At 67.2% G+C, this 45,000-nt stretch carries 42 protein-coding genes (1 of these 42 running past the window's edge); 17 read left to right on the top strand and 25 right to left on the bottom strand.

The window, feature by feature from the left end:
- The coding region (locus AC27VE_RS01755; protein ID WP_488702891.1) for a peptidylprolyl isomerase at positions 1–485 on the top strand (485 nt) is incomplete at its 5' end.
- Positions 486–503: 18 nt separating this feature from the next.
- Entirely contained in the window at positions 504–1,295 is a 792-nt protein-coding gene (rsmA, locus tag AC27VE_RS01750; protein ID WP_088587674.1) for a 16S rRNA (adenine(1518)-N(6)/adenine(1519)-N(6))-dimethyltransferase RsmA, read from the top strand.
- Positions 1,296–1,398: 103 nt separating this feature from the next.
- On the opposite strand, the gene AC27VE_RS01745 is transcribed toward rsmA, so the two are convergent.
- Positions 1,399–2,541 (bottom strand): glycerate kinase, encoded by a 1,143-nt coding sequence (locus AC27VE_RS01745; protein WP_488702890.1) that lies wholly within the window; start codon positions 2,539–2,541, stop codon positions 1,399–1,401.
- A 105-nt stretch (positions 2,542–2,646) separates the two neighbouring features.
- Between AC27VE_RS01745 and pyk the strand changes: the two genes are divergently transcribed.
- Positions 2,647–4,089, top strand: coding sequence for a pyruvate kinase (gene pyk / locus AC27VE_RS01740; RefSeq protein WP_006226329.1), 1,443 nt, complete (start codon positions 2,647–2,649; stop codon positions 4,087–4,089).
- Between the two features lie 37 nt (positions 4,090–4,126).
- On the opposite strand, the gene AC27VE_RS01735 is transcribed toward pyk, so the two are convergent.
- Entirely contained in the window at positions 4,127–5,356 is a 1,230-nt protein-coding gene (locus AC27VE_RS01735; RefSeq protein WP_488702889.1) for a nucleoside recognition domain-containing protein, read from the bottom strand.
- Between the two features lie 147 nt (positions 5,357–5,503).
- Here AC27VE_RS01735 and AC27VE_RS01730 point away from each other — a divergent pair, with 147 nt between their 5' ends.
- Positions 5,504–7,810 (top strand): acyl-CoA dehydrogenase, encoded by a 2,307-nt coding sequence (locus AC27VE_RS01730; protein ID WP_427962443.1) that lies wholly within the window; start codon positions 5,504–5,506, stop codon positions 7,808–7,810.
- Here AC27VE_RS01730 and def read toward each other — a convergent pair.
- The 8 genes from def to glyQ are packed head-to-tail and all read right to left on the bottom strand — an operon-like array spanning position 7,807 to position 15,239.
- Entirely contained in the window at positions 7,807–8,340 is a 534-nt protein-coding gene (gene def / locus AC27VE_RS01725) for a peptide deformylase (protein WP_006226332.1), read from the bottom strand. The genes AC27VE_RS01730 and def overlap by 4 nt on opposite strands.
- 12 nt (positions 8,341–8,352) lie before the next feature.
- Positions 8,353–8,748, bottom strand: a complete 396-nt coding sequence (gene gloA, locus AC27VE_RS01720) for a lactoylglutathione lyase (protein WP_006226333.1) — start codon at positions 8,746–8,748, stop codon at positions 8,353–8,355.
- Between the two features lie 11 nt (positions 8,749–8,759).
- Entirely contained in the window at positions 8,760–9,902 is a 1,143-nt protein-coding gene (locus AC27VE_RS01715; RefSeq protein WP_454676178.1) for a 2-aminoethylphosphonate--pyruvate transaminase, read from the bottom strand.
- A gap of 20 nt (positions 9,903–9,922) precedes the next feature.
- Entirely contained in the window at positions 9,923–10,933 is a 1,011-nt protein-coding gene (locus AC27VE_RS01710; protein ID WP_488702888.1) for a M48 family metallopeptidase, read from the bottom strand.
- Positions 10,926–11,648 (bottom strand): lysophospholipid acyltransferase family protein, encoded by a 723-nt coding sequence (locus AC27VE_RS01705; RefSeq protein ID WP_427962447.1) that lies wholly within the window; start codon positions 11,646–11,648, stop codon positions 10,926–10,928. Before AC27VE_RS01705 ends, AC27VE_RS01710 begins: the two co-directional genes overlap by 8 nt.
- 4 nt (positions 11,649–11,652) lie before the next feature.
- Complete coding sequence (gene gmhB / locus AC27VE_RS01700) at positions 11,653–12,192, bottom strand: D-glycero-beta-D-manno-heptose 1,7-bisphosphate 7-phosphatase (protein WP_427962449.1); 540 nt, start codon at positions 12,190–12,192, stop codon at positions 11,653–11,655.
- Positions 12,189–14,327, bottom strand: a complete 2,139-nt coding sequence (glyS, locus tag AC27VE_RS01695; RefSeq protein WP_488702887.1) for a glycine--tRNA ligase subunit beta — start codon at positions 14,325–14,327, stop codon at positions 12,189–12,191. The genes gmhB and glyS overlap by 4 nt, the downstream gene beginning before the upstream one ends.
- On the bottom strand, positions 14,328–15,239 hold the full coding sequence (glyQ, locus tag AC27VE_RS01690; protein ID WP_006226339.1) for a glycine--tRNA ligase subunit alpha: 912 nt from the start codon (positions 15,237–15,239) through the stop codon (positions 14,328–14,330).
- Positions 15,240–15,575: 336 nt separating this feature from the next.
- Here glyQ and AC27VE_RS01685 point away from each other — a divergent pair, with 336 nt between their 5' ends.
- The gene (locus tag AC27VE_RS01685) at positions 15,576–16,343 is read left to right on the top strand and encodes a crotonase/enoyl-CoA hydratase family protein (protein WP_280028982.1); all 768 of its coding nucleotides are present in this window, start codon (positions 15,576–15,578) and stop codon (positions 16,341–16,343) included.
- Positions 16,344–16,498: 155 nt separating this feature from the next.
- On the top strand, positions 16,499–18,022 hold the full coding sequence (locus AC27VE_RS01680) for a fumarate hydratase (RefSeq protein WP_280028981.1): 1,524 nt from the start codon (positions 16,499–16,501) through the stop codon (positions 18,020–18,022).
- A 237-nt stretch (positions 18,023–18,259) separates the two neighbouring features.
- Here the strand turns inward: AC27VE_RS01680 and AC27VE_RS01675 are convergent, their stop codons facing one another.
- From AC27VE_RS01675 to AC27VE_RS01665, 3 genes are read right to left on the bottom strand one after another with little or no spacing between them, the layout of a single operon-like run.
- Positions 18,260–19,492 (bottom strand): CaiB/BaiF CoA transferase family protein, encoded by a 1,233-nt coding sequence (locus AC27VE_RS01675; RefSeq protein WP_424626328.1) that lies wholly within the window; start codon positions 19,490–19,492, stop codon positions 18,260–18,262.
- Positions 19,489–20,349 carry a MaoC/PaaZ C-terminal domain-containing protein gene (locus AC27VE_RS01670; RefSeq protein WP_488702886.1) on the bottom strand — a complete coding sequence of 287 codons (861 nt, stop codon included), beginning with the start codon at positions 20,347–20,349 and terminating at the stop codon, positions 19,489–19,491. Before AC27VE_RS01670 ends, AC27VE_RS01675 begins: the two co-directional genes overlap by 4 nt.
- A 7-nt stretch (positions 20,350–20,356) precedes the next feature.
- The gene (locus AC27VE_RS01665) at positions 20,357–21,271 is read right to left on the bottom strand and encodes an SDR family NAD(P)-dependent oxidoreductase (protein WP_280028976.1); all 915 of its coding nucleotides are present in this window, start codon (positions 21,269–21,271) and stop codon (positions 20,357–20,359) included.
- A gap of 177 nt (positions 21,272–21,448) precedes the next feature.
- Here AC27VE_RS01665 and AC27VE_RS01660 point away from each other — a divergent pair, with 177 nt between their 5' ends.
- Together AC27VE_RS01660 and AC27VE_RS01655 are read left to right on the top strand one after the other, a co-directional pair.
- Positions 21,449–22,348: a LysR family transcriptional regulator gene (locus tag AC27VE_RS01660; RefSeq protein ID WP_006226345.1), complete on the top strand. Its 900-nt coding sequence runs from the start codon at positions 21,449–21,451 to the stop codon at positions 22,346–22,348.
- Positions 22,349–22,586: 238 nt separating this feature from the next.
- Positions 22,587–23,582, top strand: a complete 996-nt coding sequence (locus AC27VE_RS01655) for a Bug family tripartite tricarboxylate transporter substrate binding protein (protein ID WP_488702885.1) — start codon at positions 22,587–22,589, stop codon at positions 23,580–23,582.
- Positions 23,583–23,645: 63 nt separating this feature from the next.
- Here AC27VE_RS01655 and AC27VE_RS01650 read toward each other — a convergent pair whose 3' ends face one another.
- The 5 genes from AC27VE_RS01650 to AC27VE_RS01630 are packed head-to-tail and all read right to left on the bottom strand — an operon-like array spanning position 23,646 to position 28,770.
- Positions 23,646–24,608, bottom strand: a complete 963-nt coding sequence (locus AC27VE_RS01650; RefSeq protein WP_488702884.1) for an NAD(P)H-dependent flavin oxidoreductase — start codon at positions 24,606–24,608, stop codon at positions 23,646–23,648.
- Between the two features lie 18 nt (positions 24,609–24,626).
- Entirely contained in the window at positions 24,627–25,601 is a 975-nt protein-coding gene (locus AC27VE_RS01645) for a Bug family tripartite tricarboxylate transporter substrate binding protein (RefSeq protein WP_488702883.1), read from the bottom strand.
- 57 nt (positions 25,602–25,658) lie between these two features.
- Complete coding sequence (locus AC27VE_RS01640; protein ID WP_488702882.1) at positions 25,659–27,179, bottom strand: class I adenylate-forming enzyme family protein; 1,521 nt, start codon at positions 27,177–27,179, stop codon at positions 25,659–25,661.
- A 17-nt stretch (positions 27,180–27,196) separates the two neighbouring features.
- Entirely contained in the window at positions 27,197–28,369 is a 1,173-nt protein-coding gene (locus AC27VE_RS01635) for a thiolase (RefSeq protein ID WP_006226351.1), read from the bottom strand.
- A complete protein-coding gene (locus tag AC27VE_RS01630; RefSeq protein ID WP_035213797.1) occupies positions 28,366–28,770 on the bottom strand; it encodes a Zn-ribbon domain-containing OB-fold protein in 405 nt (134 codons plus the stop codon). The genes AC27VE_RS01635 and AC27VE_RS01630 overlap by 4 nt, the downstream gene beginning before the upstream one ends.
- A 200-nt stretch (positions 28,771–28,970) precedes the next feature.
- On the opposite strand from AC27VE_RS01630, the gene AC27VE_RS01625 reads away from it, so the two are divergent.
- From AC27VE_RS01625 to paaG, 3 genes are read left to right on the top strand one after another with little or no spacing between them, the layout of a single operon-like run.
- Positions 28,971–30,161 (top strand): acyl-CoA dehydrogenase family protein, encoded by a 1,191-nt coding sequence (locus AC27VE_RS01625; RefSeq protein ID WP_488702881.1) that lies wholly within the window; start codon positions 28,971–28,973, stop codon positions 30,159–30,161.
- A 34-nt stretch (positions 30,162–30,195) separates the two neighbouring features.
- A complete protein-coding gene (locus AC27VE_RS01620) occupies positions 30,196–31,308 on the top strand; it encodes an acyl-CoA dehydrogenase family protein (RefSeq protein ID WP_488702880.1) in 1,113 nt (370 codons plus the stop codon).
- Positions 31,305–32,129: a 2-(1,2-epoxy-1,2-dihydrophenyl)acetyl-CoA isomerase PaaG gene (paaG, locus tag AC27VE_RS01615; RefSeq protein ID WP_488702879.1), complete on the top strand. Its 825-nt coding sequence runs from the start codon at positions 31,305–31,307 to the stop codon at positions 32,127–32,129. The genes AC27VE_RS01620 and paaG overlap by 4 nt, the downstream gene beginning before the upstream one ends.
- A gap of 27 nt (positions 32,130–32,156) precedes the next feature.
- Here the strand turns inward: paaG and AC27VE_RS01610 are convergent, their stop codons facing one another.
- Entirely contained in the window at positions 32,157–33,050 is an 894-nt protein-coding gene (locus AC27VE_RS01610; protein WP_006226357.1) for a LysR family transcriptional regulator, read from the bottom strand.
- 150 nt (positions 33,051–33,200) lie between these two features.
- On the opposite strand from AC27VE_RS01610, the gene AC27VE_RS01605 reads away from it, so the two are divergent.
- Genes AC27VE_RS01605 through AC27VE_RS01590 form a run of 4 tightly spaced genes read left to right on the top strand, consistent with a single transcriptional unit; the run spans position 33,201 to position 37,007 of the window.
- The gene (locus AC27VE_RS01605; protein WP_427956953.1) at positions 33,201–34,031 is read left to right on the top strand and encodes an HTD2 family dehydratase; all 831 of its coding nucleotides are present in this window, start codon (positions 33,201–33,203) and stop codon (positions 34,029–34,031) included.
- Entirely contained in the window at positions 34,028–35,221 is a 1,194-nt protein-coding gene (locus tag AC27VE_RS01600) for a CaiB/BaiF CoA transferase family protein (RefSeq protein WP_035213773.1), read from the top strand. Before AC27VE_RS01605 ends, AC27VE_RS01600 begins: the two co-directional genes overlap by 4 nt.
- Positions 35,218–36,051, top strand: coding sequence for an HpcH/HpaI aldolase/citrate lyase family protein (locus AC27VE_RS01595; RefSeq protein WP_006226361.1), 834 nt, complete (start codon positions 35,218–35,220; stop codon positions 36,049–36,051). Before AC27VE_RS01600 ends, AC27VE_RS01595 begins: the two co-directional genes overlap by 4 nt.
- A gap of 56 nt (positions 36,052–36,107) precedes the next feature.
- Positions 36,108–37,007, top strand: a complete 900-nt coding sequence (locus tag AC27VE_RS01590) for a sugar kinase (protein ID WP_088587697.1) — start codon at positions 36,108–36,110, stop codon at positions 37,005–37,007.
- A 216-nt stretch (positions 37,008–37,223) separates the two neighbouring features.
- Here the strand turns inward: AC27VE_RS01590 and AC27VE_RS01585 are convergent, their stop codons facing one another.
- From AC27VE_RS01585 to hda, 4 genes are read right to left on the bottom strand one after another with little or no spacing between them, the layout of a single operon-like run.
- Positions 37,224–37,712, bottom strand: coding sequence for a 2-amino-4-hydroxy-6-hydroxymethyldihydropteridine diphosphokinase (locus AC27VE_RS01585; protein WP_280028955.1), 489 nt, complete (start codon positions 37,710–37,712; stop codon positions 37,224–37,226).
- 4 nt (positions 37,713–37,716) lie between these two features.
- Positions 37,717–39,105 carry a polynucleotide adenylyltransferase PcnB gene (gene pcnB / locus AC27VE_RS01580; protein WP_427956960.1) on the bottom strand — a complete coding sequence of 463 codons (1,389 nt, stop codon included), beginning with the start codon at positions 39,103–39,105 and terminating at the stop codon, positions 37,717–37,719.
- Positions 39,106–39,804, bottom strand: a complete 699-nt coding sequence (locus tag AC27VE_RS01575; RefSeq protein ID WP_088587699.1) for an HAD family hydrolase — start codon at positions 39,802–39,804, stop codon at positions 39,106–39,108.
- Positions 39,801–40,502 (bottom strand): DnaA regulatory inactivator Hda, encoded by a 702-nt coding sequence (hda, locus tag AC27VE_RS01570; RefSeq protein WP_088587700.1) that lies wholly within the window; start codon positions 40,500–40,502, stop codon positions 39,801–39,803. Before hda ends, AC27VE_RS01575 begins: the two co-directional genes overlap by 4 nt.
- Positions 40,503–40,847: 345 nt before the next feature.
- Between hda and purM the strand changes: the two genes are divergently transcribed.
- Positions 40,848–41,897: a phosphoribosylformylglycinamidine cyclo-ligase gene (purM, locus tag AC27VE_RS01565; protein WP_088587701.1), complete on the top strand. Its 1,050-nt coding sequence runs from the start codon at positions 40,848–40,850 to the stop codon at positions 41,895–41,897.
- 64 nt (positions 41,898–41,961) lie between these two features.
- Here the strand turns inward: purM and AC27VE_RS01560 are convergent, their stop codons facing one another.
- Positions 41,962–43,497: an MFS transporter gene (locus AC27VE_RS01560; RefSeq protein ID WP_488702878.1), complete on the bottom strand. Its 1,536-nt coding sequence runs from the start codon at positions 43,495–43,497 to the stop codon at positions 41,962–41,964.
- Between the two features lie 90 nt (positions 43,498–43,587).
- Here AC27VE_RS01560 and AC27VE_RS01555 point away from each other — a divergent pair, with 90 nt between their 5' ends.
- On the top strand, positions 43,588–44,517 hold the full coding sequence (locus tag AC27VE_RS01555) for a LysR family transcriptional regulator (protein ID WP_488702877.1): 930 nt from the start codon (positions 43,588–43,590) through the stop codon (positions 44,515–44,517).
- Here AC27VE_RS01555 and miaA read toward each other — a convergent pair.
- A protein-coding gene (gene miaA / locus AC27VE_RS01550; RefSeq protein ID WP_488702876.1) for a tRNA (adenosine(37)-N6)-dimethylallyltransferase MiaA crosses the window boundary here: on the bottom strand, positions 44,514–45,000 show its 3' portion. It continues 479 nt past the right edge of the window; 487 of the gene's 966 nt are visible here — the last part of the coding sequence; its start codon lies off the right edge, out of view; the stop codon is at positions 44,514–44,516. The two genes, AC27VE_RS01555 and miaA, sit on opposite strands and share 4 nt — an antisense overlap.

The raw sequence follows: 45,000 nt of genomic DNA, 5'->3' as shown, positions 1-45,000 counted from the left end.
AAGGCCCGACGGAAGTCATGCAGACCCGCGCACGCCACATCCTGATCAAGACGTCCACCGTGATGAGCGACGAAACCGCGCGCCAACGCCTGGAGCAGGTGCGTCAGCGCCTGGTGGCCGGCGATGCGAAGTTCGAAGACATGGCGCGCCAGTATTCGCAGGACTCGAGCGCGCCGCAAGGCGGCGAACTGGGGTGGCTGAACCCGGGTGAAACCGTGCCGCCGTTCGAAGCCGCCATGAACGCCCTGAAGCCGGGAGAAATCAGCGTCCCGATCCAGTCGCCTTTCGGTTGGCACTTGATCCAGGTTGAAGAGCGCCGCCAACACGACGTTACCGACGAATTGGCCCGCATGAAGGCGCGCCAGATTTTGTTCGAGCGCCGTGCCCAGCCTGCTTTCGAAGATTGGCTCGACCAGTTGCGCGCGCAAGCGTACGTCGACAACCGTCTTGAAAAGCAGCAGAAGATCCAGCAGAACAACCGCTAAACGCATTACGGGCTTTTCATGTCTCAACACCAGGCGCGCAAGCGCTTTGGCCAGAACTTCCTGACCGACGAAAGCGTCGTCGAGTCCATCGTCCGGGCGGTTGCCCCCGCCCGTGACGATGCCGTGGTCGAGATCGGCCCGGGTTTGTCTGCGCTTACCCGACCGCTACTTGAGCGCTTGGATCACCTGACCGCGGTCGAGATCGACCGCGATCTGGCCGCCCGTCTGCGCAAGCAGTTCGAGGCAAGCCGCCTGACGGTGGTCGAAGCCGACGCGCTGACGGTGGATTTTTCACAGTTCGGCAACGCACTGCGTGTCGTGGGCAATCTGCCTTACAACATCTCCAGCCCGTTGCTGTTTCATCTGATGGAGTGGGCCGACCACATCCGCGACCAGCATTTCATGCTGCAGCGCGAAGTGATCGACCGTATGGTGGCGCAGCCCGGTTCGGGCGATTTCAGCCGCTTGTCCGTGATGCTGCAATCGCGCTACCGGATGCACAAGCTGTTCGATGTGCCGCCGGAAGCGTTCGACCCGCCGCCCAAAGTGGTGTCGGCCATCGTGCGCATGGTGCCGCTGCCTGCGGACCGGCTGCGTCCGGTCAGTACGCGGGCCTTTGAAACCGTGGTGGCGCGCGCCTTCTCGCAGCGCCGCAAGATGCTGCGTCGCGTGTTGGCTGACTGGGCGCCGCAGGTACCTTGGGAAGCCCTGGATATCGCTCCCACGGCGCGTGCGGAAGACATCTCGGTGGACCGCTACATCCGTCTGTCGGATGCGTTGGTGGAAGCGGGCATATTGCAGTCCGCTTGAGCCGCAACCCTCAACGAAAAAGCCCGCCGATGCGGGCTTTTTCGTTGGGGCGGAACGTGAGTCGAACCGGTGCGGCGTCCGATGGGTTGCGGGCTTTCGCCAATCACAGCATGCGCTTTTGCGCCGCCATCCACAGCAGCATCACATCGCGCGCGCGATCGGCAAGCAGCTTTTCCGCATCGGCCAGCGCCTGTTGCAGCGTGATGGGACCGGGGGCCAGGCTGAATGCGGCGCTGATGCCGCAGGCATGCAGCGCTTCGTAGCCGTCGCCCAGCGAGCCCGCCAGCGCGACGACAGGCACGCCGGCTTGCTGCGCGATCCGGGCTACGCCTGCCGGTGTCTTGCCGCGCAGCGTCTGCGCGTCCATCCGGCCTTCGCCGGTGAACACCAGCGTGGCGCCTTCGATGGCCTGCGCCAGCCCGCCCAGTTCCGCCACGATCTCGACGCCGGGCCGGAAGTGCGCTTGCAGGAAGGCCTTGGCGGCAAATCCAAGACCGCCGGCGGCGCCGGCGCCCGGTTCATTGCGATGGTCCGCGCCCAGGTGCTGCGCGCAGACGTCGGCGAAATTCGTCAGCATCTGATCCAGCGCCAGTACCTGTTCCGGCGTGGCGCCTTTTTGTGGCCCAAAGATGTGCGAGGCGCCTTGCGCGCCGCACAGCGGATTGTCCACGTCGGAGGCGATGTCGATGCGGATGCCGGCCAGGCGCGGGTCCAGGCCACGCGTGTCGATGCGGGCCAGCTTGCCCAACGAGCCGCCGCCCGGCGGCAGGCTGTGGCCTTCCGCGTCCATGAAGCGCACGCCCAACGCCGTCAGCATGCCGGCGCCGGCGTCGTTGGTGGCTGAGCCCCCCAGCCCCAGGATGATGCGCGTGGCGCCCGCGTTGACGGCGGCCAGCATCAGTTCGCCCACGCCATGGCTGCTGGCTCGCATCGGGTCGCGCTTGGACGGGGCGATCAGTTCCAGGCCGGCTGCCGCCGCCATCTCGATGACGGCGGTTCCATCTTCCAGCAAACCCCAGACCGCATCGACCTTATGGCCCAGCGCGTCATTGACCGTCAGCTGCCGCTCCTGGCCGCCGGTGGCGGCCAGCACGGCTTCGACCGTGCCTTCGCCGCCATCGGCCATTGGCACGCATATGGTGTGGGCGCCGGGGCTGGCGGCTTTGACGCCGCGCGCAATGGCTGCCGCCGCATCGGGCGCGGAAACGCTTTCTTTGAAAGAGTCGGGAGCGATAACGATTTTCACGGGTTTGATTGGCCTGGTTGTAGGGTGGTGTGATGACCATGATACCCGTGCGGACGCAGGCGGCGTACCATAACGCTTTCGTTGTTTTCGCGAGAGTGGACCGTCATGCCTGTATTGCGCCGCACCAAAATTGTCGCCACCCTGGGCCCTTCGACTTCGTCGCCCGAACGCATTGATGCATTGATCCGCGCCGGCCTGGATGTGGCCCGCCTGAACTTCTCGCACGGCAGCGCGGACGACCACCGCGAACGCGCCCGGCTGGTGCGCGAAATCGCTGCCAAGCAAGGACGCTTCGTCGCCATCATGGGCGACCTGCAAGGCCCCAAGATCCGCATCGCGCGCTTCACGGACAAGCTGGTGCAACTGCAGGTCGGCCAACCGTTCACGCTGTCGCGCGTGCATCCCAAGGAAGCCGGCAACGCCAGCATCGTGGGCATCGATTACCCGGAGCTCGTGACGGATTGCCGCGTCGGCGACGAACTGCTGCTGGATGACGGCCGCGTCGTGCTGGTGGTGGACCGCGTCGAAGGCGACGAGGTCCACACGACCGTGACCGTGGGCGGACCGCTGTCGAACAACAAGGGCATCAACCGCCGCGGCGGCGGCTTGTCCGCGCCCAGCCTGACCGACAAGGACCGCGTTGACATCAAGCTCGCGGCCGAAATGGAACTGGACTATGTGGCCGTGTCGTTCCCGCGTTATGGCAGCGACATCGACGAAGCGCGCACCTTGCTGGCCGAGGCCGGCAGCCAGGCTTGGATCATCGCGAAGATCGAGCGCGCCGAAGCGGTGGCCGATGACGAAGCACTGGACGCCCTGATCCGCGCCAGCGACGGCGTGATGGTGGCGCGCGGCGACTTGGGCGTGGAAGTGGGCGATGCCGAACTGGTGGGCATCCAGAAGCGCATCATCCAGCACGCGCGCACGCTGAACAAGGTCGTGATCACGGCCACGCAGATGATGGAGTCGATGATCTCCAGTCCCATGCCTACGCGCGCCGAAGTGTCGGACGTGGCCAATGCGGTGCTGGACTACACGGACGCCGTCATGCTGTCGGCTGAAAGCGCATCCGGCCAGTATCCGGTGGAAGCCGTGCAGGCGATGGCGCGCGTGTGCCTGGGCGCCGAAAAGCACCCGACCACGACGAAATCGCATCACCGGGTGGGCGAGACCTTCACGCGCTGCGACGAGACAATCGCGTTGGCGGCTATGTATGCGGCCAACCACTTTCCCGGCGTGAAGGCGGTCATCGCGTTGACGGAAAGCGGCCACACGCCGTTGATCATGTCGCGCATCCGTTCCGGCGTGCCGATCTACTGCTACAGCCCGCATAGCCTCACGCAGAACCGCGTGGCGATGTTCCGCGGCGTCTACACCGTGCCGTTCGCGCCGTCGGACTACGAACCGGCCGACCTCAGCAACGCCGCCATCGATGAATTGCGCAAGCGCAACCTGGTGAAGACGGGCGATTGGGTCATCCTGACCAAGGGCGACTTCTACCGGGACAGCGGCGGCACCAACGGCATGAAGATCCTGCTGGTGGACTAAGGCGGCGCATGCGGGGCGCCAAGCCCCGCTGCCGCGCTCAGCCGAAGAACCAGTAGCACACGCCGATCGCGGCCAGTACGCCGGCCAGGTCGGCGATCAGCGCGCAGCCCACCGCGTGGCGCGCGCGCAATATCCCCACCGATCCGAAATACACCGCCAGCACGTAGAAGGTGGTCTCGGTGCTGCCTTGCACCACCGCAGCCAGCAGCGCGGGGAAACTATCCACGCCGTGGTGCGTCATGGTTTCCAGCATCATGGCGCGTGCTGCGCTGCCCGAGAACGGCTTGACCAGCGCGGTGGGCAGGGCGTCGACGAAACGCGTGTCCCAGCCCGCGTATTGCGCCAGCCAGCGGATGCCGTCCAGCAGGAAGTCCAATGCGCCCGAGGCCCGCAGCACGCCTACGGCGCACAACATCGCCACCAGGTAGGGCAGCAGGCTCTTGGCGATATCGAAGCCTTCCTTGGCGCCTTCGATGAAGGCCTCGTAGACCGGCACCTTCTTCCACGCGCCCGCGATCAGGAATGCCAGCAGGATGCCGAAGAGCGTCAGGTTGCCCAGCAGCGACGACAGCGTGGCGATGGCAGCGGCCGACATGCTGGCCAGCAGCGCCATGAACCCGCCCATGATTAGCGCCGCGCCGCCCAGCCACAACATCACGACCGGGTCCGTCAGGCGCAGCCGCTGGCAGGCGGCGACCGCCAGGAAGCCCGCGAGCGTGGATGCGCTGGTGGCCAGCAGGATGGGCAGGAACACCAGCGTCGGGTCCGCGGCGCCCTGTTGCGCACGGAACATGAAAAGCGTGACCGGCAGCAGGGTCAGCGACGAGGCGTTCAGCACCAGGAAGAGGATCTGCGCGTTGCTGGCGGTTTCCGGCGTGGGGTTCAGCGATTGCAGTTCCCGCATGGCGCGCAGGCCGATCGGCGTGGCTGCGTTGTCCAACCCCAGGCCGTTAGCGGCGAAGTTCAGCGTGATCAGGCCAATGGCGGGGTGGTTGCGCGGCACCCCCGGCATCAGGCGTGCGAACAGCGGCCCCAGCAGCCGGGCCAGTTTTTCCACCATTCCGGCGCCTTCGGCGATGCGCAGGAATCCCAGCCACAGCGTCAGCGTGCCGAACAGCAGCACCATGACTTCCACGGAGACGCGCGCCATGTCGAACAGGCTGGCCACCATGAGCCGGAAGACATCGGGGTCGCCGAGGGCCAGCCAGCGATACAGGGCGGCGGCTGCGGCAGTCAGGAAAAAGCCCAGCCAGAGTTTGTTCAGCATGCGGAATGTGCCCGGATAGCGGTTGATTGCGCACCAGCGCGGCGACGCTCATTGTCGCAGAGTCGGCACGCTCCAGCTTGGCCGCCCGCCGCCAATTCTGGTACTTTGGCCTGATACGCCCTAGGGCCATAACAGTGAGGGACACTCATGGACTTCAATGCCTGGCGCCGGCGCCGCATCTCGGAACCTGCGTATCGCTGGGCGCGCAACGCCCTGCCGCCCATGTCTGCAACCGAGCGCGAGGCCATCGAGGCCGGAGACACCTGGTGGGATGCGGACCTGTTCACGGGCAACCCCGACTGGCGCAAGCTGCTGGACGTGCCTGCCGCCACACTGACCCGCGAAGAACAGGCCTTCATCGATGGTCCCGTAGCCCAGCTATGCGCCATGCTGGACGAATGGGATATCACCTGGCGCCGGCGCGACCTGCCGCCGGAAGTCTGGGCGTTCCTGAAGGCGCAGCGCTTCTTCGGCATGATCATTCCGCGGCGCTATGGCGGGCTGGGCTTTTCGCCCTATGCGCATTCCGAAGTCGTGCGGCGGATTTCGGCGTACTCCGTGACGGCGGGCGTGACGGTCATGGTGCCGAATTCATTGGGCCCGGGCGAACTGCTGATGCAATTCGGCACGCCGGCGCAGCGCGACTACTGGTTGCCGCGCCTGGCCGACGGCCGCGAAGTGCCGTGCTTCGGCCTGACAAGCCCCGAGGCGGGCTCGGATGCCGCATCCATGGTGGACACCGGCGTCGTCTGCCGCCAGGTGGTGGACGGCCGTGAACTAATCGGCATCCGGCTCAACTGGCACAAGCGCTACATCACCCTGGGGCCGGTCGCCACGGTGCTGGGCCTGGCTTTCAAGATGTCCGACCCCGACGGCATCCTGGGCGGACCCAAGGATATCGGCATTTCGGTGGCGCTGGTGCCCACCGAGGCGCCGGGTGTCGAGATCGGGCGGCGCCACCTGCCCGCGATGCAGGTGTTCCAGAACGGCCCCAACAAGGGGCGCGACGTGTTCGTGCCGCTGGACGCGCTGATCGGCGGCGAGGCCCGCGCGGGCCAGGGCTGGAAGATGTTGATGAGCGCCCTGGCGGCGGGGCGCGGCATTTCGCTGCCTTCGCTGTCGGCGGCCGCAGCTGTCATGTGCGCACACACGACGGGCATGTATGCCCGGGTGCGCGAGCAGTTCGGCATCCCCGTGGGCAAGTTCGAAGGCGTGCAGGAACAACTGGCCCAGCTGGCGGGCAATGCCTATATGGTGGAGGCCGCCCGGCGCCTGACCTGCGCCGCGCTGAACCAGGACGTGAAGCCGGCGGTGGTGTCGGGCATCATGAAATACCACGCGACCGAGCGCATGCGTGGCTCGGTCAACGCCGCGATGGACGTGCACGCCGGGCGAGCCGTCATCGACGGACCCAGCAATTACCTGGGCGGGCTGTACCGCGCGGTGCCGATCGCCATCACGGTCGAAGGCGCCAACATCCTGACGCGCAACCTGATCATCTTCGGCCAGGGTGCCATCCGCGCCCACCCCTATCTGATGCCGGAAATGCTGGCGCTGGCCAACCCGGACGAAGAACGCGGCATCGAGGTCTTCCACGACGTGTTCTGGCGTCACCTGCGCCATGCCGGCAAGAACACGCTGCGCGCCATCGGCCGCGCCTGGACGGGCGCGGTGCTGGCGCCGTCGCCGGTGTCGGGCCCGACGGCCGGCCATTACCGGCGGCTGGGGCGTTATTCGTCCGGCTTCGCGCTGCTGGCGGACGCCACCTTGGCGCAACTGGGCGGCGGGTTGAAGCGGCGCGAAATGATCTCGGCGCGCTTGGGCGACATCCTGTCCGAGCTGTATCTGCTGTCGGCGGTGCTCAAACGCTGGGAAGACGAAGGGCGCAAGCACGACGACCTGCCGCTGGTGCATTGGTGCATGGAGCAGGGCTACGCCAGCATCGAGAAAAGCCTGGACCAGGTGCTGCGCAACCTGCCGGGGCGGGTGCTGGCCTGGGGGCTGCGCGCGGCCATCCTGCCGCTGCGCCTGGCCAGGGGGCCGAGCGACGCCTTGACGCGCGAATGCGCCGAGCTGCTCTTGAAGCCGTCTCCCACGCATGTGCGGCTGGCGGCCGACCTGCAGCGGGAACCGGGCAATCACCCGGCGACGGGCGTGCTGTTGGGAGGCGGCCGCGCGGGCGGCGACCCGTTGGGCGATCTGACTCGCGCGTTTGCGCTGGTGGACGCCGTGCAGCCGATCCGCGACCGCCTGCGGCAATCGGGCGTGCGCGACTGGCGCGAAGCGCATCAGCGCGGCGCGATCACCGACACGCAGGCCGCGCAGCTGGAAGCGGCGGAGGCCCTGGTGTCGCAGGTCTTGCAGGTGGATGATTTCGCGCCGGAAGACTTGTCGCCGCAGGCGGCAACCGCAGCAGATGCGCCGGCTGCGGCGCATCCGAACCCGGGCGGTTAGTCGTCGGCGTTCGGGTCCATGCCCGGAAACAGGATTTCGGTGAAGCCGAACTTCGAGAAATCCTGGATGCGCGACGGATACAGGCGGCCGATCAGGTGGTCGCATTCATGCTGCACCACGCGGGCGTGAAAGCCTTCGGCTTCGCGCTCGATCAACTGGCCGTAGGGGTCGCGCCCGCTGTAGCGAATGTGGCGATAGCGCGGCACCTGCCCGCGCAGGCCCGGTACAGACAGGCAGCCTTCCCAGCCATCTTCCATCTCGTCCGACAAGGGCGTGATGACGGGATTGCACAGGATGGTCTGCGGCACCGGGGGCGCATCGGGGTAGCGTTCGTTGCGGTCGAAGCCGAAGATCACCAGCTGCAGGTCCACGCCGATCTGCGGCGCCGCCAGCCCCACGCCTTGCGCGGCCGCCATGGTTTCGAACATGTCGTCGATCAGGGCGTGCAGCTCGGGCGTGTCGAAACGCTCCACCGGAGGCGCCACGCGCAGCAGGCGCGGGTCGCCCATTTTCAGGATGGGATGAATCATGGGAGCCCCCAGTCAGTCTTGGCGTCCTTTCTTCTGGATGAACTCGATCTTGTAGCCGTCGGGATCTTCCACGAAAGCGATGACCGTCTTGCCGTGCTTCATCGGGCCGGCTTCGCGGGTGACCTTGCCGCCGCGTTCCTTGACCTTGTCACAGGCTTCGTAGGCGTTGTCGACTTCCAGGGCGATGTGGCCGTAGCCGTTGCCCAGGTCGTACTTTTCGGTGTCCCAGTTGTGGGTCAGCTCGATGACCGCGCCTTCGGTTTCGTCCTGATAGCCCACGAAGGCCAGCGTGAACTTGCCTTCCGGGTAGTCGTTGCGGCGCAGGACGCGCATGCCGAGCACGTTGGTGTAGAAATCGATGGATTTGTCGAGGTTGCCGACTCGCAGCATGGTGTGGAGCATACGCATGGATATCTTCCTTAAGCGATGAGGGGTTGCGGGAAGCGCGGCGGAGCGCCGGCGCTTTCCCGAGTGATGCCGATGTCGCGCAGTGCGCCGCCCATGGCGTCGACCGCAAGCCGCATCTGTTCGGCGCCGAAAGCGCCGATGCAGCCGACCCGGAACGAGGGGTGTTCGGTGTTGCTGAAATTGCTGAGCACGTAGCCGCGGGCCTTGAGCGCGTCGACGAACAGCTGCAGGTTCCAGGTTGGGGCGTCCGGCGCGCAGACGTTGACGACGATGGGGCCCTGCAGGTCGCGCGGCAGATTGGGCGCAAGGCCCAGCTCGATCACGCCATCATATAGCGTGCGCATGTTCGCCGTGTAGCGCGCCAGACGGGCGACACGGCCTTCCTGCCGGTACAGGTCCAGCGCCACGGCCAGCGCCGCCAGCGTGGGCGCGGGCGGCGTGAAACGGGGGCCGGCATTGGGGACTAGCGTGTGCTGGTAGATATCGGCCAGGTCCAGCGACCAGCTGCCGGCGTTGCCGCGCGCAGCTTCCAGGCGGTCGATGCGCGCCACCACGAAGGCGGCGCCGGGCAGCCCTTCCAGGCATTTGTTGGCGGTGAGGACCACGGCGTCGACCGCGGGCAGCGCAGCCAGGTTCAACGGCAGCGCGCCGAACGCGGATACGGCGTCGACGATGACGCGGCGGCCCATCGCGTGGGCGATGCGGGCCAGCTCGGGCACGTCATGGCAGATGCCGCTGCCGGTTTCGCTGTAGACCAGCGCCAGGTGCGTCAGCGTGGGGTCCCGTTCCAGCGCCGCGGCGACGGCGACCGGGTCCACCCGTTCGGTCGCACCGACGGGCAGGGGCACGGCGACCCGGCCGGCCTCGCCCGCCAGCTTCTGCAGGCGGGACGCGTAGGCGCCCGTGGAGGGCGCCAGCAGGCGGCCGCCCGGCGGTACAAAGGTGCGGATCGCGGCTTCCACCGCGAAGTGCCCGCAGCCGGGCAGCGCCAGCGCGGCGTGTTCGTCGGGCGAGGCCTCGGCCACGCCCAGCACGCCCGCGCACACCTGGCGGTAGGTTTCGCGGAAATCGTTGTCCCACGGCGCGTAATCCTGCGCCATGGCGGCCTTCACCCGCGCGTCGGTCGTGACCGGGCCCGGAATCAGCAGCAACATTTTTGTGTCTCCAAGTCGCCTCAGAATTGAGGCAGGGAAGCGGGGTCGTGGCGCCGCAGAATATTCTTGGCGTCTTCGAAGTCAGGCAGGATCTGTCCCACTTCACGCCAGAAGTCCTGACTGTGGTTCATTTCGCGCAGGTGGGCAAGCTCGTGCGCGATCACGTAATCGATGATGGCGGGCGCGAAATGAATCAGCCGCCAATTCAGCATGATGTTGCCGTCGCTAGTGCACGAGCCCCAGCGCGTGGCGGCGGAAGACAGCCGCCAGCGGCGGATCTTCAGGCCGCTCACCTGCAGGAAATGCGCCAGCCGCGCGCCGAACCAGGCGCCGGCCCGCTGCTGCAACCAGGCTTGCGCCGAATCGCGGATGCGGCTTTGCTCGGCCGTGGAGGGCAGGGCCAGCCAGAGGGTGTCGCCGTCCTGCGGTGCTTCCGCGTCGCCCGACAGGCGGGCCTGACGGCTGTCGCCGCCCACGCCGATCAGGATGCGCTTGCCCAGATAGGGCAGTTCGCCGCCCGGCTGCCAGCGCGTATGCGCCATGGCCAGTTGTTGCTTGCGGGCGTGCCATTCGCGTAGCTTGGCAAGGATCCAGCGCGCTTTCTCACGCACCGCGTCGTCGATCTGCGCCAGCGTGACCCAGCTGGGCGCGGTGACGCGCAGGCCGTCGTCGGTGATCACGAAGCCGATGCTGCGGCGGCGCGAGCGCAGCAGGACGAAACCGATGGGCTGATGTTCGGTCGGCACCTCGCGCCAGCGCGCGCCCGGGGGCAGCGGTTCGGGGCACGGGGTGGGGACGCGGGACGACGCGTTGGGAGACAGCGTCAAGAGCGGCTCGCCCGCGGGGGCGGTGTCGGCTGGCGCGTCGGGGAAAAGCGTCTTCGGGGTGACGGGCTGCGGGGGCGTGGCCCGGGGCGCAGCAGGCCTGGGCGCCACCGGCGGCTTCGGCGTGGCGATCAGTGGCGACGCGCCCTGGGGCGCGTCGTCTTCTTGCACGTCGAACAGGAGTTCGAGCTGATCAGTGCTAGACATACCTTTCAGGGTTGAGACGCCGCATTTCCCCTTCGATCCACGCCTGAACCTTTTGGTTCAGTTCCTCGGGGGAGAGTCCCTTGGATTCTATCGCGGGACCGATCGATAGGGTGACCATGCCGGGATATTTGACGAAAGCGTTGCGCCGCCAGCACTCGCCGGCGTTATGCGCCACGGGTATGACCACCGCGCCGGTGCGCGACGCAAGCAGCGCGCCGCCCATCTTGAAACGCGCCGTCTTGCCCGGCGGCACGCGCGTGCCTTCGGGGAACAGCAAGGGCCAGCGGCCTTCGTCCAGGCGGGTCTGGCCTTGCTTGACCACCTGATCAAAGGCGTCGCGGCCCTTGGCGCGGTCAATGGCGATCATGCGCAGCAGCGCCAGGCCCCAGCCGAAGAAAGGCACCATGTGCAGTTCTTTCTTGTAGACGAAGCAGACTTCGCGCGGCATGTGGGCCGGGAAGAACAGCGTTTCCCAGGCCGACTGGTGCTTGGACAGGATCACGGCGGGGCCGTCGGGCAGGTTTTCCCAGCCCTTGACCTGCCAGCGGATGCCGCAGAACACCTTGGCGCCCCAGATGGCCAGGCGCGGCCAGCCCACCGTCAGCTTGTAGCGCCAGTGCAGCGGCAGCGGCGCCCACAGGACGCAGGCGAAGGCGTAGGGGATGACCGTGATGGCCAGGAACAGGAAATACAGCAGCGAGCGTAGCCGGGCCATCGAATCAATTGTCCTGAAGCAGGGCGTCGGCTACGGCCGACAGGTCTTCGCATACGCGCGTGTTGTCGGGCAGGCCGCCCTTGGCCAGCGTCTTCTTGCCGTTGCCGGTCTGCACCAGCCAGGGCGAGCAGCCGACGGACGAGGATGCCTGCAAGTCACGCAGCGAATCGCCCACGGCCGGCACGCCGGCCAGGTCGATGTCGTAGCGATGGCCGATCTGTTCGAACATGCCGGGGCGCGGCTTGCGGCAGGTGCAGTTGTCATCCGGACCGTGCGGGCACAGGAACACGGCATCGATGCTGCCGCCGACTGCGGCCAGCTCGCGCCGCATCTTGGTATGGATGGCGGTCAGCGTGTCCATGTCGAACAGGCCGCGCGCCAGGCCGGACTGGTTGGTGGCGACCACCACCTTCCAATCCGCCTGCGTCAGCCGGGCGATCGCTTGCAGGCTGCCCGGCAGGGCGATCCATTCGTCGGGATTCTTGACGAACGCATCGCTGTCCTGATTGATGACGCCGTCGCGGTCGAGGATGATCAGTTTCACTGTGCCAGCCTGGAAATGTCTGCCACCTGATTCATCAGGCCATGCAGCTGGCTCAAGAGAGCCAGCCGGTTGGCGCGCACGGCCGGGTCTTCGGCCATGACCATGACGTCGGCAAAGAATGCGTCCACCGGTTCACGGGCCTGGGCCAGCGTGGACAGGCTGCCGGCGAAGTCGCCGGCGGCCAGTTGCGCCTCGGCCTGCGGACGCAGGGCGGCGACCGCGGCAGCCAGGGCCTTTTCGGCGGGTTCCACCAGTGCGGCGTCGTTGACCGCGCCGATGTCGCCTTCGGCCTTCTTCAGCAGGTTGCCGATGCGTTTATTGGCGGCGGCCAGGCTGGCGGCTGCGGGCAGTTGCGCGAAGGCGGCGGCGGCGCGCACGCGCTCGGCCACCTGGTGCAGCGGCGGCGTCAGCGCGATCACGGCCTCTACCGCATTGCGGTCGAAGTCGTTGATCAACTGGTTGCGGTAGCGCTCGTAGATGAAGGTGCGGACTTCAGCCAGCGTGTCGGCCGGGATCTTGCCGGCGGGGAACGTGCCCGCGGCCAAGTCCAGCAGGCCGTCGAGAGACAGCGGGCCGTCTTCGCTGATCTTCAGCCAGCCGCCGGCGGCCAGTTGTTCGAAGGCGCTGATCAGGCCCAGCGCGGCGCGGCGCAGGCCGAAGGGGTCGCGTTCGCCCGTGGGCGCCAGGCCGATGGCCCAGATGCCGACCAGCGTTTCCACGCGTTCGGCGATGAAGAGCGTGGCGGCGGTCAGCGTGTCTTGGGTGACCGGCGTGTCGTAGCGGTTGCGGTACTGCGTGCGCAGCGCCTCGACGACGCTGGCGGGCTCGCCATCGCCGGCGGCGTAGTACGCGCCCATGATGCCTTGCAGTTCAGGGAATTCGCCCACCATGTTCGAACCCAGGTCGGCCTTGGCCAGCATGGCGGCCCGGTCGGCGGCCGATACGTCGCCGCCCAGTTGGCCGGCCACGCCGCGGGCGATGGCGCGCACGCGTTCGACGCGTTCAAGCTGGGTGCCCAGCTTGTTGTGATAGACGATCGAGCCCAGTTGTTCGACGCGCGCGGCAAGCGGCGTCTTGCGGTCGGTTTCGAAGAAGAACTGCGCATCGGCCAGGCGCGGGCGCACCACGCGCTGGTTGCCTTCGACGATGTTCACCGGATTGTCCGTGTGCATGTTGCTCACGATCAGGAAGCGGTGCGTCAGGCGGCCGGTGGCCGGGTCGAACAGCGGGAAGTACTTCTGGTTCAGCCGCATGGTCAGGATCAGGCATTCCTGCGGCACTTGCAGGAACTGCTCTTCGAACTGGCCCACGTAGACGGTGGGGTGTTCGACCAGCGCCGTCACTTCGTCCAGCAGCGCAGCCACTTCCGGGTCATCGCCCAGGGTGGCCGACAGGCGGCCGGCATGGTCCAGCAACTGACGCTGGATCTCGTCGCGGCGGCCCTCGAAGGACGCCACGACGCGGCCCTTTTCTGCCAGGGTGGCGGCGTAGGAGTCTGCATCGGCGAACGACACCGGGCCCGTGCTCATGAAACGGTGGCCCAGGGTGTCACGGCCCGCGGTAAGGCCCAGCGCGGACACCGGCACCACGTCGGCGCCGAACAGGGCGACGAGACCGTGCGCGGGGCGCACGAACTTGACGGACGTGACGCCATCGGCCAGCTGGTAACGCATGACCTTGGGGATCGGCAAGTTGTTCAGCGCTGTGTCCAAGCCTTCCTGCAAACCCGCGGCCAGTTGCGCGCCGGGGGCGGTGCCGCGGGCAACCAGGTAGTCCTGCTTGCCATCGGATTCGCGGTCCAGCGTGGACAGGTCGATGTTTTCCAGGCCCTTGGCGGCCAGCTTCTTTTGCAGCGCCGGGGTGGCGCGGCCGTCTTCGGTCAGGCCGATCTTCACCGGCATCAGCTTTTCGGCGTAGGGCTGGTCGGGCGCCTGCGTCAGCACGGCGGACAGGTGCACGGCCAGGCGGCGCGGCGTGGAATACGCGGTCACGGCGCAGTCGTCAGCCAAGAGGCCGTGACGCGCGAGCGTGGCGCGCACGCCCTCGGCATAAGCCTGGCCCAGCTTTTGCAGGGCCTTGGGCGGCAGTTCTTCGGTCAGCAGTTCGACCAGTAGCGGGCGGATGTTCGTCGTCATTTATGCAGCCTCCCCGGCGGCCTTGGTGCGGGCCAGCATGGGAAAGCCCAGTCGTTCGCGGGAATCGTAGTAAGCCTGGGCGACGGCGCGCGACAGGTTGCGGATGCGGCCAATGTAGGCCGCGCGCTCGGTCACGCTGATCGCGCCCCGCGCGTCCAGCATGTTGAAGGTGTGCGCGGCTTTCAGCGCGGCCTCGTAGGCCGGCAGCGCCAGCGGCACGTCCATCAGGCGCTTGGCTTCGGTTTCGTAGTCATTGAAGTGCGCGAACAGCATGTCGGCCGACGAGTGTTCGAAGTTGTAGGTGGATTGCTCCACCTCGTTCTGGTGGAACACGTCGCGGTACAGCACGCGGTTGCCGTTGGCGCCTTCGGTCCAGACCAGGTCGTACACGCTTTGCACGTCCTGCAGGTACATGGCCAGGCGTTCCAGGCCGTAGGTGATTTCACCCGTGGTCGGCGTGCAGTCCAGGCCGCCCACTTGCTGGAAATAGGTGAACTGCGTGACTTCCATGCCGTTCAGCCAGACTTCCCAGCCCAGGCCCCAGGCGCCCAGCGTCGGGTTTTCCCAGTCGTCTTCGACGAAGCGGATGTCGTGCTGCGTCGGGTCGATGCCCAGCGCCTTCAGCGAACCGATGTAGAGGTCCAGGATTTCCGGGGGCGCCGGCTTCAGCACGACCTGATATTGGTAATAGTGCTGCAGGCGGTTGGGGTTCTCGCCGTAGCGGCCATCCTTGGGGCGGCGCGAAGGCTGCACATACGCCGCGCGCCACGGCTCCGGGCCGATCGCGCGCAGGAATGTGGCCGTATGCGAAGTACCGGCGCCGACTTCCATGTCGTAGGGTTGCAGCAGGGCGCAACCCTGCTTGTCCCAGTATTCCTGGAGCGTAAGGATGATTTGCTGAAAGGTGAGCATAGGATTCTTGGAATTCGACTCGCCGGGCAAGGCTTGCCTTGGGCGTGGGAAACCCGGCATTTTAACTGGCCCGGGCCTGTCCTGTTTCCCGATGGCCGTCGGGCAGTTACATCTACGTCTTTTGGACGCCTTCCGGGCAAGCGGGGATGTGGCCGAGGGGGCGCCCGGGGTGTGGCGGGCGCCCCGCGGGTGTGCTGCTGGCGGACGCCCTGGCCCGCGTCGGCTGCGCCCGCAAACCAATGATCGTATGATTCCAGGTTGAGCCTCAAGTCTTATATAAAACCCGGAACCCGACGACACCCCGGGATTCCGAGAATTCCTGGAAGGAGCAGTCCCATGTCAGACCTGATCACGGTGGAAGTTACCGACGGCATCCAGATCATCACGATCAACCGCCCGGAAGCCAAGAACGCCATCAACCTGGAAACCGCCCAAGCCATGGCCGCCGCGCTGGACCAGCTGGACAGCCGCGACGACATCCGCATCGGCATCCTGACGGGTGGCGGCGGCACGTTCTCGTCGGGCATGGACTTGAAGGCATTTGCCAAATCGGGCCAGCGCCCCTACGTGGAAGGCCGTGGTTTTGCCGGCTTGAACGAAAAGCCGCCCAAGAAACCGCTGATTGCGGCCGTCGAAGGTTACGCGCTGGCCGGCGGTTGTGAAATGGCCCTGGCCTCCGACCTGATCGTGGCCGCCAGCAACGCCAAGTTCGGCCTGCCGGAGGTCAAGCGCGGCCTGGTGGCCGGCGCCGGCGGCATGCTGCGCCTGCCGCGCCGCCTGCCGTACCACATCGCCATGGAAGTGATCCTGACAGGCGAAATGCTGAGCGCCGAGCGCGCCTACTCGTTCGGCCTGGTCAACCGTCTGACTGAACCGGGCGGCGCGCTGGCCGGCGCGCTGGAACTGGCGCGCGCCATCGTCGAGAACGGCCCGTTGGCCGTGCAGACCGCCAAGAGCATCGTTTCGCAGTCCGGCGACTGGGAGCAGGAAGGCATGTTCGACCGCCAGCGTCCGCTGATCGCGCACATTTTCTCGTCCGCCGACGCCAAGGAAGGCGCCACCGCTTTCGCCGAGAAGCGCAAGCCCGTCTGGCAAAGTAAGTGAGCCCCCACGCCGCACTCGCTGCGCTCGCTTGCTGCCCCCCGAGGGGGCGTCTTTTGCCTTGGGGCGGCCCGGCGGCAAAAGATATCTTTTCTCCACTGCGGCTGGCCAATTAGGCCGGTCGCGTTTTCATGTTTTTTCCAAGCTCGTAAATCGCCATGTCCGTCATCATTAAAGAAGAAGACTTGATCCAGTCGATAGCCGATGGCATCCAGTTCATCAGCTATTACCACCCCGTCGACTACATCCGCCACTTGGCGCGCGCCTACGAGCGCGAGGAAAGCCCCGCCGCGCGCGACGCGATGGCGCAGATCCTGACCAATTCGCGCATGTGCGCCGAAGGCAAGCGCCCGCTGTGCCAGGACACCGGCATCGTCAACGTCTTCCTGAAGATCGGCATGAGCGTGCGCTTTGACACCAAGCGCACCCTGCAGGAACTCTGTGACGAAGGCGTGCGCCGCGGCTACCTGAACCCGGACAATCCGCTGCGCGCCTCGGTGCTGGACGATCCGCTGTTCGCGCGCAAGAACACGCGCGACAACACGCCCTGTATCCTGCACGTCGAACTTGTCCAGGGCGACAAGGTCGACGTGCAAATCGCTTCGAAGGGCGGCGGTTCAGAAAACAAGACCAAGTTCGCCATGTTGAATCCCAGCGATTCGCTGGTGGACTGGGTGCTGAAAACCGTTCCGACGATGGGCGCCGGCTGGTGCCCCCCGGGCATGCTGGGCATCGGCGTCGGCGGCACCGCCGAAAAAGCCATGCTGATGGCCAAGCAGTCGTTGATGGAAGACATCGACATGTACGAACTGCTGGCCCGCGGCCCGCAGAACAAGCTGGAAGAGCTGCGCATCGAACTGTACGAAAAGGTCAACGCGCTGGGTATCGGCGCACAGGGCCTGGGCGGCCTGACCACAGTGCTGGACGTCAAGATCAGCACCTTCCCGACGCACGCGGCTTCCAAGCCCGTCGCGATGATCCCGAACTGCGCCGCCACGCGCCACGCGCACTTCGAACTGGACGGCTCGGGCCCCGCTCGCCTGGATCCGCCGTCGCTGTCGGAATGGCCGGAAGTGCACTGGGCCCCCGACTACAACAAGTCCAAGCAAGTCGACCTGAACACGCTGACGAAGGAAGAAGTCGCCAGCTGGAAGCCGGGCCAGACGCTGCTGCTGTCGGGCAAGATGTTGACCGGCCGCGATGCCGCGCACAAGCGCATCCAGGACATGCTGGCCCGCGGCGAACCGCTGCCCGTGGACTTCACCAACCGCGTGATCTATTACGTGGGCCCGGTGGATCCGGTGGGCGACGAAGTGGTCGGCCCCGCCGGCCCCACGACCGCCACGCGCATGGACAAGTTCACCGACATGATGCTGGAGAAGACCGGCCTGATCTCCATGATCGGCAAGTCCGAACGCGGCCCGGTCGCCATCGAGGCGATCAAGAAGCACGGCTCGGCCTACCTGATGGCCGTCGGCGGCGCTGCCTACCTGGTGTCCAAGGCTATCCGCGGCGCCAAGGTGCTGGGCTTTGCTGACCTGGGCATGGAAGCCATCTACGAGTTCGACGTGAAGGACATGCCGGTGACCGTGGCGGTGGACGCCCAGGGCACCTCGGTCCACACGACCGGCCCGAAGGAATGGCAGGCCAAGATCGGCAAGATCCCGGTTGCGGTGGCGTAAGCTACGCGTGACATGAAAACGGCCGCTGAATCAGCGGCCGTTTTTTCGCGGTTAGGGGTGGGTAGGATGGGTGGAGCGCGAGAGGCTGGAGGGCAAGAAGCCCGGTATGTTTCGCGCGCAACCCGTCAAGCGGCGGTTGCGTTGTGCTCAAAACGGCTAAGCGTTCATTGCTGCTTGATGGGTTTCGCGCACGCCAGACCGGCGTTTTTGTCCCTGGCCTCTCGCGCTCCACCCATCCTACGGGCCCGCGTTGCATTTCTTGAACGCCGCGATGGCGTCGGCCGACTTGCCCAGCACGTCGCGCAGCACTTCCTCGGTGTGCTCGCCCAGCATGGGCGGCGCGCGCCGATACACGACGGGCGACGCCGAAAACCGCAGCGGGCTGGCGGTGACGGGCGCCGTGCCGCCGGCCGGATGCGGCAGGTCTCGCCGCAACTGCCGGGCCTGCGCCTGCGGATGCGCGAACGCCTGCGCGATGTTGTTGATGGGGCCGCACGGCACCCCCACCGCTTCCAGCTTGGCGATCCAGTCGTCGCGGCGGCCTTCCAGCATGATCGCCGTCAGGATGCCGATCAACGTTTCGCGGTTGGTGACGCGCAGCCGGTTGGTGGCAAAGCGCGGGTCGTCGCCCAGTTCCGGCGCGCCGATCGCGCGGCAATACGCGCGGTACTGCGATTCATTGCCGGTGGCCACGATCAGGTGGCCGTCGCTGGCGGCGAACACCTGATAGGGCACCACGTTCTGATGCGCGTTGCCGGCGCGCGTGGGCGCGACACCGGAGTTGAAGTAGTTGGAGTTCTGATTGGCCAGCAGCGCCACATGGCTGTCCAGCAGGGCGATGTCCAGATGCTGCCCCAGGCCGCTGCGATGGCGCTCCTGCAAGGCCGCCAGGATCGCGACCGTGGCGTACATGCCGGTGACGATGTCCGTCACCGCCACGCCCGCCTTTTGCGGGCCGCCGCCGGGCAGGTCATCGCGTTCACCGGTGATGCTCATCAGCCCGCCCATGCCCTGGATCATGAAGTCGTAGCCGGGGCGTTGGGCAAACGGGCCGTCCTGGCCGAAGCCCGTGACCGAGCAGTAGATCAGGCGCGGATTGATGGCCTTCAGGCTGTCGTAGTCCAGGCCGTACTTGGCCAGGCCGCCCACCTTGAAGTTCTCGACCAGGATGTCGCTTGCCGCGGCCAGTTCGCGGATCAGCGCTGCGCCTTCGGGCGTGGCCATGTCGGCTTCGACCGAACGCTTGTTGCGGTTGGCGCTGAGGTAGTAGGCGGATTCGCTGGTGTCCCGGCCGTCGCCGTCCTTCAGATACGGCGGACCCCAGGCGCGCGTGTCGTCGCCGACATGGGGGCGTTCTATCTTGATGACGTCGGCGCCCAGGTCGGCCAGGTTCTGCGTGCACCAGGGGCCGGCCAGGATGCGCGACAAGTCCAGCACGCGGATGCCGTCAAGCGCGGGCGGGCGCGTCATGATTGCACCGTCGCGGTGCCGTGGCTCATGACCACAAGATCGCGTTCGCGCGACCGCACCTGAAAGCGGAGCTGTCCGTCAGGCATGCGCCAGATGTCGCATTGCAGGGTCTCGCCGGGATATACGGGTGCCGAGAACCGCGTGTTCAGGCTGGTCAGCCGCGACGCGTCGTAATCGCAGCAGCTCTTGACGATGGCGTGCGCCGCCACGCCATACGAGCACAGGCCGTGCAGGATCGGCCGTGGATAACCCGCCTGATGCGCGACGTCGGGGTCGGCATGCAGCGGATTGCGGTCGGCGTTCAAACGGTACAGCAGCGCGGCGCTGGGCGGAACGCGCAGTTCGCACTGTAGGTCCGGTTTGCCGCCGGGCACGGCGGGCAGGGCTTCGGGGCTGTCGTCGCCCTGGCCGAAGCCGCCGTCGCCGCGGCAGAACGTGCTTTGCCGCAAGGTGGCCAGGCAGGCGCCGCTTTCGTCGTGCAAGGTGCGCTCGGTGATGACGATGGCGCCCTTGTCCGCGCCCTTGTCGATCACATGCGTGTTGCGGCTTTTTCCGATGACCACGCCCGATGTCGGCAATGGCGCGTGCACGGTCAGGCGCTGCTCGCCGTGCACCACCTTCACCCAGTCGATGCCGGCGCGCGGGTCTTGCACCCAGAAGCCGGGGTAGCCCAGCACCACGCTCATCGTGGGGAAGGCCTGCAAGTCCTTTTCGTACACGTAGCGCAGCTGGCCGGGGTCTTCGGGGTCCTGGCCCAGGCCGATGCCCAGCGCATACAGCATGGTGTCTTTCTGCTCGTAGCGCTGACGCACCTCGTCAAAACGCCAGTTCTTTACGGTCGCGTAATCCAGGGGCATGGCGGTCTCAGATGGGATCCCAGTCGATCACGTCGGGCGAACGCTCCAACGCGTAGAAGTGCTTGCGCATGGCGGGCACGGCGATTTCAGCAATGCGTTCCGGCGTCCAGCCTTCGCTGTTGTGCACGGTGCGCAAGGGTCGCGGCTGGCTCATCAGCATGATCTCGTTGGCGCGCACGGCAAAGATCTGCGCGGTGATTTCGCTGGCCGCGTCGCTGGCCAGGTAGACGGCCATTGGCGCCACCTTGCCGGCTTCCATCTTCTTCAACTTTTCGACGCGGGCCTTCTCTTCGTCTGTTTCTGCCGGGATGGAACTCGTCATGCGGCTCCAGGCAAAGGGCGCGATGCAGTTCGAGCGCACGTTGTAGCGCGCCATGTCCAGCGCGATGGATTTGGACAGGGCCACGATGCCGAGCTTGGCAGCCGCGTAGTTCGCCTGGCCGAAGTTGCCGATCAGGCCGGAGGTGGACGTCATGTGCACGAAGGCGCCCGATTCCTGTTCGCGGAAATAGGGGGCCGCGGCGCGGCTCATGAAGAACGAGCCGTTCAGGTGCACGTCGATCACCTGGCGCCATTCCTCTTCGCTCATCTTGTGGAAAACGCGGTCGCGCAGATTGCCCGCGTTGTTGATCACGGCGTCGATGCGGCCGAACGCGTCGATGGCGGTCTGCACCACGCGGCTCGCGCTGTCGTAGGCGGCCACGCTGTCGGTGTTGGCCACAGCCTGTCCGCCGGCCGAGACGATTTCTTTCACCACCGCTTGCGCCGGGCCTTCCGCGCCACCTTCGCCTGTCAGCGACACGCCGATGTCGTTCACGACCACCTTGGCGCCCGCCTGCGCCATCGCCAGCGCAATGCTGCGCCCGATGCCGCCACCCGCGCCCGTGACGACCACTACCTTTCCGGAAACCATGCCGCTCATTGCCTCTGACTCCTGTACTGCGGCGCATGCGCCGCCTGTGGAAAACAGTTCCGCATCAACCGGTAGGGTTCGCGGGATCGGAGCCTGCTAGTGTTAACAGGCCCTGGTGCATGGTAGATTCGACCCGGCATTCGAAGAATTCAAAATTAGAAATGCCCCCCTTCTGCGTGGTGGAACATGAGACATGATTTGACTGACCTGCGTTTGTTTCTGAACGTAGGGGAAACACTCAATCTGACCCGGGCTGCGGAACGCACCTTCCTGTCCTTGCCGGCGGCAAGCGCGCGGGTCAAGCACATGGAAGAGGCCTTCAAGGCGCGGTTGCTGGTGCGCCTGGCCACAGGGGTTGCGCTGACGCCGGCGGGCGAGGTGCTGCTCAAGCACGCCAACGCCGTCTTCCGGCAGCTGGAATGCCTGAACGCCGACCTGCAACCCTATGCCAGCGGATTAAAGGGACGCTTGAGGTTGCTGGCTAACACCACGGCCACCAATTCGTTTCTGGCCGACGCGCTGTCCACGTTCCTGGCGGAAAACCCCGACGTGGACGTGGAGCTTGAAGAGAAGATATCCGGGGACATCGTCATCGCGATCCGCGCAGGCGCCGGAGACCTTGGGCTGGTGGCCGGCAACATCGACGTGGAAGGGCTGGACGTCACGCCCTTGTTCCGCGATGAACTTACCGTGGTGACGTCGCTGGAGCATCCGCTGGCGGCCTCGAAATCCGCGCATTTCGCAGACTTGGTCGACGCCTACCAATTCGTCGGCATCCATCCCGACAGCGCCATCCAGACCTTCCTGGAGGACATCGCCAGCGGCCTGGGCAAGCGCATCTGCCAACGCGTGCACGTGGGCAGTTTCGAAGCGGTGTGCCGCATGGTGGAGGCCGGCGCGGGCATCGCGGTCGTGCCGCGCGCCTGCGCCGCGCGCTACAGCCGCCCCGACGCGCTGCATGTGCTGAAACTGGAAGACCCCTGGGCGCTGCGCGACCGCCTGCTGTGCCGCCAGCGCGGCCGCGACCTGCCCAGCTTCGCCGAGTGCTTCATCGAACACGTGCAGCGCGCCGCGCGCGGGCAATGAACGAAGCGCAGCGGGGGCCGGATGGCCCCCGCACCGTTTTCCCTAGGCCAGGTGTCGTATCCACGCGTCGCGCAGGCGCAGATTGTGTCCGCTTACCGAACTTTCCATCCCGTGCGAAAGAGGGGCTTTTGAAAATGTGTAGCGGCCAATGCCCGCGCTCGGAAAATAATAAATAAGAGCGGCGGGCAGCAGTTCTTGAAGCTTGACCGTGAATAACACCAAGACTCAGGAGACTGCAGTGATTGATCCTCAACGCCGCCGCGTCGTCGCGGGGCTGGGCGCCGCTTGCGCCGCCGCCATCGTGCCCACCTTGTTCCCGGCCACCGCCCGCGCCGCCACGTGGCCCGGGCACGCCGTGACCTTCATCGTGCCTTTTCCCGCCGGCGGTCCGGTGGACACGACCGCGCGTTTCACCACGCAACCGCTTGGACAGTTGTGGTCGGTGCCTACCGTGGTGGACAACAAGTCGGGCGCGGGCGGGATCGTCGGTGCGCAGTTCGCGGCCAAGGCCGAGCCCGACGGCTACAACTTCTTCTTCGCGTCCATCCATCACGCGGTGCTGCCCAGCCTGCGCGACAACCTCAGCTACGACATCAGCCGCGACTTCGTGCCGGTCGGCATGGCGGCGGTGTTTCCCATCGTGCTGGTGGTGAACGCGTCCCTGCCCGTGAACACGGTGAGCGAACTGATCGCCTACGCCAAAGAGCATCCGGGCAAGCTCTCGTTCAGCTCGTCTGGCACCGGCGGCGGCACGCATCTGGCGGGCGAACTCTTCAATGCGATGGCCGGGGTGCGGATCCAGCACATCCCGTATCGCGGCAGCGCGCCGGCCATGCAGGACCTGCTGGGCGGGCAGGTGCAGGTAATGTTCGCGGACGGGCCGTCCGCCGTGCCGCACTTGAAGGGCGGCAAGGTGCGCGCGCTTGGCGTGGGCAACCCCACGCGATCGAGCATGTTGCCGGATGTGCCCACCATCGCCGAATCCGGTTTGCCGGGCTACGAGGCCTATTCCTGGAGCGGCGTGATGGCGCCCAAGGGCACGCCACCGGACATCGTGAAGCGCATGAACGCCGATATGGTGAAAGTGCTGTCGGACCCTGCCACCGCCAAGGGCATGATCGCGGCCGGCGCCGAGCCCAAGCCCGGCACGCCCGAGCAGTTCGGCGAATTCGTCCGCGACGAGATCGTGAAGTGGCGCGACCTGATCAAGACCGCGAACATCAAGCTGGAATAGGGCAACAGCGATCTTCGCGGCCGACGCTGGCGGGCCTGGGTTCAGGCCCGCCGGCTTGGCGTTTCACGCGGCCAGCAAGGCGTTGCGGGCGCTGCGGTATTCCACTTCCAGCTGATCCACCAGCGTGGCGATGGGCAGGATCTCTTGCGCGGCGCCCACGCCCTGGCCCGCGCTCCAGACGTCCTTCCAGGCTTTGGGCCGGGAATTCTTGTCCAGGTTGGCGGGTGGCGCATCGCCTTGTCGGGCCAGTGCCAGGGGATCCAGCCCCGCGGCCTGGATGCTGGCGGAAAGGTAGTTGGCCGGCACGCCGGAGAAGTACGGGGTGTAGGTCACGTCGGCCGCCTGCGCCTGCAACACCATTTCGCGATAGGCCTCGCCAGCCAGTGACTCCTGCGTGGCGATGAAGCGCGTGCCCATGTAGGCGAAGTCGCAACCCAGGACCTGGGCCGCCAGGATGTCCTTGCCGTGGCTGATGCAGCCCGACAGTGCCAGCGGGCCGTCATAGAACGCGCGGATCTCGTTGACCAGCGCAATGGGGTTGATCTGGCCCGCATGGCCGCCTGCGCCGGCGGCCACGAGGATCAGGCCGTCGACGCCCGCCTCCAGCGCACGCTTGGCGTGGCGTACGTTGGTGACGTCGTGGTAGACCAGCCCACCGTAAGGGTGCACGGCCTGCACCACGGCTTCCGGCGCATGCAGCGACGTGATGATGAGGGGCACGCGCCGTTCGGCGCAGATGGCCAGGTCGCCCTGCCAGCGCGGATTGCTGGGATGGACGATCAGGTTCACGCCATACGGCGCGACGCGCGCGCCGGGGTCGGCCTGGCGCTTGGCGGCCAGGCCTTCCTCGATGCGGCTGATCCACTCGTGCAGTTGTTCCTGCGGACGGGCGTTCAGCGAGGGGAACGTGCCGATGATCCCCGCCGCGCATTGCGCCACGACCAGCTCCGGCCCAGAGACCAGGAACATGGGGGCGCCGATGATCGGCAAGCGGGTCTGGGCTTGTAGCGCAAGCGGAGGAGGCATCTGGGGCTCCGGGTGGGGTCAGTTCGCCTGGATGTTGGCGCTTTGGATGACGTCCGACCACAAGGCGTACTCGCGGTCGATACGGGATTGCAACGCCTTCGAATCGCCGGCGTTGATGGTGTAGCCGCCTTCGGTCATGGCCTGGCGGAAGGCGGGGTCTTTGGATACGTCGTCCAGCGCGCGGGTCAGGCGAGCCGAGACGGCCTCGGGCAGCTTCTTGGGGCCGACCAGCGCGTACCAACCCACCACTTCGTAGTCCTTCATGCCCGCTTCGATCATCGTCGGCACGTCGGGCAGTTCGGGGTTGCGGGTCTTGGACGTGACGGCCAGCGCGCGGGCCTTGCCGCTCTTGATGAAGGGGATGGCGGTGCTGGTGATGTCGAACATGAAGGTCACCTTGCCGCTGATCACATCCATCATGGCTGGCGAGTTGCCGCGGTACGGTACGTGCAGCATCGACGCGTCGGCCTGCTTTTTCAGCAGCTCGGCCGACAGGTGGTTGGATGCGCCGATGCCGGCGGACCCGAACGACACGGCATCGGGATGCGCGCGCGCGTAGCCGACGAGTTCGCCCACGTTCTTGGCCGGAATCTGCGGGCCGATCAGCAGCACATTGGCGTAGTCGACCACCAGCCCGATCAGTGAGAAATCTTTGCGTGGGTCGAACAGCGTGCTGCGCTGGACCAGCGGCGACATGGTCAGGGTGGGGCTGGCGGCAAAACCCAGCATGTAGCCGTCGGGCGTGGCCTTGGCAGTGGCGTCGGACGCGATCATGCCGCTGGCGCCGGCGCGGTTTTCCACCACGACGGTCTGGCCCAGCTTGTCGCCCAGGTATTTGGCGAAGACGCGGGCCGTGGTGTCGACGGGGCCGCCAGGGGCGTAGCCCACCAGCAGGCGGATGGGGCGTTCGGGGTAGCCGTCCGCCTGGGCGGACGTCGCCGTGGCAAGCGCCGCCACGGCGGTGGCTGCGGCGAAGAGGGTCTTGATGTTCACGCTGTTGTCTCCTTGTGTATAAGTGGCCGGTCGTGGAGCGGAACAGCGGGTCCGCGCCTACGCCAGCCTTTCTTTCAGCGGCTGCTTCAGGATTTTTCCGCTGACGGTCGTGGGAATGGTCTCGATGGGGATGATCCGTGCGGGCCGTTTGTAGGGCGCCAGTTGCGCGCGCAGATGCAGCATCAGCAGGTTGGCGTCGATCGTGGCGCCGGGCAGGGGTTCGACGAAGGCGATGACTTCCTCGTTCTGGTCGGCCGTGTTGCGTCCCACCACGGCGGATAGCCGCACGCCGGGGAACGCGTTGATCACCGATTCGACTTCGATGGGATACACGTTGAAGCCGGACCGGATGATCAGGTCCTTGGAGCGGCCGGCGATGAACAGCGCGCCGCTGTCGTCCACGAAGCCGATGTCGCCCGTGTTGAGCCAGCCGCCGGGCAGAAGCGCCTGCGCCGTCTGTTCGGGGCTGCGGTAGTAGCCCAGCATGACGCCCGGGCCGCGGATCAGGATGTCGCCGCGTTCGCCGTGGGCGGGGGTGCCGCTGTCGGGGCTGCCAATGCGCATTTCCACGCCTTCCACCGCATAGCCCGCCGAGCAGTCTGCGCGCGGGGCGTCGATGCGTGTGATGAACATCGACCCCGCGTATTCGGTGATGCCGTAGCCATGGTGCATCGGCACCCCGAAATAGCGTTCGGCGTCGCGCTTGAGCGTGGGGTCGAGCGCCGCGCCGCCGGTGTACAGGTAGCGCAGCGCGGGCGCGCGCAGGTCGGCGCGCGGCGGCGCCACGGCCATCATGCGGCTGAACATGGTGGGCACGCCCTGCAGGATGCTGACGCCCGGGTGCGCCAGCGCCTTGAACGCGTCTTCGGCGTCGAAGCGGCTGCGCAGCACCAGGCTGGCGCCCGCATGCACGGTGGCCATCAGCACCGTGGCAATGCCGAAGATGTGCGACATGGGTAGCGCCGCATAGCCGATGTCGTGAGGCGTCAGCCGGCGGGACGCTGCGGATACGCGCGCAAAGTGCAGCAGGCCGCGATGCGGCACCATCACGCCCTTGGGTGCGCCCGTGGTGCCGGAGGTATAGATCACGGTGGCCACTTCGGCCGCCAGCTCACCGGCTTCCGCCTGGGTGGGCGTCGCGGCCCGCGCGGCCTGCACGCCGGGCCCCCAGACGGCAGGATCAGCGTCTTGCGCGCCGGCCGCCACGGCATGCGCGGCCGCTGCGGACGAGACGTCCGTGGTGTAGAGCAGCAGTTCGGGCTGCGCATGCTGGCGGATGTTGTCGACTTCGCGTGCGGACAGGCGGGCGTTCACGCCCACCGGCCAGGCGCCCGCCAGGCCGCATCCGAACAGTGCCGCAATCATCGCCGTGCAGTTTTCCCCCACCATCAGCACCCGGTGGCCGGGTTGCACGCCCTGGTCGCGCAGCCAGCCGGCGACGGCCTGCACGCGTTGCCACAGTTGGGCGTAGGTCAGCGTGCCGCCGCCCTCTTCGTACAGGCAGATGGCGTCGGGCCGCTGTTGCGCCTGCAGCGCGACGACTTCGTGGATGCGGGTGATGGGTTCTGCGTGGGACATCGGTGTTGCCGTGGCGTTCAAAGGGTGGCCTGGGTGCCCAGGATTGCGGTGGATTGGCTGGACAGCGTGCCGCCGTTGCCATGCACCAGCGCCAGTTGCGCATCGGCGACCTGGCGTGCGCCGCCTTCGCCGCGCAGCTGCCGGACGGCTTCGATCATGATGAAGACGCCGTACATGCCGGGATGCACGCAGCACAGGCCACCGCCGTTGGTGTTTACCGGCAGCCTGCCGCCCGGCGCGATGGCCCCGTCCGCGATGAAGTCCTTGCTTTCGCCCTTGGCGCAGAAGCCCAGGTCTTCCAGGAAGAGCAGGGTATTGATGGTGAAGGCGTCGTACAGTTCGACCACGTCGATGTCTTTCTGCGACACGCCCGCCATGTCGAAGGCGCGCTTGCCCGATTCGGCCGCGGCCGTCACGGTCAGGTCTTCCATGGACGAGATCTGCCGGTTCCAGACCGCGGTGGCGTTGCCCAGTACGTAGACGGGCGGGCGCGGCAGGTCGCGCGCACGGTCGGCGCGCACCAGCACGTAGGCGCCGGCGCCATCCGTGACCAGGCAGCAATCGCGCACGCTCAACGGGTCCGACACCATGCGGGCCGACAGGATCTGGTCCAGCGTGGCGGGCTCGCGCAGTTGCGCCTCGGGATTCAGCTGCGCCCACTGGTTGGCTGCCAGGGCCACTTGCGCCAGATGTTCGCGGCGCGTGCCGTACTGGTGCATGTGGCGCGCGGCGGCCAGCGCGTACGACGACAAGGGGCTGAGCGGATCGTAGGGCGTTTCGTAGGGCTGGGGATCGAACTGCTTGCGGACCCGGCCGATTTCGGCCCGGCTCAGCGTGGAGGTGCGTTGCGTGCTGCCGTAGCAGACCAGCACCGCGTTGCACTGGCCGGAAGCCAGCGCATGCAGGGCGGGCATCAGATGCGCCACGAAGCTGGAGCCGCCCAGCATGGTGCTGTCGATGAAGGTCGGGCGGATGCCCAGGTGTTCGATCACCGGCATCGCCCACATCGGCGCGGCGACGCTGGCCGTGCAGATGCCGTCGATGTCGCGCATCGTCAAGCCGGCGTCGGCCACGGCGCGCTGCGCCGCCTGCACCAGGATTTCCATTTCGGTGTAGCCCGCGGCCTGTCCCAGGCCCGCGTGGCCCACCCCCGCCACGGCGACGGCGCCGCGCAGATCTTTCAGCGTCATGGCGCCTCCTTGTTGGGTACGAAGACCACGAGGCCGTGGCCGTCCTGCTGCGCCACCTGAGCGCGCACCGCCATGCCGATGTGCACGTCGGCGGGGGCGATGCCCTGCACGCGGCTCATCAGCCGGACGCCTTCCTGCAGGTCGACCAGCGCCACGTTGTAGTCGCCGCCCGCCTCGGGCTTGCGCCGCACTACGGTGGTGGAATAGACGGTGCCGCGGCCGTCGGGCTCGGCCCATGCCAGCTTGTCCGCCCCGCAGTGCGGGCAGATCATTCGGGGATAGAACACCGCGCGGTCGCAGCCGGCGCAATGCTGGATAAGAAAGCGGCCCTGGTCGAGCGCCTGGCGGTACTGCGCCTCGACGCCCTGCGACACGCCTTCCTGGTGATCGGGAACAGTCATGGTGCGATGGGATTCCAGTGGATGACGGCTGCTAGTGTCGGTACTGCCGCCGGGTTCGGCCATTCTTCATTGCTGAAGCAGGCCTTTTGCGGACCTGTAGTGGGGGGGCGCCCTACATCCTGCGCGAAGCCGGTCTTCGGAAGAGGCAGATTGCCGGCCTCTCGGGGCCGTGGCTAGATACCGGGCAAAGGAGGTAGACCATGAACCTGACCTGGACGCGAGAAGAGCGCCAATTCCGCGACGAGGTGCGCGCATTCGCCGCCGCCAAGCTGCCGGACGACATCCGCGACAAGGTGTTGCGGCATCAACGGCTGGAACGCGAGGACTACGTGCGCTGGCACAACATCCTGGCCGACCACGGCTGGGGCGCGCCCAACTGGCCTGCGGAGCACGGCGGCACCGGCTGGAACGCGTTGCAACGCCTGATCTTCGAAGTGGAATGCTTCAAGGCGGGCGCGCCGCGCCTGCTGCCCTTCGGCCTGTCCATGATCGGGCCCGTACTGATGAAATACGGCAGCGCCGAACAACAGGCGCGCCTCTTGCCGCGCATGCTGCGCGTGGAGGACTGGTGGTGCCAGGGCTATTCGGAGCCGGGCTCTGGTTCCGACCTTGCCTCGCTCAAGACCCGCGCGGTGCGTGACGGCGACGAATACATCGTCAACGGCCAGAAGACCTGGACCACGCTGGCGCAGTACGCCGACTGGATGTTCTGCCTGGTGCGCACCGACCCCGACGCGCGCGCGCAGCGCGGCATTTCGATGCTGCTGCTGGACATGCGCGCCCCGGGCGTGACGGTGCGCCCCATCCGCACGCTGGACGGCGGCCACGACGTGAACGAGGTCTGGCTGGAGAACGTGCGCGTACCGGTGTCCAACCTGGTGGGCGAAGAGAACCAGGGCTGGACCTACGCCAAGTACCTGCTGGGCCACGAGCGCACCGGCATTGCAGGACTGGGCCATTGCCATCGCGAACTGGGCATCTTGAAGCAGATGGCCGCGCGCGCGCAGTCGCACGGCAAGCCGCTGCTGGCCGACAGTCGCATCCGCGACCGTATTTCGCGGATCGAAGTCGACATCATGGCGCTGGAAATGTTGCTCCTGCGCGTGGCGTCCAGCAACGACGGCACGCCGGGCCCCGAGGCCTCGGTGCTGAAGATCCGGGGCTCCGAGATCCAGCAGGATCTGGCCATGCTGCAAATGGAAGTGGCCGGGCCGGACGCGTGGCCGTACGACCCCGACTGGCTGCAGGCCGGCGGCGATTTCCACGGTCCGGGCCCCGAGATGGCGGCGGCCGCAGGCGCGGGCTACGCCGATATGCGCAAGACCTCGATCTACGGCGGCACGACCGAAGTGCAGAAGGGCATCATCGCCCGCCTGGTGCTGGGCCTGTAGGCCCGCCCACGCGCAATCCGACAGGAAGACACGCATGGATTTCATCTACACCGAAGAACAGCGCATGCTGGCCGACAGCCTGCGCCGCCTGGTCGACCAGGCATGGACGTATTCCCAGCGCCGCGCCCGTCAGGCGGACGGCAAGCTGGACCCCAAGGCCTGGAGCGCGCTGGCCGAACTGGGCGTGCTGGGCCTGACCATCTCGCAGGACTTCGGCGGCTTTGGCGAAGTGCCTGCCAGCCTGCTGCCGGTGCATGTGGAACTGGGCCGGGGGCTGGTGTCCGAACCGGTCATTCCCAGCGCCGTCATGGGTGCGGCGCTGCTGGACGCCTGCGGCGACGCCGTGCGCGGCCGCTGGCTGCCCGCCATCGCATCGGGCGAGGCCATCGTCAGCGTGGCCTACCAGGAACCCGGCCGCCGCTACGACACGAACCCGCAGGGCTGCCGCGCGGCCAAGACGGCAGAAGGCTGGCGCCTGGACGGCGTCAAGCATCTGGTGTGGCACGGCGCCGCGGCCTCGGCATGGCTGGTCAGCGCGCAGGGCGCTGACGGGCAAACCCTGCTGCTGGCGGTGCCGGCCGACTCGGCGGGCGTGCGCGTGACCGATACGCCGACGCTGGACGGGGCGCGCTGCGCCCGGCTGGATTTCGACGCGGTGGGCCTGCCTGCCGACGCCTTGCTGGCCGAGGGGCCGGCGGCGGACGACGCACTGGCGCAGGCCTTGCAGTGGGGCACGGCGGCGCTGTGCGCGCATGCGGCAGGCGCCATGGACCGCTTGCTGGAGATCACGGTGGACTACCTGAAGACGCGCAAGCAATTCGGGCAGCCGCTGGCGTCCTTCCAGGCCTTGCAGCACCGGCTGGCCGAGATGTTGGTGGCCAAGGAACTGGCCCTGTCGATGGCCTATGTGGCGGTCGCGGCCTTGACCGAACCGGATGCCGCGCAGCGCCGCCGCATGATCGCGTCGGCCAAGCTGGAAGCCGCGCGCGCGGGTCGCCTGGTGGCGCAGATGGCCGTGCAGTTGCATGGCGGCATGGGCATGACGGACGAACTGGACGTGGGCGACTATTTCAAGCGCTTGACGGTGGTGGACCAACTGCTGGGCGACACCGCCGAGCAACTGGCCGTGCTGGAGGAACTGGCATGAGCGCGGTAACGTCACGCACGGCCGAAGGCGGCGAGTACACCCAGATCCGCTTCACGTTGGACCAGGGCGTGGGCGTCATCACGCTCAACCGCCCCGACCGGCTGAACAGCTTCACCGAAGTCATGCACGCCGAACTGGCGCGCGCGCTGGACGCCATGGAGGCCGATCCGGGCTTGCGCGGGCTGGTGATCACGGGGGGCGGCCGGGGCTTTTGCGCCGGCCAGGACTTAAGCGAACGCAAGCCTTCTGACGACGGCTCGCGCCGCGACCTGAGCCAGATTCTTGAGAAGTGCTACCGGCCGTTGATTACTCGCCTGCGCGCCTTGCCCGTGCCGGTGGTTTGCGTGATGAACGGCGTGGCGGCCGGTGCCGGGGCCAGCCTGGTGCTGGCGTGCGACGTGGTGTTCGCCGTGGAGTCCTCGCGCTTCATCCAGGCCTTCAGCAAGATCGGCCTGCTGCCCGATGCGGGCGGAACCTGGTTCTTGCCGCGGCTGGTGGGGTCGGCCCGCGCCATGGGGGCAACGCTGTTTGGCGAAGCGGTCAGCGCCCGGCAGGCGGAATCGTGGGGCTTGATCTGGCGCGTGGTGCCCGACGACGCGCTGGCGGCCACGCTGGCGGACGTCACGGCGATCTTGGCGGCCGGGCCCACGCGGGCCTATGCGGCGACCAAGGCGGCGCTGCATGCGTCCAGCGGCAACACGCTGGCGCAGCAGTTCGACCTGGAATGCCGGTTTCAGCGCGAGCTGGGCTACACCGACGATTACCTGGAAGGCATGCGGGCATTCGCGGAAAAGCGTCCGCCGGCGTTCACCGGCACCTGAGGCGGCAGGCGGCGCTGGCTGCGGGCATCAAGGCGCCCGCGGCACCTGGATCTGTTCGATGAGCTCGCGGGCGCAGCCGGGCAGGGCGTCGATGTCGCGTACCAGGAGCTTGCGCTCCCGCACCACCCACGGTTCGTCCAGCTCCACCACGCGCAGCTTGGTGTCGGCGCCGTAGCGGCGGGCCGCGGAATCGGGAATGACGCCGATGCCGACGCCGGCCTGCACCATGCGGCAGATCGAATCGAAGCTGTAGAGCTGGATGCGTTGCGGCAGGCGCTGGCCGACGCGCTCCAGCTGGTCGCGCAGGAAGGCAACCAGCGTGGAACCTTCGTGCATGGTGATGAACGGATAGCGCACGGCGTCCACCAGCTTGACCTTTTCCTGGTCCTGCAGCGGATGCCCGTTGGGCACCACCAGTACCAGCCGGTCGGTGCTGAAGTGGATCGTCTGCAATTCGGGCGCGTCTACGGGGCCCGCCACGATGCCCAGGTCGGTCGTGCCGTCCAGCACGCCGCGCACGATGTCGCGCGTCAGGCGTTCTTGCAGGTCGACCGTGACGCCCGGGTGGCCCGAGAGGAACTGCGCCAGGATGTCCGGCATGAATTCGGTGACCGCCGTGGTGTTGGCGAAGATGCGGATGTGGCCCGCGTCGCCGTCGGATTGCTCCTGGAAGTCGTGCTTCAGGTGGTCCACCTGCCGCATGATGACGCGGGCGTGCTGCAGCAGCTTCTGGCCGGCGGGCGTGATTTCCACGCCGCGGCTGTCGCGGTACAGCAATCGGGTGTTCAGCTGGTTTTCCAGCGCTTTGATCCGCACGCTGACGGCGGCCAGGGACAAGTGCGCCCGTTTGGCCGCCTGGGTCAGGCTGGGGGATTCCGCGATGTGGATGAACAGGCGTAGGTCGGCAAGGTCGAAGTGCATGGGGCATATATTACGGCGCGCGGCGCCGGGGCTGGGCATGGGCGGTCGATTCAGGCGCCGCAAACCCCGCCTTGAGGAAAAACGAATTCACAACGGGGACGGCTTGCGGGCATGCTTCAACTTGAGAAAACCCCACCAAAGGATATCGGCATGACTTCTACAGATCCGGCAGGCTGGATCGGCAGCGGCGAACGCAAGGCGGACGCGATGGATCCCGGCCACGCGGCGCGCATCGCAGCCACCCTGGGCGGCGCCGCGCCGGCCCAGGGCGAGGCCCTGCCGCCCCTGTGGCAATGGGCGTTCTTCATCAGCACGGTGGGTATGGACGGATTGGGGACGGATGGCCATCCCTCGCGCGGCGGTTTCCTGCCGCCGGCCCAGGACCGCAACCGCATGTGGGCGGGCGGCCGGGTGGAATTCCGTCGGCCGCTGAAGGTGGGCGTGCCCGCAGAACGCGTATCCACGGTGGCCGACGTCAAGGAAAAGACGGGCCGCACCGGGGCGCTGCTGTTCGTGACCGTGCGCCACGAATACCACCAGGCGGGCGAGATCGTCATCCTGGAAGAGCAGGACATCGTCTACCGGCAGCCGTCGCCGCCCAAGCTTGCGGGCAGCGAACCCGCGCCCCAGGCGCAATGGCGCGATACGGTCAATCCGACGTCGGTGCTGCTGTTCCGCTATTCGGCGGTGACCTTCAACGGCCATCGCATCCACTACGACCATCCCTACGTGACCGGCACCGAGGGCTATCCCGGCCTGGTGGTGCACGGTCCGCTGATTGCCACCGAAATGGTGGCCGCCTTTAGCCGCGCCCATCCCAAGGCGCGCCTGACCCATCTGTCGTACCGCGGCCTGCGTCCGCTGATTTCGCCCGCGCCCTTCCAGGTGGCCGGCCGCTTGACCGAGCCGGGCGTGGCCCAGCTTTGGGCCGAGCAGGACGGCACGCTGGCCCACCAAGCTGAACTGAGGTTTACCGAATGAGCACGCAGGCAACCCGCCCCTTGGACGGCATTACCGTCGTCAGCCTTGAACACGCCATCGCCGCGCCGTTCTGCACCCGCCAACTGGCCGACATGGGGGCGCGCGTCATCAAGATCGAACGTCCCGGCAGCGGCGATTTCGCCCGCGGCTACGACGAGCGCGTGCGCGGCCTGTCCTCGCATTTCGTCTGGACCAACCGCTCCAAGGAAAGCCTGACGCTGGACCTGAAGCGCGACGAAGCGGGCGGCATCATGGACCGCCTGCTGGAATCGGCCGACGTGCTGGTGCAGAACCTGGCGCCTGGCGCCGCGGCGCGGCTGGGGCTTTCGTTCGATGCCCTGCACAAGAAGTACCCGCGCCTGATCGTGTGCGACATCTCGGGCTATGGCGAAGGCGGTCCTTATCAGGACAAGAAGGCCTACGACCTGCTGATCCAAAGCGAAAGCGGCTTCCTGTCGGTCACGGGCACCAAGGACGATCCGGTCAAGGCCGGGTGTTCGATCGCCGACATCGCGGCGGGCATGTACGCCTATTCGGCCATTCTGAACGCCTTGCTGCTGCGCCAGCGGACCGGGCTGGGCAGCCGCCTGGACGTGTCCATGCTGGAAAGCATGGTCGAATGGATGGGCTTTCCCATGTATTACGCGTTCGAAGGCGCCGCGCCACCCGTGCGCGCCGGCGCCGCCCACGCGTCGATCTACCCTTACGGGCCGTTCCCGGTGGGTGACGGGTCCACCATCATGCTGGGCTTGCAGAACGAGCGCGAATGGCGCGTGTTCTGCGCCCAGGTGCTGCGCCAGGCCGACCTGGCCGAAGACCCGCGCTTCCTGTCGAATTCGCAACGCACCGCCAACCGCGACGCCTTGCGCGACCTGATCGTGGCGGCCTTTGCCGACCTGTCCATCGCGCAGGTCACCCAGCGGCTGGAAGACGCGCAGATCGCCAACGCCCGCGTGAACGACATGGCCGGCGTCTGGGCGCACCCGCAACTGCAGGCACGCGCCCGCTGGAGCCAGGTGGACAGCCCGGCCGGCACGCTGCCGGCGCTGCTGCCGCCGGCCAGCAGCAATGCCTTCGCGCCGCGCATGGCCGCGGTGCCCTCCGTGGGCCAAAACACCGATGCGGTGCTAGCATCGTTGGGATACGCGCCGGATCAAGTGGCGCAGTTCCATGCCTCGGAGGTCGTGTGACGCATCCCGTCGTTCGTAGCGCCCTGTTCGTGCCGGCTTCGCGCGCCGAGCGCATCCCCAAAGCGCTGGCCGCCGGCGCGGACGCCGTCATCGTCGATCTGGAAGACGCCGTCGAGCATCTGGCCAAGGCCTCCGCTCGCGAAGCCCTGTGCGACTTCCTGGGGACGCATCGCCAGACGCGGCTGTGGGTGCGCATCAACGACGCGTCCACGTCCTGGCACGACGACGACCTGAAAGCCTGCCGGGGTCAGCCGGGCGTCGCGGGCATCCTCCTGCCCAAGGCCGAAAGCCTGGCGCAGGTGCGGCACGTGGCGCAGACGGGCTTGCCCGTCATCCCCATCATCGAAACGGCCCGCGGCCTGTTGAACGCGGCCGAGGTCGCCGCCACCCCCGGGGTCGCGCGGCTGGCCTTCGGCAGCCTGGACTACGGGCTGGACATGGGCCTGACGCCCGACACCCCCGGCGCGGAAACGGTGCTGGACCACGCGCGGGTGCAGGTATTGCTGCATACGCGTTCGGCCGGGCTGGCGCCGGCGCTGGACGGCGTCCATGCCGGCGTGCAGGACCAGGCGGGGCTGGCGCTTGCGGCGGGCCGCGCCCAGCAGATGGGGTTTGGCGGCATGCTGTGCATCCATCCCACGCAGGTGCCGGTGATCCACGCGGCCTTCGTGCCGGCGCAGGAAGAACTTGCCTGGGCGCGGCGCGTCGTAGCCGCGCACCGCGAGACAGCGTCGGGCACCTTCATGCTGGACGGCAGGATGGTCGATGCGCCCGTCATCGCGCGCGCACGCCTGGTGCTGGCGCAAGCCGGGGAGCAGGCCGGCGCTTAGCCGGGGCGGATCTCGCCTATCCTCGGGGTTCCCTTCCATTTTTCACAGGCTGCGCCATGAGCGATGCGCTCTTCATCGGACACACCTATATCGACGTCACCGTGCTGGCCGACGAATGGCCCACGGGCGACGAGAAGAGCGTGGCGCGGGACTATGCCGTGTCCTTTGGCGGCAACGCCGTCACGGCGGCATTCGCCTGCGCACGGCTGGGCTCTCCGCCTGACCTGATCTGCTCGCTGGCGCCCGACTGGCTGGGGCACATGTACACGGACATGGCGGCCGCGCATGGAGTGACGCTGCATGCGCGCCACGTGCGCCGCTCGTCCTTGTCCTTCATCATGCCCAACCACGGCAAGCGCGCCATCGTGCGCGCACGCGACGCGGACTACCTGAACGATTACCCCCGCCTGGACATCAGCGGCTATCGCGCGCTGCACCTGGACGGCCACCAGCCCGACGCCGCGCTGCACTACGCACGGGCCTGCCGGGAGGCGGGCGTGCTGACGTCGCTGGACGGCGGCGGCGTGCGCGAGAACACCGACGAGCTATTACGCCATATCGACGTCGCCGTCTGCGCGGAGCGCATGTGCGAACAGCTGGGCCTGACGCCGGAAGGCTTGCTGGACCTGCTGAAAGCGCGCGGCTGCCGCATCGGCGCCGTGACGATGGGCGAACGCGGCATGCTCTGGTACGACGAGGACGGCCGCGTCGACACGCTGCCGTCGCTGGACGTGCCGGGCAACCGCATCGTGGATACCTCGGGGGCGGGCGACGTGTTCCACGGCGCCTATGTCTGGTCTTACCTGAACCGTCCGGACCAGCCGTGGGTGGAACACTTCACCTTCGCGCGCGCAGCGTCAGCCCACAAGATCCAGCATCTGGGCAACGAGGCCGGCCTGCCCAAGGTGGAAGACGTGGAACGGGCGATGATGGCGTTTACCGCCAAGGCGGGGTGATCGTGTTCGGGGCGCCGGTGGGATGATGGGTTGCGCGCGCTTGGCGCCCGTTTCCTGAGCTGGACTCCCTCGCGCTCCACCCATCCTACCGGCCGCTTGCGTCATGCCCGGGACCGTCGGTCGGTGCGGGGCAATACTTCGTAGGATGGGTGGAGCGCGAAAGCATGTGGCCAAAGACGCCGGCTCCAAACGCGCGGAACCCATCAGGCCCGGCAGCTATTGAACGATCCGTTCAATCGGCTGATCGTGGATCGCGTCGATCCATTCGCTGATCGGCTTGCCCTGCACGGCAATCTCTGGTGCCAGGTCGCGCAACGGCAGCAGCACGAATGCGCGCAGGTGCATGCGGGGGTGGGGCAGGATCAGCCGTTCGTGATCCAGTTGCGTCTCGCCATACGCCAGCAGGTCCAGATCCAGCGTGCGCGGGGCGTTCTTGTAGGGGCGCAGGCGGCCATGGCGGTTTTCCAGCGCCTGTAGCGCATCCAGCAAGGCCAGCGGCGGCAGGCGTGTGTCCAGCGCCGCTACGGCGTTCACGAAATCGGGGCCGGTGGCCTCAACGGGCGCGCTGCGGTAGAACGGCGACGCCGTCACGGCACTGACGCCGTCGGTGGCCTGCAGTTCGGCCAGCACGCGGCGCAAGGTGGCTGCGCTGTCGCCCAGATTGGCGCCCAGGCCGATGTAGGCGCGGACCAAGGGGGGCGACACGGTGTTATTCAGCGCTGGCCGGGCCGCGCGGCGATGAGCGGCGCGGACGGCGGCGCTTGCGCGGGGACGACGAGGTGGCCGGACCACTACCGCCGCCACCGGTGTCGCCGGCTTCGCGCGGCAGGCGCGAGACTTCTTCGATCATGTCGGCGCGGGTGACGTCGTCGGCGTTGGCCAGGTCCATCCACCATTGCGCCAGCACGCTGTCGAACTCGCCGGCGGCGGCGCGCAGCTGCAGGAAGTCGCAGGCGGCGCGGAAACGCGGCTGTTCAATCATGCGGAAGATCGTCTTGCCCATGCGGCGTTCAAAACGCGGCTGCATGAACCAGATCTCGCGCATGTCCGACGAGAAGCGGCGCTGGATGGCCAGCTTCTCGGTCTGTTCGTCCAGCACCGAATCGGCGGCTTGCGACAAGGCGGGAATGGTGTGCTCGCCCTGGGCGCGCAGCTGCTTCCAGCGCACGTCCACCTGCTGCCACAACAGGGCGGCAAACAGGAAGCTGGGGCTGATGGTCTTGCCGGCACGCACGCGGGCGTCGGTGCGTTCCAGCGCCAGTTCCACGAAGTGTTCGCCGCCGGGCTGTTCCAGCACCACGTCCAGCAGCGGCAACAGGCCGTTGTGCAGGCCGTCGGCGCGCAGTTGGCGCAGGCAATCCATCGCGTGGCCGCAGGTCAGCAGCTTGAGCATTTCGTCGAACAGGCGCGAGGCCGGGACGTTTTCGATGAGCTCGGCCATGGTGCTGATCGGCTGGCGCGTGGCCGGGTCGATCGTGCCGTTGAGCTTGGCGGCGAAACGTACGGCACGCAGCATGCGGACCGGGTCTTCGCGGTAGCGCTTGACCGGGTCGCCGATGATGCGGACCTGGCGCTTCTTCAAGTCGGCCACGCCATTGTGGTAGTCGATGACTTCCTCGTTGTGCGGGTCGTAGTACAGCGCGTTCATCGTGAAGTCGCGGCGCTTGGCGTCTTCTTCCTGCGAGCCGAACACGTTGTCGCGCAGGATGCGGCCGTGCTCGTCGGTTTCCTGGTCTTCCGAGGCGGGCGCCCGGAACGTCGAAGTCTCGATGATTTCCTGGCCGAACACCACGTGCACCAGCTGGAAGCGGCGGCCGATGATGCGGGCGCGGCGAAACAGCGGGCGGATCTGTTCGGGTGTGGCGTTGGTGGCCACGTCGAAGTCCTTGGGCTCCAGGCCCACGATCAGGTCGCGCACGGCGCCGCCGACGATATAGCCTTCGTAGCCATGCTGGCGCAAGACTTCGCAGACCTTGATGGCGTGGCGCGAAACGTTACGGCGGTCAATGCCGTGCTTGTCGCGCGTGATGCGCAACGGCCCCCGGGGTGCCGGCGCGAACAAGCGGCCGACGAATTTTTTTATGGTTTCAGTGATCATTTAGGACTTCGAATCTTCCATGTGGTCGAACAAGTCGATCACTTGCCAGCCACGTTCCTGGGCGATATTGCGCAGGGTCGGGCTAGGGTTGGCGGCGATCGGACGGGTCACCTTTTCGAGCAGCGGTACATCATTGACCGAATCGCTATAGAAAAACGATTCGGAGAAATCCGCAAGCCCCAGGCCCATATTGGACAGCCAATCGTTCACGCGCACCACTTTGCCTTCCTTGAAGCTGGGCGTGCCCAGGATGCGGCCGGTGTAGCGGCCGCGCAGGTATTCGGCATCGGTGGCCACCAGGTGCGGCACGCCGAAGGCGCGGGCGATGGGGGCGGTGACGAAGCTGTTGGTGGCGGTGACGATGGCGCACAGGTCGCCGGCGTCCAGGTGGGATTGCACCAGTTCGCGCGCGTCGGTGGTGATGGACGGGCGGATGACTTCGCGCATGAATTCCTCATGCCAGTCCGCCAGGTCGTACGGCGAATGCGCCGCCAGCAGGCCGAGCATGAACTCGGCGGCCTGCTCGGCCGTGAGTTCACCGCGGTTGTAGCGGTCCATCAGGTCGTCGTTCTGGCGGCGGGCGACGTCGGGGTCACCCGCGCGGCCCGTGCGTGCCAGATAGTCGGCCCATTGATAGTCGCTATCCAGCGGCAGCAGGGTGTGATCCAGGTCGAACAGGGCGAGACGTCGGGAGGTCATGTGCGTTGCGAATCAGGGTCTGCGAGCATGGCCCGCAGCAAGGGCAGGGTGATGGGGCGGCCGGTGGCCAGGGAATAGCGGTCCAGCGCGTCGAGCAGCGCAGCCAGTTTGCGGATGTCGCGCTCGTGGTGGATCAACATCCAGTTGATGATTTCGGGCGCCAGGTGCATGCCGCGTTCGGCGGCCTGGGCGGACAGCGCGGCCAGCTTGTCCGCGTCGGACAGCGGGTCCAGCCGGAACACCAGGTCCCAGCCCAGGCGGGTGCGCAGGTCTTCGCGCAGCGGCATCGACAGCGGCGCGCGGTCGCCGGCCAGCGCCAGCGCAAACGCGCGGCCGGTGGCGGCGGATTCACGCCAGCGGTTGTACAGCGCAAACAGGGCGGCCTGGCGGCTGTCGTCCATGCGGTGCACGTCGTCCACCGCCACGAACTTGGGCATGGGCGACTTGGAATCGGCTTCGGCCAGGCGGCGCAGCATCATCTCGCCATTGGCGGGGTCGACGAAAACGGCGTCCGGGCGCGCAGTCAGCGCGCGCAGCAGATGGGTGCGGCCGCAGCCCGCCGCGCCCCAGATATAGAGGGCACGGCCAGGATTGAGCGCGCGCACGGCTGCCAGCGCTTCCCCGTTTGGGCCGGCGATATAGTTGTTCAGCGATGGCGCTGGCGCGGGAAGAACGTCGAGCAGCAGCTGGCGGTTCATGAGAGGTTATCGATCAGGCTTGCAGCGTCGCGAGGACATGCCGGTGTTGCCGGAAAAGCCAAAAAACGGTGATACAAAGGGCCGGCGCAAGATTAACCCGCCAGAAACTGGCAAAATCCATACCGGCCAACCCAACACTTTAAACCACCTGGGTGGATGGTGTCGCGCCCAAGCGCTTTGCCTGGCTTGGGTTTGCGCCATTTTTGCCCGCCAGCCCGCCTGGCCGGCTCCCGCCGCAATCGCCGCGCCCGGCCGGCTTGAACCCTGCTCAGGCCCGCAACATCGTAAAATGCAGGGCGTTCCACCAAATTCCCAGCAATTGTTACATACCCCACGGCATTTCTCATGACGAATCAACCTAAAGCCCCCTTGACCTACCGCGATGCCGGTGTCGACATCGACGCGGGCGACGCCCTGGTCGACCGTATCAAACCCCTCGCCGCGCGCACCATGCGCCCCGGGGTGCTGGCCGGTATCGGCGGCTTTGGCGCGCTGTTCGAAGTGCCGAAGAAGTACAACGAGCCCGTGCTGGTCTCGGGCACCGACGGCGTGGGCACCAAGCTGCGCCTGGCCTTCGAGTGGAACCGCCACGACACCGTGGGCATCGATCTGGTCGCCATGAGCGTCAACGACATCCTGGTCCAGGGCGCCGAGCCCCTGTTCTTCCTGGACTATTTCGCCTGCGGCAAGCTTTCGGTGGACACGGCGGCGTCGGTGGTGGGCGGCATTGCCAAGGGCTGCGAATTGTCGGGCTGCGCGCTGATCGGCGGCGAAACCGCTGAAATGCCGGGCATGTACCCGGACGGCGAATACGACCTGGCCGGTTTTGCGGTGGGCGCGGTGGAAAAGTCCGCGATCATCGACGGCAAGTCCATCAAGCCGGGTGACGTCGTGCTGGGCCTGGCCTCCAGCGGCGCGCATTCCAACGGCTATTCGCTGGTGCGCAAGATCCTGGAACGCGCCAACGCCAAGCCCACCGACGACTTCCACGGCCAGCCGCTGGTCGACGTCGTGATGGCGCCCACGCGCATCTACGTCAAGCAAGTGCTGGCCGCGCTGGCCAAGCACGGCACCGACATCAAGGGCCTTGCCCACATCACCGGCGGCGGCCTTCTGGACAACGTGCCGCGCATCCTGCAGCCCGGCCTGTCGGCCAAGCTGCACCGCGACGGTTGGGAAATGCCCAAGCTGTTCCAGTGGCTGCAAGAGCAGGGCGGCGTGGAAGACACCGAAATGCACCGCGTGTTCAACTGCGGTATCGGTATGGTGCTGGTGGTGGATGCGGCCCAGGCCGACGCCATCGCTGCGACCCTGCGTGAACAAGGCGAGACCGTCAACAAGATCGGCGAGATCGTCGAGCAGACGGAAGGCATGGCGCAGACCTTCGTGGTCTGAGGCCGGATCGCCGCCAAGAAAAATCCGCCCATGGGCGGATTTTTTATGCGCGCCGGGATTTGCCTCAGCGGCTGCGCGCGCGGCGGGCGGAAAACGCCAGCATGAGGCATGCGCCGGCGCAGACGCCCGCCAGCAGCCACATCGCCGCCTCATATCCTGCCAGGAAAGATTGCGCGATCCAGGCCGTGGCGCCGGCCGGGGCGACCCCGTGTTGCGTCAGCGTGTGCAGCGCGTTCAGGGGATCGGACGCCAGCGCCATCGACTGTGCGGCGTCCAGTCCCGATGCGGCTTGCAGCGCAGGGCCCGCCACCGCGCGATACAGCGAGGTGGCCGCTGCCAGCCCTAATGCGCCGCCCACGTTATGCAGCGTCCACGACGCGCCCATCGCCACACCGGCCAGCCGTTCCTGCACCGAGCCCAGCGCGGCCATCGTGGACGGACCCAGAATGGCGCCCCAGCCCACGCCCATGCAGACGAATGCCGCCAGCATGACCTGCCAGCGGGTGTCCGCAGCGAAATGCGTCTGCAGCAGCGCTGAAGTTGCCAGGAAGCCGAAACCCGCCAGCAGAAGCGGCATGGCGCCGCGACGGTCCGCGAGCCTGCCCGCCAGCGGGGACACCAGCGCCATGACGACGGTTGTCGGCAGCAGCGAGATGCCGATGGTGCCGGCGTCCTGATGGCGGATCAAACCCAGGTACAAGGGCATCAGGAAAAAGGCGGTGCAATAGAAAAACGCGAGTGAAAACGTGGCGGCGCTGGCGCCAATGAAGCGCAGGTTCGCAAACAGGTCAAAGCGGATCAGGGGCGAGGCCTTGCCGCGCGAGACGCCCACCAGCACGGCGAAGAGTCCGATGCCGGCGGCGGCCAGGCCCAGCGTGCGGGCCGACGTCCATCCCCAGTCCGCGCCGTGTACCACCGCCAGCAGCAGGCAAGGCAGCGCCAGCAGGAACAGCAGCAGGCCGGCGACGTCCAGGGTTTCGCCCTGCTGCGCGCCGCGGGATTCCTGCACCCGGCCCAGGCAGAGCGCAAAGGCCAGCGCGACCAGTGGCACGTTCAGCAGAAATATCCAGCGCCAGCCCAGGGCGTCCACCAGCAGGCCACCCGCGACCGGGCCGATAGCCAGGCCCAGGCCGTTCGCGCCGAACAACAGGCCGATGGCGCGGCCGCGTTCGCTTTCGGGAAAAGCATGCGCGACGATCGCGGTGGAGGCGGTATAGAGCGCCGCACAGGCGACGCCTTGCACCAGTCGCCAGGCGATCAGCATGCCGATATGGGCAGCCAGCCCCGCGCCCAAAGACGCCGCGCCGAACAGCAGCATGCCGGCATACAGGGCGCGGCGACGGCCGTGCAGGTCCGCCACCCGGCCCGCCGCGACCATGAAGGTGGACAGCGCCATCACAAAGGCGGTCACGATCCACTGCGATGCCTCGATGCTGGCGCCCAGGTCTTGCTGAATGGCGGGGATGGCGGTGTTGACGATCGTGAAGTCGATGCAGCCCAGGAAGCTGGCAATGGCGACGCCGGCCAGGGCGAGCCAGCGGCCACGCGCGGGGGCCGCGGCGGCGGGGTGGGTGGGGGAAGTGGTGTCTGTAGCAGGCATTCCGGCACTGTATAGTCGCCGGTGTATCCGTAGTGACGCTATTTATTCGGTTTATTCGCGACAATAATTCGCTAATTGGACGGCACCGCCATGATTTCCAATGAACGCTTCAATGGCATCCGCGCCTTCGTCCAAGCTGCGCAGGCCGGCAGTTTCAGCGCCGCGGCCCGGCAGCTGGGGCTGTCTTCGTCCACCGTGGGCAAGGCGATCGCCCGGTTGGAGCAACGGCTGGACGCGCGCCTGTTTCACCGCACCACGCGCAGCCTGTCGCTGACCGACGAAGGGCTGGCGTTTCATGACAGTTGCGTGCGGGCGCTGGAAGAATTGGAACGGGCCGAGTCCGCGCTGGCCGAGCGGCGGCTGGTGCCGTCGGGGCGCCTGCGGATTGCGTTGCCCGTGCTGTTCGGCCGCGACCGCGTCATGCCCGTGTTGCTGGCGCTGGCGGCACGGCATCCCGCGCTGGAAATCGATGCCGTGTTCTCGAACCGGCCGGTGGATTTTGCCGAGGAGGGCGTGGACCTGGCCGTGCGGATCGGCGATCTGGACAACAGCCCCACGCTGGCGGCGCACCGCCTGGGCCGCCAGCGGCTGGTGGTGTGCGCCGCGCCGGCGTATCTGGCAGAGCGGGGCGCGCCCGCGACGCCAGAAGATCTGGCCGGGCATGCCTGCATCGGCATGCTGCGCAACGACCACGCGGAACCGTGGCGGTTTCAGGCCAGCGCCGGCAGCGTGCGTTATGTCCGCGTGCAGGCCAGGCTTCGGTTGGGGCATCTGGAGGCCGTGGTGGCGGCGGCCAAGGCGGGCCATGGACTGGCGCAGTTGCCGGCGTGGCTGGTCCACGATGCGTTACGCGCCGGCGAGCTGGCCCCGGTGTTGTCCGCGTACGAGGCCGAAGGATTGCCCGTGCATGCCTTGTGGCCGGCCACAAGGCGCATGACGGCGCGATTGCGCGCCGTGATCGACGCGCTGCGCGAGGCGCTGGCCGAGGCGCCGGACAACGCGCGGCCAGCCGCGCGTTAGGGCTTGGCCGCCAGGGCCATCGCCACCGCGTCGATGGTCTGGGGCACGGCATCCGCCGCCAGGCAGTCGACGATGACGCGTTCGGGTTGGGCACGCAGCCAGGTGATCTGGCGCTTGGCCAACTGGCGCGTGGCGGCGATGCCTTGTTCGCGCGCGGTGTCCAGGTCGATCTCGCCGTCCAGGTGCGCCCACATCTGGCGATACCCCACGCAGCGCACGGACGGCAGGCCGGGATGCAGATCGGGCCGCGCGCGCAGGCCGCGCACTTCGTCCAGCAAGCCGTTGGCCAGCATGGCGTCAAAGCGCTGCTCGATCCGCGCATGCAGCGCACTGCGGTCGGAAGGTTCAAGACTGATGGTCAGGTACTGGTTGGCGTTGTCGTCCGGCTTGCGCTGGTCGCGCTGCAGCAGGGCGGACATGGGCTGCCCGGTCAGTTGGCAGATCTCCAGCGCCCGCTGGATACGCTGGCTGTCGTTGGGCGCC

This window comes from Achromobacter sp. 18P8.1.1 (assembly GCF_057799415.1).
This window is presented reverse-complemented; position numbering and strand designations above follow the sequence as displayed.

Coding starts and splice junctions, on each gene's coding strand:
- rsmA (WP_088587674.1), top strand. CDS start 504: ATGTCTCAACACCAGGCGCGCAAGCGCTTTGGCCAGAACTTCCTGACC.
- pyk (WP_006226329.1), top strand. CDS start 2,647: ATGCCTGTATTGCGCCGCACCAAAATTGTCGCCACCCTGGGCCCTTCG.
- AC27VE_RS01735 (WP_488702889.1), bottom strand. CDS start 5,356: ATGCTGAACAAACTCTGGCTGGGCTTTTTCCTGACTGCCGCAGCCGCC.
- AC27VE_RS01730 (WP_427962443.1), top strand. CDS start 5,504: ATGGACTTCAATGCCTGGCGCCGGCGCCGCATCTCGGAACCTGCGTAT.
- def (WP_006226332.1), bottom strand. CDS start 8,340: ATGATTCATCCCATCCTGAAAATGGGCGACCCGCGCCTGCTGCGCGTG.
- gloA (WP_006226333.1), bottom strand. CDS start 8,748: ATGCGTATGCTCCACACCATGCTGCGAGTCGGCAACCTCGACAAATCC.
- AC27VE_RS01715 (WP_454676178.1), bottom strand. CDS start 9,902: ATGTTGCTGCTGATTCCGGGCCCGGTCACGACCGACGCGCGGGTGAAG.
- AC27VE_RS01710 (WP_488702888.1), bottom strand. CDS start 10,933: ATGTCTAGCACTGATCAGCTCGAACTCCTGTTCGACGTGCAAGAAGAC.
- AC27VE_RS01705 (WP_427962447.1), bottom strand. CDS start 11,648: ATGGCCCGGCTACGCTCGCTGCTGTATTTCCTGTTCCTGGCCATCACG.
- glyS (WP_488702887.1), bottom strand. CDS start 14,327: ATGACGACGAACATCCGCCCGCTACTGGTCGAACTGCTGACCGAAGAA.
- glyQ (WP_006226339.1), bottom strand. CDS start 15,239: ATGCTCACCTTTCAGCAAATCATCCTTACGCTCCAGGAATACTGGGAC.
- AC27VE_RS01685 (WP_280028982.1), top strand. CDS start 15,576: ATGTCAGACCTGATCACGGTGGAAGTTACCGACGGCATCCAGATCATC.
- AC27VE_RS01680 (WP_280028981.1), top strand. CDS start 16,499: ATGTCCGTCATCATTAAAGAAGAAGACTTGATCCAGTCGATAGCCGAT.
- AC27VE_RS01675 (WP_424626328.1), bottom strand. CDS start 19,492: ATGACGCGCCCGCCCGCGCTTGACGGCATCCGCGTGCTGGACTTGTCG.
- AC27VE_RS01670 (WP_488702886.1), bottom strand. CDS start 20,349: ATGCCCCTGGATTACGCGACCGTAAAGAACTGGCGTTTTGACGAGGTG.
- AC27VE_RS01665 (WP_280028976.1), bottom strand. CDS start 21,271: ATGAGCGGCATGGTTTCCGGAAAGGTAGTGGTCGTCACGGGCGCGGGT.
- AC27VE_RS01660 (WP_006226345.1), top strand. CDS start 21,449: ATGAGACATGATTTGACTGACCTGCGTTTGTTTCTGAACGTAGGGGAA.
- AC27VE_RS01650 (WP_488702884.1), bottom strand. CDS start 24,608: ATGCCTCCTCCGCTTGCGCTACAAGCCCAGACCCGCTTGCCGATCATC.
- AC27VE_RS01640 (WP_488702882.1), bottom strand. CDS start 27,179: ATGTCCCACGCAGAACCCATCACCCGCATCCACGAAGTCGTCGCGCTG.
- AC27VE_RS01635 (WP_006226351.1), bottom strand. CDS start 28,369: ATGACGCTGAAAGATCTGCGCGGCGCCGTCGCCGTGGCGGGGGTGGGC.
- AC27VE_RS01630 (WP_035213797.1), bottom strand. CDS start 28,770: ATGACTGTTCCCGATCACCAGGAAGGCGTGTCGCAGGGCGTCGAGGCG.
- AC27VE_RS01625 (WP_488702881.1), top strand. CDS start 28,971: ATGAACCTGACCTGGACGCGAGAAGAGCGCCAATTCCGCGACGAGGTG.
- AC27VE_RS01620 (WP_488702880.1), top strand. CDS start 30,196: ATGGATTTCATCTACACCGAAGAACAGCGCATGCTGGCCGACAGCCTG.
- paaG (WP_488702879.1), top strand. CDS start 31,305: ATGAGCGCGGTAACGTCACGCACGGCCGAAGGCGGCGAGTACACCCAG.
- AC27VE_RS01610 (WP_006226357.1), bottom strand. CDS start 33,050: ATGCACTTCGACCTTGCCGACCTACGCCTGTTCATCCACATCGCGGAA.
- AC27VE_RS01605 (WP_427956953.1), top strand. CDS start 33,201: ATGACTTCTACAGATCCGGCAGGCTGGATCGGCAGCGGCGAACGCAAG.
- AC27VE_RS01600 (WP_035213773.1), top strand. CDS start 34,028: ATGAGCACGCAGGCAACCCGCCCCTTGGACGGCATTACCGTCGTCAGC.
- AC27VE_RS01590 (WP_088587697.1), top strand. CDS start 36,108: ATGAGCGATGCGCTCTTCATCGGACACACCTATATCGACGTCACCGTG.
- pcnB (WP_427956960.1), bottom strand. CDS start 39,105: ATGATCACTGAAACCATAAAAAAATTCGTCGGCCGCTTGTTCGCGCCG.
- AC27VE_RS01575 (WP_088587699.1), bottom strand. CDS start 39,804: ATGACCTCCCGACGTCTCGCCCTGTTCGACCTGGATCACACCCTGCTG.
- hda (WP_088587700.1), bottom strand. CDS start 40,502: ATGAACCGCCAGCTGCTGCTCGACGTTCTTCCCGCGCCAGCGCCATCG.
- purM (WP_088587701.1), top strand. CDS start 40,848: ATGACGAATCAACCTAAAGCCCCCTTGACCTACCGCGATGCCGGTGTC.
- AC27VE_RS01560 (WP_488702878.1), bottom strand. CDS start 43,497: ATGCCTGCTACAGACACCACTTCCCCCACCCACCCCGCCGCCGCGGCC.
- AC27VE_RS01555 (WP_488702877.1), top strand. CDS start 43,588: ATGATTTCCAATGAACGCTTCAATGGCATCCGCGCCTTCGTCCAAGCT.